Annotated in this window: 52 protein-coding genes and 1 pseudogene (1 of these 53 running past the window's edge); 21 read left to right on the top strand and 32 right to left on the bottom strand. The window is 64.2% G+C overall.

What is annotated here, in order from left to right:
* The 3 genes from CK220_RS04190 to CK220_RS31780 form a co-directional block, all read right to left on the bottom strand.
* Nucleotides 1-1,755, bottom strand: partial view of a glycosyltransferase gene (locus CK220_RS04190; protein ID WP_095810346.1) — the 5' portion only. The gene continues 402 nt to the left of window position 1, outside the view; only the first 1,755 of its 2,157 coding nucleotides appear in the window; its start codon is at nt 1,753-1,755; the stop codon falls past the left edge of the window.
* Nucleotides 1,756-1,766: 11 nt separating this feature from the next.
* Complete coding sequence (locus tag CK220_RS04185; protein ID WP_245428968.1) at nt 1,767-2,387, bottom strand: bifunctional DNA primase/polymerase; 621 nt, start codon at nt 2,385-2,387, stop codon at nt 1,767-1,769.
* Nucleotides 2,388-2,655: 268 nt separating this feature from the next.
* Complete coding sequence (locus CK220_RS31780; protein WP_176478983.1) at nt 2,656-2,823, bottom strand: hypothetical protein; 168 nt, start codon at nt 2,821-2,823, stop codon at nt 2,656-2,658.
* Between the two features lie 281 nt (nt 2,824-3,104).
* Between CK220_RS31780 and CK220_RS04180 the strand changes: the two genes are divergently transcribed.
* Entirely contained in the window at nt 3,105-4,388 is a 1,284-nt protein-coding gene (locus CK220_RS04180) for an O-antigen ligase (RefSeq protein ID WP_095810344.1), read from the top strand.
* Between the two features lie 134 nt (nt 4,389-4,522).
* Here the strand turns inward: CK220_RS04180 and CK220_RS04175 are convergent, their stop codons facing one another.
* From CK220_RS04175 to CK220_RS04165, 3 genes are all read right to left on the bottom strand, one after another.
* Complete coding sequence (locus CK220_RS04175; RefSeq protein WP_095810343.1) at nt 4,523-5,617, bottom strand: acyltransferase; 1,095 nt, start codon at nt 5,615-5,617, stop codon at nt 4,523-4,525.
* A 106-nt stretch (nt 5,618-5,723) separates the two neighbouring features.
* Nucleotides 5,724-6,911 (bottom strand): polysaccharide biosynthesis/export family protein, encoded by a 1,188-nt coding sequence (locus tag CK220_RS04170; RefSeq protein WP_095810342.1) that lies wholly within the window; start codon nt 6,909-6,911, stop codon nt 5,724-5,726.
* A gap of 175 nt (nt 6,912-7,086) precedes the next feature.
* Nucleotides 7,087-7,764 carry a sugar transferase gene (locus CK220_RS04165; RefSeq protein WP_067003431.1) on the bottom strand — a complete coding sequence of 226 codons (678 nt, stop codon included), beginning with the start codon at nt 7,762-7,764 and terminating at the stop codon, nt 7,087-7,089.
* A 607-nt stretch (nt 7,765-8,371) separates the two neighbouring features.
* Here CK220_RS04165 and CK220_RS04160 point away from each other — a divergent pair.
* The gene (locus tag CK220_RS04160) at nt 8,372-8,638 is read left to right on the top strand and encodes an exopolysaccharide production repressor exox (protein WP_095810710.1); all 267 of its coding nucleotides are present in this window, start codon (nt 8,372-8,374) and stop codon (nt 8,636-8,638) included.
* Here CK220_RS04160 and CK220_RS04155 read toward each other — a convergent pair.
* From CK220_RS04155 to CK220_RS04130, 6 genes are all read right to left on the bottom strand, one after another.
* A complete protein-coding gene (locus CK220_RS04155) occupies nt 8,609-10,507 on the bottom strand; it encodes an ABC transporter ATP-binding protein (protein ID WP_095810341.1) in 1,899 nt (632 codons plus the stop codon). The genes CK220_RS04160 and CK220_RS04155 overlap by 30 nt on opposite strands.
* An 8-nt stretch (nt 10,508-10,515) precedes the next feature.
* Complete coding sequence (locus tag CK220_RS04150; RefSeq protein WP_245428995.1) at nt 10,516-11,388, bottom strand: serine kinase; 873 nt, start codon at nt 11,386-11,388, stop codon at nt 10,516-10,518.
* A gap of 113 nt (nt 11,389-11,501) precedes the next feature.
* Nucleotides 11,502-13,421: a lasso peptide isopeptide bond-forming cyclase gene (locus CK220_RS04145; RefSeq protein ID WP_095810339.1), complete on the bottom strand. Its 1,920-nt coding sequence runs from the start codon at nt 13,419-13,421 to the stop codon at nt 11,502-11,504.
* Nucleotides 13,422-13,424: 3 nt separating this feature from the next.
* Complete coding sequence (locus tag CK220_RS04140; RefSeq protein WP_095810338.1) at nt 13,425-13,841, bottom strand: lasso peptide biosynthesis B2 protein; 417 nt, start codon at nt 13,839-13,841, stop codon at nt 13,425-13,427.
* Nucleotides 13,825-14,124, bottom strand: a complete 300-nt coding sequence (locus CK220_RS04135) for a PqqD family protein (protein ID WP_095810337.1) — start codon at nt 14,122-14,124, stop codon at nt 13,825-13,827. The genes CK220_RS04140 and CK220_RS04135 overlap by 17 nt, the downstream gene beginning before the upstream one ends.
* Nucleotides 14,125-14,281: 157 nt before the next feature.
* The gene (locus CK220_RS04130) at nt 14,282-14,434 is read right to left on the bottom strand and encodes a lasso peptide (RefSeq protein WP_095810336.1); all 153 of its coding nucleotides are present in this window, start codon (nt 14,432-14,434) and stop codon (nt 14,282-14,284) included.
* 501 nt (nt 14,435-14,935) lie between these two features.
* On the opposite strand from CK220_RS04130, the gene CK220_RS04125 reads away from it, so the two are divergent.
* The 8 genes from CK220_RS04125 to CK220_RS04090 all read left to right on the top strand — a co-directional run bounded on the left by CK220_RS04125 (nt 14,936) and on the right by CK220_RS04090 (nt 23,316).
* Nucleotides 14,936-16,093, top strand: coding sequence for a nucleotidyltransferase family protein (locus CK220_RS04125; protein WP_095810335.1), 1,158 nt, complete (start codon nt 14,936-14,938; stop codon nt 16,091-16,093).
* A 61-nt stretch (nt 16,094-16,154) separates the two neighbouring features.
* Nucleotides 16,155-17,171: a glycosyltransferase gene (locus CK220_RS04120; protein ID WP_095810334.1), complete on the top strand. Its 1,017-nt coding sequence runs from the start codon at nt 16,155-16,157 to the stop codon at nt 17,169-17,171.
* Nucleotides 17,172-17,297: 126 nt separating this feature from the next.
* Nucleotides 17,298-17,690 carry a hypothetical protein gene (locus CK220_RS04115; RefSeq protein ID WP_095810709.1) on the top strand — a complete coding sequence of 131 codons (393 nt, stop codon included), beginning with the start codon at nt 17,298-17,300 and terminating at the stop codon, nt 17,688-17,690.
* Nucleotides 17,691-17,821: 131 nt separating this feature from the next.
* Nucleotides 17,822-18,694 (top strand): family 16 glycosylhydrolase, encoded by an 873-nt coding sequence (locus tag CK220_RS04110; protein WP_095810333.1) that lies wholly within the window; start codon nt 17,822-17,824, stop codon nt 18,692-18,694.
* A gap of 133 nt (nt 18,695-18,827) precedes the next feature.
* Nucleotides 18,828-20,159: a UDP-glucose/GDP-mannose dehydrogenase family protein gene (locus tag CK220_RS04105; RefSeq protein WP_095810332.1), complete on the top strand. Its 1,332-nt coding sequence runs from the start codon at nt 18,828-18,830 to the stop codon at nt 20,157-20,159.
* 104 nt (nt 20,160-20,263) lie between these two features.
* Nucleotides 20,264-21,709 carry a GMC family oxidoreductase gene (locus tag CK220_RS04100; RefSeq protein WP_095810331.1) on the top strand — a complete coding sequence of 482 codons (1,446 nt, stop codon included), beginning with the start codon at nt 20,264-20,266 and terminating at the stop codon, nt 21,707-21,709.
* 11 nt (nt 21,710-21,720) lie between these two features.
* A complete protein-coding gene (locus CK220_RS04095; protein WP_095810708.1) occupies nt 21,721-22,164 on the top strand; it encodes a hypothetical protein in 444 nt (147 codons plus the stop codon).
* A 72-nt stretch (nt 22,165-22,236) separates the two neighbouring features.
* On the top strand, nt 22,237-23,316 hold the full coding sequence (locus CK220_RS04090) for a glycosyltransferase (RefSeq protein WP_095810330.1): 1,080 nt from the start codon (nt 22,237-22,239) through the stop codon (nt 23,314-23,316).
* Nucleotides 23,317-23,409: 93 nt separating this feature from the next.
* On the opposite strand, the gene CK220_RS04085 is transcribed toward CK220_RS04090, so the two are convergent.
* Nucleotides 23,410-24,432: a phosphoribosyltransferase gene (locus CK220_RS04085; protein ID WP_095810329.1), complete on the bottom strand. Its 1,023-nt coding sequence runs from the start codon at nt 24,430-24,432 to the stop codon at nt 23,410-23,412.
* A 75-nt stretch (nt 24,433-24,507) separates the two neighbouring features.
* On the bottom strand, nt 24,508-26,004 hold the full coding sequence (locus CK220_RS04080) for a lipopolysaccharide biosynthesis protein (RefSeq protein WP_095810707.1): 1,497 nt from the start codon (nt 26,002-26,004) through the stop codon (nt 24,508-24,510).
* A 195-nt stretch (nt 26,005-26,199) separates the two neighbouring features.
* Here CK220_RS04080 and CK220_RS04075 point away from each other — a divergent pair, with 195 nt between their 5' ends.
* From CK220_RS04075 to CK220_RS04050, 6 genes are all read left to right on the top strand, one after another.
* A complete protein-coding gene (locus tag CK220_RS04075; RefSeq protein ID WP_095810328.1) occupies nt 26,200-27,372 on the top strand; it encodes a glycosyl transferase family 1 in 1,173 nt (390 codons plus the stop codon).
* Nucleotides 27,373-27,397: 25 nt separating this feature from the next.
* A complete protein-coding gene (locus CK220_RS04070; protein WP_095810706.1) occupies nt 27,398-28,387 on the top strand; it encodes a glycosyltransferase family 2 protein in 990 nt (329 codons plus the stop codon).
* A complete protein-coding gene (locus tag CK220_RS04065; protein ID WP_095810327.1) occupies nt 28,387-29,331 on the top strand; it encodes a glycosyltransferase in 945 nt (314 codons plus the stop codon). Before CK220_RS04070 ends, CK220_RS04065 begins: the two co-directional genes overlap by 1 nt.
* On the top strand, nt 29,321-30,271 hold the full coding sequence (locus CK220_RS04060; RefSeq protein ID WP_095810326.1) for a glycosyltransferase family 2 protein: 951 nt from the start codon (nt 29,321-29,323) through the stop codon (nt 30,269-30,271). Before CK220_RS04065 ends, CK220_RS04060 begins: the two co-directional genes overlap by 11 nt.
* A 76-nt stretch (nt 30,272-30,347) precedes the next feature.
* Entirely contained in the window at nt 30,348-31,244 is an 897-nt protein-coding gene (gene galU / locus CK220_RS04055; protein ID WP_095810325.1) for a UTP--glucose-1-phosphate uridylyltransferase GalU, read from the top strand.
* 167 nt (nt 31,245-31,411) lie between these two features.
* Entirely contained in the window at nt 31,412-33,793 is a 2,382-nt protein-coding gene (locus CK220_RS04050; protein WP_095810324.1) for a polysaccharide biosynthesis tyrosine autokinase, read from the top strand.
* Nucleotides 33,794-33,823: 30 nt separating this feature from the next.
* On the opposite strand, the gene CK220_RS04045 is transcribed toward CK220_RS04050, so the two are convergent.
* The 3 genes from CK220_RS04045 to CK220_RS04035 form a co-directional block, all read right to left on the bottom strand.
* Nucleotides 33,824-34,540, bottom strand: a complete 717-nt coding sequence (locus CK220_RS04045; protein ID WP_176478982.1) for a metallophosphoesterase family protein — start codon at nt 34,538-34,540, stop codon at nt 33,824-33,826.
* 314 nt (nt 34,541-34,854) lie between these two features.
* Nucleotides 34,855-35,934 carry an acyltransferase gene (locus tag CK220_RS04040; protein WP_095810322.1) on the bottom strand — a complete coding sequence of 360 codons (1,080 nt, stop codon included), beginning with the start codon at nt 35,932-35,934 and terminating at the stop codon, nt 34,855-34,857.
* Nucleotides 35,935-36,052: 118 nt separating this feature from the next.
* A complete protein-coding gene (locus CK220_RS04035; RefSeq protein ID WP_095810321.1) occupies nt 36,053-37,960 on the bottom strand; it encodes a propionyl-CoA synthetase in 1,908 nt (635 codons plus the stop codon).
* A 577-nt stretch (nt 37,961-38,537) separates the two neighbouring features.
* Between CK220_RS04035 and CK220_RS04030 the strand changes: the two genes are divergently transcribed.
* From CK220_RS04030 to CK220_RS04020, 3 genes are read left to right on the top strand one after another with little or no spacing between them, the layout of a single operon-like run.
* Nucleotides 38,538-38,825 carry a PqqD family protein gene (locus tag CK220_RS04030; RefSeq protein ID WP_095810320.1) on the top strand — a complete coding sequence of 96 codons (288 nt, stop codon included), beginning with the start codon at nt 38,538-38,540 and terminating at the stop codon, nt 38,823-38,825.
* Nucleotides 38,825-39,259: a lasso peptide biosynthesis B2 protein gene (locus tag CK220_RS04025; RefSeq protein ID WP_095810319.1), complete on the top strand. Its 435-nt coding sequence runs from the start codon at nt 38,825-38,827 to the stop codon at nt 39,257-39,259. Before CK220_RS04030 ends, CK220_RS04025 begins: the two co-directional genes overlap by 1 nt.
* The gene (locus CK220_RS04020; protein ID WP_095810318.1) at nt 39,256-40,269 is read left to right on the top strand and encodes a serine kinase; all 1,014 of its coding nucleotides are present in this window, start codon (nt 39,256-39,258) and stop codon (nt 40,267-40,269) included. The genes CK220_RS04025 and CK220_RS04020 overlap by 4 nt, the downstream gene beginning before the upstream one ends.
* On the opposite strand, the gene CK220_RS04015 is transcribed toward CK220_RS04020, so the two are convergent.
* The 15 genes from CK220_RS04015 to CK220_RS03945 all read right to left on the bottom strand — a co-directional run bounded on the left by CK220_RS04015 (nt 40,257) and on the right by CK220_RS03945 (nt 54,218).
* Entirely contained in the window at nt 40,257-41,282 is a 1,026-nt protein-coding gene (locus CK220_RS04015) for a nucleotidyltransferase family protein (RefSeq protein WP_095810317.1), read from the bottom strand. The genes CK220_RS04020 and CK220_RS04015 overlap by 13 nt on opposite strands.
* A 58-nt stretch (nt 41,283-41,340) precedes the next feature.
* Nucleotides 41,341-42,327 (bottom strand): dihydroxyacetone kinase subunit DhaK, encoded by a 987-nt coding sequence (gene dhaK / locus CK220_RS04010; protein WP_095810316.1) that lies wholly within the window; start codon nt 42,325-42,327, stop codon nt 41,341-41,343.
* 25 nt (nt 42,328-42,352) lie between these two features.
* Entirely contained in the window at nt 42,353-42,784 is a 432-nt protein-coding gene (locus tag CK220_RS04005; RefSeq protein WP_095810315.1) for a hypothetical protein, read from the bottom strand.
* Nucleotides 42,785-42,791: 7 nt separating this feature from the next.
* Nucleotides 42,792-44,366 carry a phosphoenolpyruvate--protein phosphotransferase gene (gene ptsP, locus CK220_RS04000; RefSeq protein WP_176478981.1) on the bottom strand — a complete coding sequence of 525 codons (1,575 nt, stop codon included), beginning with the start codon at nt 44,364-44,366 and terminating at the stop codon, nt 42,792-42,794.
* Between the two features lie 41 nt (nt 44,367-44,407).
* Nucleotides 44,408-44,710, bottom strand: a complete 303-nt coding sequence (locus CK220_RS03995; RefSeq protein ID WP_095810313.1) for an HPr family phosphocarrier protein — start codon at nt 44,708-44,710, stop codon at nt 44,408-44,410.
* A gap of 19 nt (nt 44,711-44,729) precedes the next feature.
* Entirely contained in the window at nt 44,730-45,119 is a 390-nt protein-coding gene (gene dhaM, locus CK220_RS03990) for a dihydroxyacetone kinase phosphoryl donor subunit DhaM (RefSeq protein ID WP_095810312.1), read from the bottom strand.
* Complete coding sequence (dhaL, locus tag CK220_RS03985; RefSeq protein WP_095810311.1) at nt 45,119-45,718, bottom strand: dihydroxyacetone kinase subunit DhaL; 600 nt, start codon at nt 45,716-45,718, stop codon at nt 45,119-45,121. The genes dhaM and dhaL overlap by 1 nt, the downstream gene beginning before the upstream one ends.
* 10 nt (nt 45,719-45,728) lie before the next feature.
* Entirely contained in the window at nt 45,729-47,369 is a 1,641-nt protein-coding gene (locus CK220_RS03980) for a dihydroxyacetone kinase subunit DhaK (protein ID WP_095810310.1), read from the bottom strand.
* A 52-nt stretch (nt 47,370-47,421) separates the two neighbouring features.
* Nucleotides 47,422-48,435, bottom strand: coding sequence for an ABC transporter ATP-binding protein (locus CK220_RS03975; protein WP_095810309.1), 1,014 nt, complete (start codon nt 48,433-48,435; stop codon nt 47,422-47,424).
* Complete coding sequence (locus CK220_RS03970; RefSeq protein ID WP_095810308.1) at nt 48,428-49,534, bottom strand: ABC transporter ATP-binding protein; 1,107 nt, start codon at nt 49,532-49,534, stop codon at nt 48,428-48,430. Before CK220_RS03970 ends, CK220_RS03975 begins: the two co-directional genes overlap by 8 nt.
* Before the next feature lie 2 nt (nt 49,535-49,536).
* On the bottom strand, nt 49,537-49,740 hold the full coding sequence (locus CK220_RS03965; RefSeq protein WP_095810307.1) for a hypothetical protein: 204 nt from the start codon (nt 49,738-49,740) through the stop codon (nt 49,537-49,539).
* Nucleotides 49,741-49,957: 217 nt separating this feature from the next.
* Nucleotides 49,958-50,908 (bottom strand): carbohydrate ABC transporter permease, encoded by a 951-nt coding sequence (locus tag CK220_RS03960; RefSeq protein ID WP_095810306.1) that lies wholly within the window; start codon nt 50,906-50,908, stop codon nt 49,958-49,960.
* Entirely contained in the window at nt 50,905-51,852 is a 948-nt protein-coding gene (locus CK220_RS03955; RefSeq protein WP_095810705.1) for a sugar ABC transporter permease, read from the bottom strand. The genes CK220_RS03960 and CK220_RS03955 overlap by 4 nt, the downstream gene beginning before the upstream one ends.
* 102 nt (nt 51,853-51,954) lie before the next feature.
* A complete protein-coding gene (locus CK220_RS03950) occupies nt 51,955-53,286 on the bottom strand; it encodes an extracellular solute-binding protein (protein ID WP_095810305.1) in 1,332 nt (443 codons plus the stop codon).
* Between the two features lie 242 nt (nt 53,287-53,528).
* The gene (locus CK220_RS03945) at nt 53,529-54,218 is read right to left on the bottom strand and encodes a PIG-L deacetylase family protein (RefSeq protein ID WP_095810304.1); all 690 of its coding nucleotides are present in this window, start codon (nt 54,216-54,218) and stop codon (nt 53,529-53,531) included.
* Nucleotides 54,219-54,241: 23 nt separating this feature from the next.
* Here CK220_RS03945 and CK220_RS03940 point away from each other — a divergent pair, with 23 nt between their 5' ends.
* Both CK220_RS03940 and hrpB read left to right on the top strand, forming a co-directional pair.
* Entirely contained in the window at nt 54,242-55,132 is an 891-nt protein-coding gene (locus CK220_RS03940) for a DMT family transporter (RefSeq protein WP_095810303.1), read from the top strand.
* A gap of 52 nt (nt 55,133-55,184) precedes the next feature.
* A pseudogene (hrpB, locus tag CK220_RS03935) lies at nt 55,185-56,672 on the top strand (ATP-dependent helicase HrpB); the annotation flags it as partial.
* Nucleotides 56,673-56,834: the final 162 nt, after the last annotated feature.

Raw genomic sequence — 56,834 nt, 5'->3', positions numbered from 1 at the left:
CCCATCCAGTCCTGCCAGGGCGCGAACGCGCGGCTCTGGCGAACGGCCAGCAAGAACGAGCTTCGCGGTCGGCAGCGCCTGGCGAATGCGGGGCAAGATGGTGCGGCACAGCCGCCCGGCGGCGTCGATGTTCGGCTGATAGCCCAGATGGCCAACGTAGAGGATGAGCGGGAACGCATCCGAGACGGCTCGCCGCGGCGGCAGTAGCCGCGGCAGCTCGTCCGCTCGCGGGATGCCGTTGGGCACGATGTGGACGGGGACTTGAGGCCGGACAAACGCCCCCAGCCTATGGCCGTCCCGCTGCGAGCACACCCAGATCCGGTCGACGATGGCTGCCGCCTTTCTCTCGAGCGCCCTGAGGTCTGAGGAAAACGGCCGCCAACGCTTCTTGCGCGGCAACTGCCCGGCGAGGTCCGATTCGACATTGTGCATGTCCAGAATGAGTTGCCGGACCATCGGCCGCAAAGGAGCGAGAAATCTGAACAGCGCAACGCCTTCGACGACAATAATATCCGGGCGAAAATCCTTTACGAGCGCCTTGAGCCGCGCCAGCGCCGGGAGCGGTATACGGCTCTCGCCCTTGGCCCTCCAGCGGGCGAGCGACGGCGCTCGCGGCTCGGACTTGTTGATGAGCTCAGTCACGCGAATGTCCGGCCCGGCAGGTTGGACATCGCTGCTTCGCGGCAGGAGCGAAGCCAGGTAGACCGGGCCGAACGCGGCTGCTGCCATGGCGTTGCCGAAATTCCTGAGATCGGCGCCGGACGTCGGCGGGAAGGGCGGATCGTGGCATATGATCAGCGTGCGGCGCGACGTCGCTGAATTGGGCATTGGCGACGTCCCAGCCTCGGTCGTGGTCAGCTGCCCGATTCGGATCGTGGCCAGATATCGCAGCGCCTTCCAGTTGCGCCCCAGCTCCTTATGCGCTCGGACCGCGCGCATCATGCCGCCAGCATCGGCGAACTTGCGGTGCCTGATCAACTGTCGGGCAATCCGCTGAGCTATCCAGGCCTTTCGCCACCGCAACGCTTCCCGTTCGACGCCGGCGGCAGCCAGCCTGTTCAGTTCCAGCGCTATGGCAAGGAAAGTCCTGCGCGGTGCCGTGATGAAGCGCCGCGCCATACGTTCTTCGTCATGGTGGTAGAGCAGCACCGGGGTCTCCACGATAACCGCGTCGGCACGCGCCAGCACGGCGGTCCAGTAGCAGGTGTCCTCGTCGAGACCGATCGTTTCCGGAAAGCGGAGGTTTGCGGTCGCCCAGTCGGCGACCAGCGCGCTTCCCATCGCGATTGGCCACATTTCGTTGCGAAGGTAGCGCCGCACATTCTCTCGCCGGTCCGGGCCGTAGCCTTGCGGCGTCTTGAGCTTGTCCGGCCGGCCCGTCGTGCGCCGTATGCTGGCGCCGATGGCAAGGCCGGCGCGAGGCCGGCCTGCCAGCGCGGCGCTCAGCCGCGACAGGCTGCCGGGCATCACCTCGTCGTCGGCATCGAGAAAGAATATGGATGCGCCGCTTGCCCGCTCGAGTCCGACATTGCGCGCGGCCCCCGCTCTGCCCAGTCGAACGCTCACCACGTCCAGAGGCAAGCCATGACGTTGCGCGCTTTGCCTCGCAACGGCAGCCGTCTGGTCGTCCGACCCGTCGTCGATCACGAGAATCTCGCGGATAACCGCTCTGTCGGAAGCCAGATTCCCAAGCGCCGCTTCGATCGTTGTAGCGGCGTTTCTTGCCGGGATAACCACGGTGATGTCAGCCGCCATAGCTGAGCCGCTCATTGCTGTTCGAAGAAGCCACGCTTGAGCAGGCGGTCATAACAATGCTTGAGCATCGACACCGGGCGCAGCGAAAGACTGTCAAGATTGCCCACCACTTGAGGTTCGATGTCGAATGGCGACTGGCCTTCGACCCAGCTGTAGGAAGAGCCGTCCTTCAGCACCGACGGGCAGCCCACGACATAACCGCCCAGCGCCTTCGCGTGACCCACCCGGCGCAAGCCGAAATGAAGGCTGGAAGAGATCACCGGTTCCTGCGTTCTTAGATAGACATGAAATCCGCTCGGCGATTTTGCTATTGGCGTGTCGTTCGCAATCGCCTTGTGACCGGCCCGCCAGGCACGGTAGCCGGCGTCGTCATCGAAATCGAGGATCATCAGGTTCGCAAATCCGCCCAATATGCCGACATTGCCGGCAAAGTCGCCAAACCAGCGCGCGACGTCGCTGCGGCCCGGGGGCTTCTGCGCCAGTTGGAAGGTGATGGAGGTGAACGCCAGTTCCTTCAGGTCCTTGCGCAACGTCCGCAGATGCAACGGATCATACTCCATGGCCGCGAGGTCGAGATGCTTGCCGCCGGCACGAAGCGGCAGACAGATATAGCCCCGCTCGAACAGCTTCACGACGTAGTCGGTCAGTGCCCCTACATGCATGCCAAAGCTGTCCGCGATCCCCCTAAATCCGTCTATCTACCTTAGCCAACGGCATTGCCGTCAAGCCAAGGTTCAAGCGGCAAACCGCATCTTAGTCGCACTCCCGACATAAAGCACCGAGCGACCAGCGGATGTGGCACAAATGCGCTCGAATGTTAAACCTCCATCCGGTGCTGGAAGAACTGCAGGAACAATTTGGCGCTCGGTGGTGATGTCGAGATCGCCTCCAATCCAATCGTCATCGACGGCGCCATGACAACACTTCAAGCTTGGCAAGTCGGCGACGACGCCGAAGAATAAAGGCCAACGCTTCCTCCGCTCGGAAGAACGCGGCGGACGCCTGGGCATCTTGCTCGGGGCGTTCTTGCTTGAGCCGATAATCGAAATCGATTTCGGAGAGGATCATCCGTCAACGAGCAACAGCCCGCCCCATTCCGGCCTTTTCGCCGTGCAATATGCATGTGATGACGCCTCTTAGCCCGGGACAACATTTCCGGTTGAGCCACCGGCGATGGGGGGATAGACTATGCTGCAGTGCACAATGAGCCGGTCGGGCCGAACATCGGCTTGTGCCGGGTAGCAGACGCTGAACCGCTCTAACTGTTTTGTTTTACGCAATTCCGGACGGGAACCCGCCACACACTTTTCCTGGAATTGCTCCAAGGCTGAACGGACGAAAAATCCGGCATGAAAATTCCGAAATCCATTCTGCTCGATCCGGAGGCAAACAAGGCCTATGGAGCCTTCGCCGTCGCGGTTTCCGTTCTTGCCTTTGCCTATTCCAGCAATTTCGGTCAGGTCCTGATCCTCGCCTATTACGCGGTCTGGCTGCCGCTGTTCTTCGTCGACTACCGGCGTTTCACCTGGAAGCTCTCGAACGCCTGGCTGCCGATACTCTTCGCGGCCTATGTCTGCCTGTCGGTGTTCTGGTCGCAGGCCGCCGGCATCAGCGCGCGTGCGGCGGTGCAGTATTCCTCGCACATCGTCTGTGCCTACATCGCCGCCCGCACCATCAGCGTGCGGACGCTGGTGCTGGGCTCGCTGATCGGGATATTCTTCGTCCTGCTCTACTCACTGAAAGTCAACGCTTACGCACTCGACATAATGGACGGCACCTTCAATTTCGTCGGTGCCTTCGCCTCCAAGAACCAGGTCGGCTTCTTCTCGTCGTTCGGCATCTTTTTGTCCTTCGTCTTCCTGATGTTTTACCGGCGCAACTGGCTGAGCTTCTTCTGGACCGCGCCGATCATCCTGATGTCGGCCTACATGCTGGCGATCTCCCACTCGGCGACATCCGTCGCCTCGCTGCCGGCGGTGCTCGGCATCGTCGTCTTGCTCACCATGAGCAGGGTCCTGTCGCGGCGCTACCGCCGCGTGCTCTTCGTCGTCGGCGGCGGTGCGTTGGTGGCCGGCGTGGTGGCCGCGCTGAACCTCGGCCTGCTGGACGTCGTGCTCGGCATCTTCGGCAAGGATTCGACGCTGACCGGCCGCACCTATCTTTGGCAGCAGGGCTGGGAGGCGGCGCAGCTGCACCCGCTGCTCGGGTACGGCTATGCTGCCTACTGGGTGCAAGGGTTCGCCGATCCGGAACGGTTGTGGGCGGAGTTCTACATCACGACCCGCACCGGCTTCCACTTCCACAACACCTATATCGAGACCCTGGTCGAGATCGGCTTCGTCGGCGTCACCCTGCTGGCGCTGATCATCCTGCGCGCCTTCTACGGCCATATCTCGAAGGTGGTGTTCGGCGCCTGGAGCGCCGATTCGGTGGTGCTCGCCGGCGCCGTCGGGCTGATGCTGATCCGCTCCTTCTTCGAGGTCGAAATCCTCGGCCCTTATTTCATGGCCTCCTTCATCGTCTATTACGGCCTGTTCAAGCTGAACCCGCTGCCCGTTGCCCGGCGACGGCGGGTTGCCATTCCTGTCCGGGATGAAAAACCGGCCAGCGGCCACATGCCGGCCCCGGTCTGATCCCGGTTTTCGCCTCGGTCGCGTCGAGGCGTTAAAGCATGTCCCCGAAAGCGAGAACCGGTTTCCGGGTCAAGACATGCGTAAATCAAAAACCTAAAAGAGCACCGAGCGAATCTGAAAGATCGCGACGCAGTTTAGGCCACGGCCCGCGAGCGCTGCATTTGCCGCTGCAGGAAACGGCGCACCGGCTCGTCATAGATGCGGGTGGCGATGTCGGCGATGACGATGACCGAAGCGGCCATCACGATGCCGAACCAGGGATGATGCGCGAACGGGTCGACCGACGCCGCCTTGCCGGCTCCGGCGATGATCATCAGCATCGGCGTGTGGATGATGTAGATCGGATAGGAAATCCGCCCCAGCCAGCCATAAAACCTTGCCAGTCGCGGCGCGGTCGGTGCCACCGCGCCGGTCACCACCATGAGCGGGAAGACGACGGCGATAGACGCGAGGTCGTAGGCGACGCGCCCGGCAGCACCCGTAGGCGCGATGGCGAAGACGATCAGCGTCAGCAGGATTGCGGCCTCGACCCACCAGCCGCGCCGCAGAAAGCCGAGGCCATCCTGGTAGCGCACCATCGACCGGCAGAGCAGCACGCCGAGGAAGAAGGAGAACGACACGCGCGGCAGCCCGCTGATGATGGTCTTGCCGGTCATGCCGAAATCGAGGGTGCCGGCAAGCGCCGAGGCGACGATCAGCAGCACCAGGCTGACAACGACCAGCGTCGTCAGCACACGTCTCGACAGCAGGAAGAAGACGGCGGCATAGGCGATGTTGATGATCAGCTCGAAGAACAGCGACCACGAAGCCGGATTGAGCGGAAAGATCGTGTGGTAGACATCGCCGACCAGCGGAATGAAGAGCATGCCTGTCGTGAGCTGCGTGCCGATCTCGGACAAGGCCATGTATTCCGTCGGAATCAGCCTGTTCTTGATCAGCAGATAGAAGCAGCCGAGCAACGTGCCGGCGAGGTAGAGCGGATAGAGGCGTATCAGGCGGATGGCCAGGAAGGTGCCGAAGCCCATGCCGTTCTCGATCTTGCGGTCGTAAGCGTGGGCGATGACAAAGCCGCTGAGCAGGAAGAACAGGTCGACCGCGAGATAGCTCGACGGCAGCACCTTGCCGTCGGCCAGGAACGGCGAGAAGTGATAGAGCATCACGCTGATTGCCGCCACGCCGCGGATGGCGTCGAGGTTGAGGTAGACGTGACGCGGAGCGACAGGCTGCATTCTATGCCTTCAAGCGGTCCAAACAGATTGCTCGCCCGCACCTTGGCGCGAACGAGCCTGACTTGTTCCTCCCGCGGACCGCGCTGAGCGCGGCCCGGGCGCGTGGCTACTGGCTGGCCATGGGTGGGCCGCCGGCGGTCGGCGCCAGCTTCACCTTGATGACGTCGCCCGGCAGCACCGGCGTGTCTTCCTTGGCGTCGATCTCGCCGGTCTTGCCGTCGGCGACACGCACCAGCGAATACAGCAGGGCCGGCTCCTGGCCGCCAGTTATGGCAGCCGCCATTGTGGGATCCGAGGCCGCGGCGATCAGGCCCTTCTGCATGGCAGTCCTCAGCGTCGCTTCGTTCAGGTCGGCCTCGGCCTGCTGCCGGCTCGCGGCCAGGTTGGAGTTGAGCGTGTTGCGGGCATCGATGGCGTCCTGATCAGCCTTGCTGATCGACTGCTTGGCGGTGAGGATGGCCGTCTCATAATCCAGGATCTTGCCCTGCAGGTCCGCCACCGACTGTTTTGAATCGAGCAGTCGCGCATTGGCGACAAGGCCCTTCTGCGCCAGCGGACCGATGCTGGTGAGCTGCTGCTGCGCCAGATCCACTTGCTGCTGCTGGTTGGCGATCTTCTTCTGCAGCGATTCGATCTCGCCCTCGAGCACGCCTTTCAGGTCATCGAGCGCGTCGAGCTTCAGCTTCAGCGCCTTCTGGTCGGCCGTGAGAATCTGCATTTCGTCGGCAACGATGGCCTGCGTTCTCGGGTCGTCCGCGGCCTCCTTCGGAACCTCGAAGCTCGTCTTGCCGGCAAGGTCTGCGTCGATGCGGGCACGCTTTATGATCAGCCGCAGCCGCTGGTCGTCATAGATATCGAAACTGCCCTTGGCGGTGACCAGGTCCTTGCCGAGCTGAGGGCCGTAATCGGCGTTGCGCCGGATGCCGCCAGCGATGCTCACCGCCTTCAGGACCGTAAGGTCCGGCACGTAGGGAAACTGGCCAGGGTTCTGCACTTCGCCCGAAATGTAGAATGGTCGGAACTGCGCCATTTCGACCGAAGCTTCAGGCTTGTCGGGCAGTGCCAGCTTGCGCTGCAGCGCGAGCCCTATCGCCGCCGCGATCTCCGAGGTCGTCTTGCCGACCGCCTGCATCTCGCCGACGAACGGCACCGAGAGCGTGCCGGCGGGGCCGACCGAATAGTCGCCGTTGATGGAGGACCAGTCGCGGAACGTGCCGTCGACCGTCTGCCACTCGGCGATGCGGATGTTGAGCTTGTCCTGCGGTCCGAGACGATAGTCTCCGGCCGCCGCCATGGTGGGAACCGCTAGAGACAGGGCAAGCGCCACGGCCGCAAACCGGCTGGGCGCCTTGGAAAGGAGTCCGAGGGGGTGGTTTTTCAATGAACGTTTCCGATCCGCGTTAGCCCCATCCGCCCGATGAGATTACTGCCGGACGCCTGCCCCGGGGTTGGCGGGACAGGCCTGGCGGTCAATAGCTGCCGCGCGCCATCCACACGGCGGGCACGGTTTTGACGATGATGCGAATGTCCTCGACCATCGACCAGTTCTCGACATAGTGACGATCGAAGGCGACGCGCGTGTCGTAGGACACGTCGTTGCGCCCGCTCACCTGCCACAGCCCGGTGAGGCCCGGGCGCGACTTCAGATAATAGACTGCGGCGCTGCCGTAGATCTCGAGCTCGTCGCGTACGACCGGGCGCGGCCCGACCAGGCTCATGTCGCCCTGCAGGATGTTGATGATCTGCGGCAGCTCGTCAAGGCTGAGCTTCCGCAGCACCGCGCCGACACGCGTCACGCGCGGATCGTCCTTCAGCTTGCGGGTCGCGGCCCATTCGGCGGCAGCATCCGGATTGGCGGCCAGATGCGCGGCGAGCACCTTCTCGCCATCCTGCACCATGGTGCGGAATTTGAGGCAGGCGAAAATCCTTCCGCCGCGACCGATCCGCTTGTGGCCGTAGAAGATCGGGCCGCGGTCGGAAAGCTTGACCAGCAGGGCGACCATCAGGAAGAGCGGGCTGAGCAGGACCAGACCCGCCAGGGAACCGACGATATCGAAACTGCGTTTGAGCAGACCGCCGATGGGAGGTGGAAAATCAATGCCGGCCTGCGAAAAACCCGCATTAGCCGGCTTGGCGACGTCCCTCATGCAAAAGCTCCATACGTTGAACGGATGGTTTACGGCACGATATCAAAAAAATGCTGCAGCGCAACACACAATTTCCCATTCGCGTGAAATGTTCGCGTCATGAATTGACCAAATAATAAACCTGCCCTGCCCAAATTTTCGCCTTTGTGGCATGTTTATGACAAGGTGAGAGAATTTTCGGGAAATGTAGTACCGCTTTTGGGCTGATTTTGGGCAGTGCATTCTTTGCTGCAGACGAACGGCGGTTGCAGGGCGCCAGAATCACTCGCTCAGGTAAGTTCTTCGGATAAAATACTGGTTAACGTGTTCGGTTCTACTATCGACGATTTCGTTATGGTGAATAGGTGACAATGCAGGGGTGTGCGCCGCAGCATGGCAGAGTCGATGCCGCAAAACCGTTGGAAATCACCTGCGCTTGGCCTTGCTGCAAAGGTCTCGCCTTAATAGAGTGGCAAACTGTTTCTGTCATAGTCTGGATGGGTCGGAAAGGCCGGAAGCAACCGGTCGGATTGGGCAGCCAGAAATAGCTCTCTGGCGAAACGGGGAGTTACGCGGGTGGGTAAGCCACAGCTTTTGCATGCTCGTGCCGGTTGAAGGACCGACGAGCATGTCTTTGCCAAAGTTCATCGTCGGGATGATATTCGCGCTCGCCATTGTAGTCGGCTGGTCCTGGCTCGACGGCGAATCGCTTGGCACCATCCTCATGCGTGCCCTCATTTGCGCTGTGGTCATTCAGGTGGGTTACTTCGTTCTGGTGTTCGCCATGGCCGTCAGGAGCGGGCCGATACCCGCCGACAAGGCGCGGGAGGCCGACCGCGGCATCAAGGTGACCGAGGGCGAAAAGCTAACCGCCAGGCGCGGCAGCCTCCGCTGATCGTTCAGCCGGCGCCGGGAGCGGCGCATTGTCGGCCAATGGTGCGGTTTCGCGTTCGGCCCGTTCGCCGGAGAGCATCTTGGCCAACCGGCTGCCCGACTTTGCTTTCAGCCGCTGATATTGCCCGACCTCGACGATGCGGCCGCCCTCGATGGCCACGACCCAGTCCGCGAAGGCGATCATCGATGGGCGATGCGCGATCGTGAGAATGGTCATCTTGCCGCGCAGTTCCTCGATCGATTGAGCGATCAGCGACTGATTCTGCCAGTCGAGCGCGCTCGTCGCCTCGTCGAGGATGAGCAGCGAGGGTTCGCGCAGCAGCGCCCGTGCCAGCGCGATGCGCTGGCGTTCGCCGCCGGAAAGCCTGACGCCGCGGTCGCCCACCACTGTTTCGAGCCTCCGGTCGAACCGCTCGACGAAGTCGGCCGCATGAGCCTTGCGCAGCGCCACCCACAGCTCCTCGTCGCTGGCCTGCGGCGCCGCCAGGCGCAGATTGGCGGCGACCGTGTCGTGCAGCAGAAACACCTCCTGCGGCACATAGGCCACCTGGCCGCGCCAGGCCCTGCGGTTTTGCCCGGTGATCTCGACACCGTCCGCCAGGATCCTGCCCTCGGTCGGCTCGAGCAGCCCAAGCAGCAGGTCGGCGATCGTGCTCTTGCCCGAACCAGACGGGCCGATCAGCGCCGTCACCTCGCCGGCGGGAAGGCCGAAGGTGATGCCGCTCACCACCGGCCTGCCATCGCCGTCGCCATAGGCGAACGAGACGTCGCGGATGTCGAGGCCCGTGTCGAGCGACAGCCTTGCGTTCTGCGCGGCATCGCCGGGCTCCATCTCGCGCTCGGCATCGAAGCGCGCTTGCAGGGCCTGCATGGCGGTGTAGGCCGGCAGGTTGATCAGCATCTGCTGCGCCTGCACCTGCACCTCCATGAAGCGGGGCGCGACCCGCATGAAGACCAGGAGCAACACGACAATTTCCGCAAGGGAGAGATGGAAGCGGACCAGCGCGATGTAGATGAACAGGCTGAGCCCGATCACGCTCGCGACCTGGAACAACGCGGTGCCGATGGTGCTGTTGCGGACATAGGCGACATTGTCCGACTTCATTTTATCCAGCGTCGCGCGGAGCTGCGCGAAATAGCTCGCCTCGACATTCAGGCTCTTGGCCACCTTGATGCCGCCGAGGAACTCCGAGACCGTGCGGTATTGGTCCTGGCGGCTGCCGGTCAGCACGCGGCCGTAGGCGGTGGCGCGCGCCCGGAAGGGCTGCAGCGCGATGAACAAGAGCACGCCGATCAGGATGGCGAAGGACGTCATCACCGGCGAAATGAACACCGACACCACGAGATAGCCGGCAAGCAGCAGCGCCGTCTGGGCGAGCATCAGCAGCGAGAAGGCTGCCGCCTGAACGCGGTCGATGTCGCCGGTCAGGGCGTGGTCGAGATCGGAGCTGCGCATGCGGGTGAAGACGCCCCAGCGCGCCTTGCCGATGCTCTCGAACAGGTTCATGCGCACGCGGTTGACGAAGTCGTAGAGCAGCCGCGCCATGTAGAGCGACTTGAAGCGGTTGAACATCGCCTGCAGCGCCACCAGCGCGACGAGCAGGCACAGCACCGTCGCCAGCGAGATCGAGCCGCCCGGCACCAGCCAGCGCAAGGCGCCCGGTGCGCGCACGGCGAAATCCTGGTCGGCACTGCCGATCAGATGCAAGAGCGGGATCAAAAGCAGGATCGAGAGGCCCTCGGTCAGACTCCCGAGGATCAGGAAGGCAAGCGCCGTCAGCGTGCGCTGCCCGCCGATATGCGCCATGACGCCGCCGAAACCGGCCACCTCCCGCAAAAGTGTCAGGCGAAGTTTCGAGGACCAGACCATGCCGCTGCTCACCTTGCCCAGGCGCCGGCGGCCAGATCGCGCTCGATCAGGGCGACGGCCTCATCGATCCGCTCCAGGCCTGCCGGCACTTCCAGCCGGCTGACGCCGATCCGGCCGGCAAGCTGCGCGCATTGACCGAGATGCGTGGACGCGGAACCGCCGACCAGGGCCTGCCGGCCGAACCGCGTGATGTAGGAGAATTTGATGATCGCCGGCAGGGCGGCGGCGCCCTTTAGCGGCGTGATCGCCGCCTGCCCGCCGCGCTCCAGCATATAGATCCGGGCCGCCGGCACGGCTTCGCCGCAGAATCCGTCCTGCAGGCGATGCTGCGCCTTCTCGATCTGCGGATGCACCTGCGGCCGCACCTCCGCTCGTCCGATTCTGATGGCGTTCGCGGCATCCGCGGCAAGCTTGAGCTGCGGAAAGCCGGGCAGGATCATCGGTCGTGAAGGATCGGACAGGTCCAGCGCCACGACATCGTCGGTAAGCAGAAGGTGACCGGCGCGGACCATAGCGCCCGCCGTGGTCGACTTGCCGGCACCCTTGTCGCCCATGAAGATCACGCTTTGCCCGCCAACGGCGATGGCGCTGGCGTGCAGGACAAGCAGGCCGCGCTGATGCAGCGTGAGCGCCAGCACCGGACCCAGAAGTGGGAAGGCAAGCAGCGGATCATCGATGCCCGGCGCCGGATCGACATCGATCCTGGAGGCATCGTTGATCAGGAAGGTGCCGACGGCTTGCCAGGACAGGTACTGGCGCGTCGGCTCGAAGCGAAAGGCCGCAGCGTTCGCCAGTGCAGCCTCCGGAAAATCGATCGGCCCAACAGCGATCTCGATGTCCGGTGTTGCCGGCGCGGTCGGTTCCAGTTCCGGCAAAACCACCTCGGACCCGATCGTCAGGCCGTACGCCTTGTAGAACCGACGGGCACGCCCGTTTCGAGGGGTCGCTTCGATCGCGGAACCTGGCCTCGCGGCAAGGGAAGGGGCCGGAGAGTTCATGCAGGGTTTCCATGCTGTTGGACCTGCCGCAGCCATAGCGACAGTGAGGCCGAACGCCAGATATGCTGGACGTCGGGCAGCGTCGCTTGCTCTGGCCGCTGCAGCATGCGCGCATAGACCGCGTTCACCTCGGGCAGATTGACATAGGGGGCGATCAAGTCGTTGTCCGACACCAGCAGCCTGTCCAGGAGATCGCGATGGTTGAGGATCATGCCTTTGACCAGGTTGGCAGTGAAATCGATCTTGTCGCGCCGCCACTGCACCGCCGGCGGCAGCACGCCTTCCATCGCCCGGCGCAGCACATGGCGGCCGAAGCCGTTGCGCAGCTTTTCCTCGCCCGGCAGCGCCAGGCAGAATTCGACCAGCGGCTTGTCCCAGAACGGATAGCGCGGTTCGATGCCGAAATTGGCGGCGGCCTTGTCGAGAACCTCGAAGGCATGGGGCACCAGCCCGGTGGACAGAAGCCAGCGATGCGTGAGCGCTTCGCTCGTGCTGACATTGGCGGGCATATAGGCCGCGCGATCGAAACGTTCGGCGAGATCGGTGCGCTTGGCAAGCTCCGGGTTGACCAGTCCTGCCCAGGCCGCGCGCGGTGCATGGGAGGGTCGGCGCCGCAGTTTTCCGAGCAAGCGCTTGGCCTTCGCCGTCATCCTGGCAAGCCGCCAAGCCGGCCCGTAGGCGGCGAGGAACTTGAAGTACAGAGGTAGCATCCGGTCGCCATAGGTGTTGGCGGCACTGTGCAGCTCGCGCCACAGCTCTAGCCACCTGCCGCCATGGGCGAGTTCATGCAGATGCCCATGTCCTTGCGATACGACCTCGTCGCCGCCATGGCCGTCGAGAAGCACTTTGACGTCCTTAGCGCTGGCGGTGCGATAGATGCTGCGGGTCAGGGACAGGCCGGGCGCCAGGAAGGTTCCTTCCTGTTCCTCCAGAATTCGGTCAAACTCGGCGAAGGGCGCATAGTCGCCGACCGCAATCAGTGTGCCGTCGAGCGCATATTGCTCCAGCACCGCGTCGATGAAGGGCCGCTCGTCCATTGACGAGCCTCTGTCGAAGACCAGCGAAAAGGTTTTGAGCTTCGGCTTCTGCGCCGCCGCCGCTTGAAGTCCGGCCACGCAGGCGATCGAGGACGAATCGAGCCCACCGCTCAGCATGGCACCGACGGACGGCGTGCCCCGCATCCGGTTTTCAACCGACCGCGCGAAAAGATGCAGGAACTCGTCCGCTGCATCCGAACGCAGCTGCCTTTGCGACGGCTCAATCTCCCAGTAGCGGCTCAGAACGACCTGATTATTGGTCACCGTCATGCTGTGCCGAGCGGGCAGGCGAAAGATCTCCGCATAGAGCGTTGATTGCGGATCGTCCGGCAGGCCGGCCAGGAAGCCGGAAATCTGATGCTCGCTGAGACTCCTGCCGATACCTTCCAGCGCCAGGAGAGGGCCGATCTCAGAGGCGAAGGCAAAGCGCCTGTCGGCGCAATGGTAGTAGAAAGGTTTGACGCCGAAATGGTCGCGCGCGCAAAACAGCGCCCGGCGCTCGGCGTCCCAGATCGCGAAGGCGAAATCGCCTTGCAGGTAGGTCGGACAGGCCTCGCCCCATTTGAGATAGGCGCACATCAGCAGCATGGCGTCGGCGGCCGACCGGTCGCGGACGCCGAGCCGCGCCAGAAGCTCCTCGCGGTTGTCCAGCCGGCAATCGGCCGTAATGGCGAGCTTGCCGCCGGCCATTGTCAGCGGGCCTGGGCCCTGCTCGCCCGTCGTGTTGAGCCAGGCATGGCCTAGTGCTGCGTGTTTGTCCGTCCACCATGAGCTGCCGTCGCGCGCCCGGTGGCGCATGCGCGCCAGCATCTGCTGGATGTCGGCCGCTGCCGCTGGGCTGCCATCCCGTCTCAGCAGAATTCCGGCGACGCCGCTCATCGCCTATTGCCCGTGATCGACGAGATGGGCAAAGCCGTTGATCGAGCCGCCAAGCACGATGTGCTCGCCGCTGATCAGCCAGGCATGTGCCTTGAGATCGGCGCCGGGGTCGCGCGCGATGCCGATGCTGATCTTGGCGGCATTGCCCTGGCGGGCAAGCAGATACTGCCCGGCAAGCGCCTGGGTAAGGCAGCTGGCGCCGGGCACGTATCGTGCAGCAGCGGCAACGCCCCATGCGACGCGCCGCAGATCGGCGAGACCAGCGTCATTCCTCGCTTCCAGTCGAGTCACCAGCGCGCGCATGCGATTATAGGACGAAAGTGTCAGCCCCAGCCGCACGAGGCTGACCACTGCCAGGCAGCGCGCCAGAAACAGCACCTCCGGGCCGCTAAGCGAGAGGACCCTAGGCCAGTTCCTCATGGTGGAACCTCGCAAGCCCGGCTTCGATCAGTCCCTTGAGCAGGCCCTCGACATCGGCCTTGCAGCGTTCGGTATCGACATCATAGCGGGCGAGCACCGCGCCTCTTATGTCGAGGATCGGGAGTGGCTCCTGGATCAGCTCCCAAATGTAGGCGCCGACCCCGTTCAGGCTGTAGTAAATGTTGGATTTGAGATGGAGCAGCGCCAGTCCGTTGCCGAATTCGCAAGCCACGGCATCGCCGCTCGCGACCACGCGGTCATGGTCCGATGGGTTCCAGTGCATCCTAAAACCTCATTGTTGAACGCTATGCGTGACCTCGACCGGGATCGGTTGCCTGCGATTCTCGGCCAGGGAGCCCAAGGACACGAGTCCCCGGTTCACTGTTTGAAGAAAGAGAACGCCCGGAGCCCCAACTGCGACAACTCCGGGCGCTGCAAGCTCAGGAGAAGGTGAGCTCACCGACCGGCGTGTGCGCGGGAAATGCCGCGTCAAGCGCCGTGGTCCCGGAGGCACCCTGCGTGATCGTTTCGATCGAACCGTGAACCGTCAGGCTTGGGGTCTCGTACTCTTGCTTTTCAACATGCTGTTCCATTCTATTCTCCAATTAAGACTGGAAGCGGCGTCGGAATGCCGCCAGCATATTGCTATGCTGCGTTGCAATTGCTGCACGGCAACATTTATGAGTCAAGCCTGATTTACCAGGCAGTAATCAATTCTTGGTTGCAGATGCCGGCGTCAGTGATGGCGTCGCCGGCCTTTGCATCTCGGGCGAACTTCACTCGAACGTTCAGCATCGCCTTTTTGCCGCCTAAGTAAGCATATGATTTGATTGAGGTAAGTTCGTGAGCCTGGAGTGACTATGCGGGAATCGCGAAGAAAATACTGCAGAAGATAACGATTGCCGGCTCACCTGGCCGCCACCGGATCTGTCTTCAAAAGTGATCGGCGATTAGCGAATATGAACGCGCAGGTTGCAGACACGAGGCCGCTTGGGAAGGGGCTCGATGGCGTTCCTGATTTTTGGCGATGCTTTTCTTCGCAGGTGCGGTATAAACGCCGCCGCGGGCGGTTTTGCGGAGAAACGACAACGGGCATGGCCGTGCAGGACGCTTCTTACGACAGGCTGCGCGCGGCCGGCAGCGCCGACGAAGTCGCCTATGTGCAGGCCTGTCTGCGGCTGTTCTTCAATCCGACGGCGCGAGTAGCCGACCATGGCGGTATGCCGGCTCCGGCAATCTCCGTGGTCGACGTTACCGACATTGCGAGGTTGAACAAGGTCGCGGTCTTTTTGCTCAAGGCTCTCTCGCATGGAGCGACCGGCGCCACGCGCCCCGAATTGCTCGCATGGCTCGATTGTTATCGCCGGCGCACCATGTCGATGAACGCCGCCTGCATCGGGGACTCGATCGCCATCCATCGGGTGTTGCAGGGCAGGCAGATCGACTTCGTCTTCCTGAAGGGCCCCTTCCAGCAGCAATTGCTCTACGGCGATCATTTCATGAAGCCATCCGGCGACGTCGACATCCTGGTTTCGCCGTCCGGCTTCTCTGCCGCCCGCGAAGCCCTCCGCTCGGCCGGCTACGAGGTCGCGGGCAAGTCCCGTTCGGTCTGGTGGGTGCGTTTCCTCGGCGAGCAGCACATGGTCCGCGACAATGGCGTGCGGGCCGCCACGGTCGATCTTCACCATCGGCTGCAGCAGCCGGGCTCGCCGAGCCCGCGCGACATCGACGGCTTCCTGCGCCGCAAGCGCGAGGTCAAGGTTGCGGGCGCCACCATGCCCTTCATTTCGGCGTCCGACACGTTGCTCTTGTCCTGCATCAGCGTCGCCAAAGCCTTCTTCAACCGCGAGCCCTGCGCCGGCTATGTCTGCGACGTTAGAGCCGCGGCCGGCCGGCTGGACGAAGCCGAGCAGCAGCAACTGCTCGACCATGCTGAGGAGCAGGGCCTCGCCGACACGCTGCTGCTTGGTTTGCGCGCGGCCGACGTTCTGCTTGGCGGTACCGCTACCCTCCTTTCGGACCGTGCCACCCGGATCCTGGCGCGCATCGACAATGCCGACCTCTTCCACATGGTGATCGCGCCCTGGCTGTCCTCGTTGCGCTGGCCGCAGCGGCGGACGGTGCTGTGGGAACTCTGCGGGCGCGAGCCCGTGCGCTATCTGGCGGAGGCCGGCTGGGCGGCCTCCGCCGATCTCAGCCGGCGGATCTTCGAGCGGCCGGCCGCGTCCGCGCCGGTGCGGGGCAACGGATGAAGACCGGTTTTGCATCTAAGGCCAGGGGCGGGCTGTCAGCCATGCAATCGAAAGGTGAATCATGCCCGTGACGACCCCAAGGGTCTGCGTCATCATCGCCGCCCGCAACGCGGCGCGGACCATACCGGTCGCCATCGCTTCCGCTCTGCGCGAGGCGGAGGTGGCGGAAGTCGTCGTGGTCGACGACGCCTCCACCGACGACACACAGAATGTGGCGCTGGCCGCCGATGACGGCAGCGGCCGGCTCAACGTGATGCGTCTCGACGCCAACCATGGTCCGTCCTTTGCGCGCAACGCCGCGATAAAAGCTTCCGTTTCGCCTTTCATCAGCATCCTTGACGCTGACGATTTCTTCCTCGAAGGCCGTTTCCGCCGGCTGTTTGCCAGCGCCGACTGGGATTTCGCGGCGGACAACATCATGCTGATCAGGGACGACGCCGCGACCGACCCCACCAAGGTCGCGGCTCCCTCCTTCGCGCCAGAACCGCAGTTCCTCGACTTCGAGCGTTTCATCGAAGGCAACATTTCTCGCCGCCGGGTGCTGCGCGGCGAATTGGGCTTCCTCAAGCCGGTGATCAGCCGGGCGTTCCTCGATCGTTATGGGCTGAGCTACGACGAAAACCTGCGGCTCGGCGAGGACTACGAGCTCTATGCGCGCGCGGTCGCCTGCGGGGCGCGTTTCAAAATCATCAAGTCCTGCGGCTATGGCGCGATCGTTCGCGCCGATTCGCTGAGCGGCCGCCACAGGACCCAGGATCTGAAGCGGCTTGCCGATGCCGACTTGGCGCTGCTGGCGCTGGGCAACCTGCCGGAGGGCTCGAAGGCCGCATTGCGGCGCCACGAGCGCCATGTGCGTGACAAGTACCGGCTGCGCAATTTCCTCGACGTGAAGGCGGAGCGCGGCCTAGCGTCGGCCGCCGCCTATGCCTTCGCCAGCCAGTCCAATCTGGTCCCGATCGTTCGCGGCGTGGCGGCCGACAAGCTGGACGCGTTGCTCCGCCGCGCCGGCATTGCTGCAAAGCAGCAGGTGCCCCCGATGCGCTTCCTGATGCCGGCAACAAGTGCCGCAACAGAATGATCCGACAAAAGCGTCAGCGCTGGCGCCGTTCCCTAAAAAATCCGCTTTCCGAAACTACGAGGTTGCCTACTTGCCCCGAGAATGGCAAGCTATGTTGCGGTGCAGCAATTTCGAAAGGCCGATCGAATGGCTTCGATTTTTGGCTTCAGATCCAGGGATCCGGCTCGTGACCGGCAGACCGATCTCCAGCGGCTCGACCGTCTGGCGAAGCTGTTCGACCAGATCTCCGCTGAGATCGAAGCGGAAAAGACCGGGCTGGAGAACCGCTATCGCTCGACGGCGACCAACGCCGCTTTCCTGGTCGAGGCAATGGAGAACGGCTCCGCGTCGACAGACAAGTCGTCGGATGTCAGCGCGATGACCGGCGCGATCCTGAATTACGAGCGGCGCATCGCCGAGCTCACGCGCCAGAAAGGTCTGATGAAGGAACTGCGTCATTCGCTCGACGCGATTGTCGACCACGGTGTCGGGCAACCCGGTTCGCAGGCCGCACAGGCAAGGTCTGCGGGCAGAGGCTGACAGCGCGTCCATGCGCGGTCATCGCTGCAAGACATTAGAGGAGTAAGAGGCGGAGGATCAGAAGTGGCTCTCTGGAGGCGGGCCAGGAATGACTTTGGGTTGGGGCGGACAGCACAAAGGTACAGTTTGTCATGAACGCATATCCGAACGACACCTCCACCGCGGCTGCTTGCGGCATGCCGCGCGCGCATTCGAATAGGTCAACGAAGCTTAAGGCCTGGCTCGCCGGGGCGTTGCTTGCGGCCGCGGCCGCTATTGTGGCTCCGCCCCATACGGTGCATGCCGAGGAGATGCAGAGCGCGCCGTCCTTCGTTGACAATTTTTCGAATTTCGACCGCTCGCGCTGGTTCGTCTCCGACGGCTGGAGCAACGGCAATCATCAGAACTGCACATGGTCGAAGGACCTTGTCCGGCTTTCCGACGGCGTGCTGTCGCTGAGCTTCGAAAAGCGCAAGCTGAAGGATCGCGAGTTCGCTTGCGCCGAGGTCCAGACCAAGCAGCGCTATGGCTACGGCGTCTATGAGGCGCGGATGAAGACGGATACCGGATCCGGCCTCAATGCCGCCTTTTTCACCTATATCGGGCCGCAGCACAAAAAGCCCTGGGACGAGATCGACTTCGAGGTCCTCACCAAGGACCCGAGCAAAGTCCAGGTGAACAGCTACATCCAAGGCAAGCCGAAGAATGGCAAGCTGGTCGACGTCGAAGGCGGCGCCGACAAGGGGTTCAACGACTATGGCTTCGTTTGGGAGAAGGACCGGCTGCGCTGGTATGTCAACGGCAAGCTGGTCAACGAGGTGACCAACCCGGACGAATTGCCGACCAATCCGCAGAAAATATTCTTCAGCCTGTGGGGCAGCGACAAGCTGACCAACTGGATGGGCGCTTTCGCCGATCCCGGCCGCAAGGTGACCATGCAGGTCAAGCGCATCGCTTTTACAGCGCTCGGCCAGCCGTGCCAGTTCCCGGAGTCGCTGGCATGCACCATAACTAACAGCAACTAGGCATGTCCCCCAAAAGTAGGAACTGGTTTTGGGATAGGATCATGCCGAATATCTAGGCCTCATGCAGGGCCTGGGGGACATCTTAACTGGCCGGGCCGTTTTGCGGCCCGGCCTTAAACAGGAATAGAACCAAATGAATTTGACGGTGTTTGGAATTGGCTATGTCGGTCTCGTCCAGGCCGCGGTGCTTGCGGAGGTTGGGCACGAGGTGGTGTGTGTCGACATCGACGAAGCGAAGGTGCAACGGCTCAACCAGGGTTTCATCCCGATTTTCGAGCCCGGGCTGGAAGCTCTTGTCAAGGAGAACCACGCCGCCGGCCGCATCCGCTTCACCACCGACGCGGCCGCGGCGGTCAAGCATGGCCAGATCCAGATGATCGCGGTCGGCACGCCCCCTGGCGAGGATGGCTCGGCCGACCTGAAATACGTGCTTGCCGTCGCCGAGGCCATCGGCCGCGAGATGGACGCGCCCAAGATTGTCGTCGGCAAGTCCACTGTGCCGGTCGGCACCTGCGAGAAGATCAAAGAAAGGGTCGCCCAGACGCTGAAGGCGCGCGGCCGCGAGGACCTGACCTTCGACGTCGCGTCGAATCCGGAATTCCTCAAGGAAGGCTCGGCAGTCGCCGACTGCATGAAGCCGGACCGCATCATCGTCGGCACGTCGAGCGAGGACACCGAGGCGGTGATGCGCGAGCTTTACGCGCCGTTCAACCGCAACCACGAGAAGATGATCGTGATGGATGTCCGCAGCGCCGAGTTCACAAAGTATGCGGCCAACTGCATGCTGGCGACCAAGATCAGCTTCATGAACGAGATGGCGAACCTCGCCGAACAATTGGGCGCCGACATAGAAGAGGTGCGCAAGGGCATCGGCAGCGATCCGCGCATCGGCTACCACTTCATCTATCCCGGCCTCGGCTATGGCGGCTCCTGCTTTCCCAAGGATGTGCGCGCGCTGATCAAGACCGCCGAGGGCGTCAAGTTCGACGCCAAGCTGCTGCGCGCCGTCGAAGAGCGCAACAACGCACAGAAATCGGTGCTGTTCGACAAGGTCGACCGATATTTCCAGAGCGCCCTCAAGGGCAAGACGTTTGCGCTGTGGGGCCTGGCCTTCAAGCCGAACACCGACGACATGCGCGAGGCTCCGTCGCGCACACTGATGGAGGCGCTGTGGGCCGCCGGCGCCAAGGTGCAGGCTTACGATCCGGAGGCCATGCAGGAGTGCCAGGCCATCTATGGCCAGCGCGAGGACCTTCTCTTGTGCGGCACCAAGGAAGCGGCCCTGCGCGGCGCCGACGCGCTTCTCATCTGCACCGAATGGAAGAGCTTCAGGGCTCCCTCCTTCGACGCGCTCAAGGACGCGCTGACGACACCGGTCATCTTCGACGGCCGCAACCTCTACGACCCGAAGGTCATCGCCCGCTACGGCATCGAATACCACTCGATCGGCAGGATGGCGGCATGACGGTGTTCGCCAGTTTCCCGCCGGATGGCTCCGGCGAACGACAGTGGGGCCGACAATGATGGAGGGCCGACAATGATCGTGCGCGTTTCGGGAGATTCGATCTGATGGTGATGGACGTTCAGCCCGAACAAATCGCCAACGAGCATTTCGACCTCGTCGTCATCGGTTCCGGTTTCGGTTCAGCCTTTTTCCTGCATGAGTTCCTGAAGCGGCGCAAAGCCCGGGTCCTTGTGCTGGAATGGGGCCGCCACAACACGCATGAATGGCAGCTTGACCAGAACGCCAACACCGACATAGACGACGAGAGCACCTACAAGACCGACAATGCCGACAAGCCGTGGAACTACACGATCGGCCTCGGCGGCGGCACCAACTGCTGGTTCGCGCAGACGCCGCGCTTCCATCCCAACGACTTCAGGCTGAAGAGCACCTACGGCGTCGGCAACGACTGGCCGATCAGCTATGACGAGCTGGAGCCGTTCTATTGCGACGCCGAAGAGGTCATGTCGATCTCCGGCGACCCAGACATGGCCCGGATGCTGCCGCGTTCGCGGCCGTTCCCGCAGCCGCCGCACCGCATGTCGACACCGGACCGGATGATGAAGGCGGCGCAGCCGGAGCAGCATTTCGTCATGCCGACCGCCCGCGCCCGCGTCGCGACGGCGCAGCGCAACTCATGCTGTGCCAACCTCAGATGCTGGCTCTGCCCGGCCGACGCCAAGTTCACCGCCAACAATGGTTTGATGCACGTCTTCCAGCACGCGGATGTGTCGGTATGCCTGGGCGCCGAAGTGCGCCGGCTCGACCATTCAGCCGGCTCGGTGCGTTCAGTTGCCTTCCTGCGCGACGGCAAGGAGTATTCGGTCAGCGGCGATCTCGTCATCCTCGGCGCCAACGCCATCCAGAGCCCTGCGATCATGTTGCGCTCGGGACTCGGCGGCGAATTCGTCGGGCTCGGCCTGCACGAATCCTATGGCTGGAACTACGAGGTCTATCTCGACGGCGTCGACAATTTCGACGGCAGCACCATCACCACCGGCTTGAATTTCGGCCTCTATGACGGCCCGCATCGCGCCGAGCACGCGGCCGCGCTGGTCTATTTCGAGAACCGCTGGCAGCACGGCATGCGAGCCGAAAAAGGGCGGCTGCGGCAGGCGCTGCCGCTGGTCATCGTCACCGAAAACCTGCTCGACCCGGAAAACCGGGTGATCCTCGACAAGAACGAGAACGCGTTCGTCAGCTTCAAGGGTGCCTCCGACTATGCAACCAAAGGCATGGCCAAGGCGCTCGAGAGACTGCCGGCGCTGCTCAAGCCTCTTCCGGTCGAGCAGATTTTCGATCGCGGCATAAGGCCGACCGAATCGCATGTGCAGGGCACCTTGCGGATGGGCACCGGCCCGGCCGACTCGGTGGTCGACCGCGACATGATCCACCACCAGCTCCGGAACCTCGTCGTCGTCGGCACCAGCACCTATCCGAGCTGTTCCTGCGCCAACCCAAGCCTTACCGCCGCGGCGCTTTCGCTGCGGGCGGCGAGCCGGCTGGCATGAAGGAGGGGTCGATGAAGATCACGCGACGCACCGCATTGGCCGTTGTTGCCGGCGGCATTGCTTCGACCGGCATCGCCGCCGCGGCCGTATCGTCCTTCTCGGATGAGGATCTGGTCCGCATCACGCTGGAGAAATATTTCGGCCCGCTCAACATGCGCATCGAGCACCTGCAGCAATTCGTGCTCGAATTCCGCAACCGTAACCCATGGATATTCCCGAGCGAAAAGCTGGCGGATGCAGTGACGCTTTTGGAGACTGTGAGGCTTGACAGGGCGCGCGAATTGCTGCCCAGGCGCAAACAGCAGGATGTCGGCAATTTCGAGCGCTGGGTGATCGCCGAATTCCACATGCTGACCGACTATGCCTGGCGCAGCTCGCCCAACGATCCGATCCGCTTCACCGGCTGGCATCCATGCACCAATCCATTCGCCAATCTCGAGCAGCAGAATGCCTGACACTGCCCGCCGGTACACTTGCCGGCAAGCCAGGAAAACTGGCCAAGAAAAATGTGACAAGGAGCCGAACCTATGAAAGTTCTCTTCGCAGGCGGCAACGGCTATCCGCCGCAATTCAGCGGCGGCGTCCAGTCGAGCACCCATCATCTGGCGGAACAACTGATCGAACACGGTCACGAGGCATCGGTGCTTGCGGCGTTGTTCGGCCAGGGCATGTTCGGATACAAGGCGCGCGCCAAGATGAAGCTGCTCGGCCAGCGCGCCGTCATCGACAATTTTCCCGGCTATCCGGTGGTGCGTGCCTGGTTTCCCTGGGAAGCGGCCGCCTTTGCCGTCAAGAAGCTGCAGCCGGACGTAGCAGTGGTGCAGTGTCACAAGTCGGTTCCGCTCGGCAAGGCGCTGGAGGCAGAAGGCGTGCCGCTGGTGGTCTATCTCAGGAACGTGGAATTCCATGAACTGGGCGGCGATCTGCGCGAGCTGAACTCGGCGTCTTACATCGCCAATTCCGAGTTCACGGCGCGCACTTACAAGCGCGAGTTCGGCATCGATTCCACGGTGATCCCGCCGACCATCAATCCGGCTTCCTACAGCACGCCGACGACGGGCGAGTACGTCACCTTTATCAATCCCTACGAGGAAAAAGGTTTCGAGCTCGCTGTGCGGATCGCGGCCGCCTGCCCGGAGATCCCTTTCCTGTTCGTCGAGAGCTGGAAGCTGGATGACGATCACCGCGCCCGCATCGCGGAGACGATCGCGCCGTTCTCCAATATCAAGCTCGAGAACCGCACCGACGACATGAAGACTCTCTACGGTCGCACCAGAATCCTGCTGGCGCCGAGCAAATGGGAAGAGGCCTGGGGTCGCGTTGCCTCCGAGGCCCATTGCAGCGGCATTCCCGTCCTCGGCTCGCGGCGCGGCGGCCTGCCCGAAGCGATCGGCTCCGGCGGTGTCGTGCTGGACTATGACGCGCCGCTCGAGGACTGGGTCACGGCGCTCAGGCGGCTGTGGAACGATCGCGAGGAGTATGAGCGGGTCTCGGAAGCCGCGCTCACGTTCTCGCAGCGCCCGGAACTCGATCCCGAGCGCCAGTTCGCCACCTTCTTCGCCTTGCTGGACAGGGCTGCCCGGCAGCGCGCCCGGCGCGCTGCTTGATGCATTTCGCCCAGAAGGGTGCGGCGGTTCTGGGCAACGCGTCGATTGAATCCGGTTCAGAACGACGCGCTTTCAGTTCGCGTAAGATTTTACTTACGCCGGTCTTTTGACCCGGCTCTTCAGCATTTCATAGGCGCGTTCGCCAAGCAGGGCGCGCGCGGCGGTCTTGATGACCTTCTTGCGCCCTTCGGGCGAATTGATCTGTCTGAGCCGTGTCGGCAGGTTGCGGGCCGCCTGCTCCAGCGCCGGCAGGGAAAGCGCGTCGGGAAAGCTCACGATGTTGGTTTCGACGCACAGCACCGGCTTGCCCGATAGCTTGGCGATCTTGAGCGCCTGCTCGTGCTCGCTCTCGATGAACAGTATGGCATCCGACTTGCGATAGAACTCGGCCTTGAAGCTGCCATGCGCGCCAAGCCGCTGCCGCTCGGCCTTGCTCGGCAAGTCGAGCATGACGAGATGGTCGTATTTGATCTCATGCCTGGCGAGCCAGGCTTCAGTCAGCTTGCGGTACTTTTCCAGCCGGCTGGTAACCAGCCAGCCGATCTTGCGCGTCGGCCCGAGCAGCGGCCGCGCCTCGGTGAGGAATTTCTCGTAGGCAGGGCCGTCGTCATTCTCGTCCGCGGTCGGATCGAGGCAAAGCACGCCGTCTATGTCGACGCAACATTGCTCGAGGAACACGTGGTGCATGAAGTTCCACTGGAACATCCTGGGGTGCGGCACGACCTCGAAAACGATGTCGGTTTCCTTGTGCTGCGAAAGCAGGCCGAACACGGCCGCGTACACGAAATCGCCCGGGATGCCGGCAGCGGCGATTTTGCTGCGCGCGTCGCGCATGGCGTTGCCGCCGCTGACGCTGTCGTCGATCACCAGGATCTTGCGCATTTCGGAATGCTGCCGATCGAGCGCTGCGCGCCGCTTGGTGATCCCCGAGGTGTAGATCTTGCCGGCGAGAAAGCTGTCGAGATCGGTCATCGGGATATTCGCCGTGAGGCTGACCAGCGTCGCGGCGAGGATGCCGCTTCGCGGCACGCCGACCACCAGGTCGATGTCGCGCGGCAGCCGGTGCAGGTTCCGCGCGATCGCGTCGTTCATGTCTGAGATCGATCGGTAATTCATGCTGTTGCCTAACCCTCAAAAATCAGCAGTTTTGGGCATTCCGGCCGCGGCCGGAATGCCTGGCAGTTGCGCCGGTCATTTCGCCTCGCTGGGCGCGGGGGAAAACCCGCGCGCCGGGATCAGCCGCAGGGCCTCCCGAAGCGCCTCGCGGCCGGCGCTGAAGGCGAGCGCGACGATGATGGTGACGACATAGGACAGCACCGCGCCGCCTGCGAGAGCGATGATGGGCTGCGCCGGCAGCATCGGCTTGGCGACCCAGACCAGGCCCAGCGCCAGATGCGCGCCGAGCACGAAGGGGGCGGCCGCGTGCAGCACATGGCGCGCCCGCAGCGGCCCGGCCTTGCCGACATAGAGCCAGAGGAAGGGCGTCCGCAAATATTCGCTGACCGCATAGGCGATGGCGACGCCGAGCGCGCCATAGGGCAGGCCGATGGCGAAGGCCAGCACCGAGGTGACGGCGGTGATGATGCCCCAGCGCATGAAATCGCCCGAACGGCCCTGGCTGACGAACAGCCATCCGGCCGGATTGTTGAGCGGCTGCAGCAGGCCGGCGAAGCCCAGCGCGAGGAAAATGCTGGCGCTCTCGCGCCATTGCGGGCCGAGCACGAAGGGAATGAGCGTATCCGACATGGCGGTGGCGAAGGCCACGCCCGGCAACGCCAGCAGAAGGATCAGCGGCATGACGCGCAGATAGGCGCTGCGATAGCGGTCCGGCTCGTCCTTCAGCCGCGAAAGTGCCGGCACCATCACCTTCGACAGCGGGTTGGTGATCTGGCTGAGCGGGAAGAGCAGCAGCTTGTAGGCGCGGTCGTAAAGGCCGAGTTGCGCCTCGCCCCAATATTTGCCGATCAGCACATTGTCGAGGTTGCGGGCGAAGAAATTGGCGAAGTTGAAGCCGGTGATACCCGCGCCGAAATTGATCAGCTGGCCGATGCCCTCGACCCTGCGCGGCAGGCCCGGACGCCAGCGCGATGAGGCCCAGTAGCAAAGCGTCGGCAACACCGCGCCGGTCAGCGTGCCGGCAAAAAGCGCCCAATAGGAGCGGTCGATGAAGGTCCAGGCGATCGAGACCACAAGGCCCGAAACGGCGCTGGCGACGTCGATGATGGCGAGTCGGCTGAATTCCATGCGGCGCGTCAGCAGCGCCAGATGCTGGGCGCCGAGACCATAGGCCATGATTTGCAGGCCGAAGGCGGCAACCAGTCCCGTGACGCGCGGCTCGCCGTAGAAGGCGGCGACCAGGGGAGCCGCCGCGGCAAGCACGCAGGCCAGGATCGCGCTCACCGCCGTGTTGATCCAGAAGAGGTAGTTTACCTCCTCGTGTCGGATGCCGGTTTTCTGGATCGTCGCCTGGGTCAGGCCGAAGTCCTGGAACAGCGCGATGAAGGCGAGCACCGGCGCGCACATCGCAACGACGCCGAAATCCTGCGGCGACAAAAGCCGCGACAGCACGATGACCGATACGATTTGGGTGGCGACCCGCACGCCCTGCGCCATCGCGGTGACGACGGCGCCGCGCCCGACCGATCTGCGCAGTGAGCCCTCGGGCGGATCGAATGCACTGGTTTCCAAATTCTGGATTCCTGATTTTGCGCCAGTCATCTTCGCGACCGGCGCCCGCCGCCATTCGCAAACTACCGCAAGAGGTTTTTGCAGCGCAACAAAAAATGTGCGGCGATTGCTACGCTGCACCAAAAATGTTGCGATGCAGCAAAAGCTGTACTAGCATTCCCTCTTGGGTGGCGGGCCCAAAAGCGGTCGAGTTTCATGCTCCATGTCTTGTACCTTGTGCATGACATATCCGACCCGGCAGTGCGCCGGAGGGTAAAAATGCTCAGGGCAGGCGGCGCCGGGATAACCCTGGCGGGCTTCCGCCGCACCTCCAGTCCGATCGCCGAGATCGAGGGCCTCGAGCCGGTCGACCTCGGGCCGACGCGCGATGGCCGATTCGCGCAGCGCATCGGCGCAGTGGCCAAGGCCGGCATGTCGATCGGCGCCAAATTCGCTGGCGTGGCACGGCCCGACCTGATCATCGCGCGCAACCTCGAGATGCTGGCGCTGGCCAGCCGCGCCAGGCGCGCTTTCGGCGCCAGCGTGCCGATCGTCTATGAGTGCCTGGACATCCATCGGCTGGTGTTGCGCAACGACCTGATCGGCAAGACGCTGCGCGGCGCCGAACGCCGTCTGGCCCGCGACGTGAAGCTTCTGGTGACCAGCTCTCCCGCTTTCGTCGCCAATTATTTCGAGCCGTTCGGGCAAATCGCCGCACCGGTCGAGCTGATCGAGAACAAATATTTCGACACTATGCCGGTGCCGGCGGATCATCGCCGCGAGGACGACAGCCCGGCGGCGCCACCTTGGCGCATCGGCTGGTTCGGCGCGCTGCGCTGCCGGCGCTCGCTGGAGCTTCTGGCCGAGTTCACCCGCCGGCAAGATGGACGCTTCGAAGTGGTGCTCAGGGGCCGTCCCGCGCTGTCCGAATTCCCGGATTTTCATGCCTTTGTCGAAGCCGAGCCCTGGCTTTCCTTCCGCGGTCCCTACCGCAATCCGGAGGACATGGCGGCGATCTACCGCGAGGTGCATTTCTCCTGGGCGATCGATTTCTTCGAGCAGGGCCAGAATTCCGAATGGCTGCTTCCCAACCGCCTCTACGAAGGCTGCCGTTTCGGTGCCGTGCCGATCGCGATGGCGAGCACCGAAACCGGCCGGTTCCTCAAGCAGCAGGACATCGGTGTGCTTCTGTCCGAGGCCACATCCGAAGGGCTCGACATCGCGCTCGGCCGGATGGGTCAGGATCAGCTCGGCAAGCTGAAGTCGCGGGTGCTGGCTCGCAATCCGCGGACCTGGAGCTACGACCGCAGCGATTGCCTGGCTTTCGTTGATAAGCTGCGCGGCCTGACCGCCGGGCGTGGGAGCTTTGCGACCGAGGCGCTGGCATAGGATGGCTAAGAATGGACAAAAGCCGATGACGCGGACCACGGCATCGAGCCTGATCGTCATCCCATGCCTCAACGAGGCCGCTCATATCGGCGGGCTGCTCCAGCGGTTGCGGCCGGCCGCGGCGCGGCTCGGCGCGCGCATCGTAGTGGCCGACGGCGGCAGCACCGATGGCACACAAGGCATTGTCGAAAAACTCGCTGCCGAGGATCCGCGCGTCACCCTGATCGCCAATCCGAAGCGCATCCAGAGTGCGGCCATCAACCTGGCGGTGGCGACCTTCGGCGACGACGCCGACTATCTCATCCGCATCGATGCGCACGGCGGATATCCCGGCGATTATTGCGACAGGCTGGTCGAGGAAGCGCAGGCCACGGGTGCCGATTCGGTTGTCGTCTCGATGCTGACCAGCGGCACGGGCGCGGTGCAGAAGGCCGTGGCGGCGGCGCAGAATTCCAGGCTCGGCACCGGCGGCTCCAAGCATCGCCACATGTCGGCCGGCGAGTGGGTCGATCACGGCCACCATGCGCTGATGCGCATCGCCGCCTTCCGCGCGGTCGGCGGCTATGACGAGAGCTTCAGCCATAACGAGGACGCCGAGCTCGATCATCGCCTCCGTCTGGCCGGCTACCGCATCTGGATGAGCGGCAAGACGCAGATGGTTTATTATCCGCGCTCCACCTTGAAGAGCCTGTTTTTCCAATATCTCGGCTATGGCCGCGGCCGCGCCAGGAACGTGCTCAAGCATCGCATGATGCCGAAGCTGCGGCAGATGATCCCGCTGCTGGTGTTTCCGGTGGTCCTGATGGCGCTCTTGTCGCCGATCTTTGTGCTGGCGGCCGTGCCGTTTCTGGTGTGGGCGGGTGTCTGTCTCGGTTACGGCACCCGGACCGCGATCAGCCAGCGCAACCCCGCCATCGCGTTGGCCGGCGTGTCGGTGATGGTCATGCATCTGGGCTGGTCCATGGGCTTCTGGCTGCAACTTTTCGGCCCGCAGCCGTCGCGCGAGGCCGCGTGATGGCTGCGAAGCAGAACGGCAGCATCGACATCTGCATCTGCACGTTCCGCAGGCCGGAGCTTGCCGACACGCTGCGCTCCATCGCCGGGCTGGAGAACCCCGCCGGTTTCGAGATCGGCATCGTCGTTGCCGACAATGACGACAAGCCGAGCGCGCAGGCGCTGGTGAAGGCGATGGCGCAGGAATTGAAGTTGCCGATCCGCTACCGCCACGCGCCGGCGCGCAACATCTCAATCGCCCGCAACGCCTGCCTCGACGCCAGCGTTTCGGACTTCGTCGCCTTCATCGACGACGACGAGACGGCTTCGCCGCGCTGGCTCGTCGAACTCGTGGCGACCGCGGAGGCGACCGGCGCGACGGCCGTGCTCGGGCCGGTCCGCGCGACATACCGCCAGGACGCGCCGGACTGGATGCGCAAGGGCGATTTCCACTCGACCTTGCCTGTCTGGGTGCGCGGCGAGATCCGCACCGGCTACACCTGCAACGTCCTGCTCAGGATGACCGAGGAGAGTCTGCGCAACCGGCGCTTCAGCCTGGCGCGTGGCCAGACCGGCGGCGAGGACACCGAATTCTTCGATTCGGTGGTCAAGTCCGGCGGGCGCATCGCCTTTGCCCCGCAGGCCTTTGTCGACGAGGTGGTGCCGAGCTCGAGGGCCGCTTTCGACTGGCTGCGCCGCCGCCGCTTCCGCTTCGGGCAGACGCATGGCCATCTCATCGGGCGCAACACCGGCGGCCTGCGCCGCGTCTGCCAGATCGGTCTTGCCTCGGCGAAGGCGGGCTACTGCTTCGGTATGGCGCTTTTGGCCGCAGTCAGCCCGGTGCGACGGAACCGCAGCATGCTGCGCGGCATTATGCATCTCGGCGTCGTCAGCGGTTTGGTCGGAGTCCGCGAAATCCGCCAGTACGGCATCACTCCGCAGGAAGGGGACAAGCGTGCAGCCTGACGTCAGCTTCGTCATCGCCGCTTACAACGCCGAGGCAACTCTCGACCGGGCGATCGCCGGCGCGATGGCGCAGCGCGATGTCACGATCGAAGTCATCGTCGTCGACGACCGCTCGAGCGACCGCACGCTCGATGTCGCACGTGCCTATCCCGAGTACATCGTCAGGGTGGTCGCGCTTCCCGCCAACCGCGGCCCCGGCGGCGCCAGGAATGCCGGGCTCGATCTGGCCCGCGGCCGCTGGGTCGCCGTGCTCGATTCCGACGATGCCGTCCTGCCCGGCAGGCTGGCGGCCATGATCGCGCGGGCGGAGACGGCGGGTGCCGAGATCGCGGTCGACAATGTCCAGGTCGTGCGCGAGGACGGCACGCCCGAAGACATCATGTTCCCGACCAGCTATCTCGAAGAGCTCGGCGAAATCTCGCTGACCGACTATATCGCCGGCAACATCGTCTTCGAGTCGCGCTTCAACCTCGGCTATCTGAAGCCGATCTTCCAGCGCCGTTTCCTGGACGAAAATCAGCTCCGCTACGACGAGAAGCTGCGCATCGGCGAAGACTACATTCTTCTGGCGAGCGCGCTGGCCAAAGGCGGGCGCTGCGTGGTCGAGCCGACCGTCGGCTATGTCTACCATATCCGCACCGGCTCGATCTCGCGCGTGCTCGAATTGCATCATGTCGAGGCGATGGCCGAAGCCGATGCCGCTTTCGCGGCCGAGCATTTCATGGACGACGGCGCCAGGGCGGCCTTCGCCAGACGCGGCCGCAGCCTGCGCAAGGCGGCGTCGTTCCTGTCATTGGTACAGCACATCAAGGCGCGTGCGCCGCTCAAGGCAATACGCACGGCGCTCAGCGATCCGGCCGCGGTCCGGCATATGTCGATGCCGATCGCGGTTCGGCTGAAAAGGGTTGCGGCACAGCTTGCCGTGGGCACGGGGAGGTAAAGCATGCAGGCGCATGGAATGCGGTTTCATAGCCAGCGATAGGTAAAAAAAGCGATATCCTCAGAAGGAATAAGCGATGCAGAAAGTCAGGAAGGCAGTCATACCGGTGGCGGGGCTCGGAACGCGGTTCCTGCCGGCGACCAAGTCGATGCCGAAGGAAATGCTGCCCGTCGTCGACAAGCCTGTCGTGCAGTATGCCGTAGACGAGGCGTTCGAGGCCGGCATCGAGCACATCGTCTTCGTCACCGGCCGCAACAAGGCGGTCATCGAAGACTATTTCGACTTGCACCCTGAACTGATCGGGACACTCGAGCAGACCGGCAAGCAGGCGCAGCTCCAGTCGCTGGAAAGCCTGCTGCCCGTGGCCGGCGCCACCTCCTTCATTCGCCAGCAGTCGCCGCACGGTCTCGGCCATGCCGTGTGGTGCGCACGGGACGTGATCGGTAACGAGCCCTTCGCGCTGCTGCTCCCCGACATGGTGTCCTTCGGCGCGCCGGGCTGCCTGGCGGAAACTGTCGACCTCTATCAGCGGACTGGCGGCAACGTCATCGCCGTCGAGCGCTGCGATCCTTCGGAAACCAGCAAATACGGCATCGTCGGCCGCGGCGCCGAGGTGGCGTCGGGCTTCGAAGTGACCGCCATGGTCGAGAAGCCGGCCCCCGCCAACGCGCCGTCGAACTTCTACATCAACGGCCGCTATATCCTGCAGCCGGAGATCTTCGCCCTGCTCGGCACCCAGCAGCGCGGCGCCGGCAACGAGATCCAACTCACCGACGCCATGGTTCGCCTGGCCGAGAGCCAGCCTTTCTACGCCCAGCCCTTCAACGGCCGCATGTTCGACTGCGGCTCCAAGGAGGGCTTCATTGAGGCCACCATCGCCTTTGCTCTGGCGCGCGACGACATGAAAGGACCTGTCTTCGAAATGCTGCAGCAATTCGTCCGGTCGCACGAGCGCCGGGAAGTAGCCGCATAATGCCCAAATTTTGGGTGCATATGCGAAAGCGCGATGGCGCGACAGCCGCGCAAGCGCTTGGCCCTCTTGGCCAGGCGCTCCGCGGCACGAATGTTGCGTGGCCTTTTCTGGTAACGACGCCACTCCTCGAAGGCCGGTAGCGCCTGCAACCTGGAATTGGACCGAAGATGAATTATGCCAACTTTCCTCTCGACAAGAGGATGCCATTGCCCAGCACCGAACCGGAAAAGGGTGAAGACTTCATCGACATCGAGCGTCTGCTTGGCATGGCCGCCCGGCAGGCCAAGGTGGTGGCGGTCTGCGCCGTCATCGGCCTCTTCCTGGGCGTGATTTATCTCCAGACGACGCCCAAGCAATACACATCCCTTGCGAGCGTGCTGATCGACGACGGCCTGAACAAGGTCGTGGACGACATTTCGGCTGTCAGTGCCACGCAGCAGACGGACGCGACGATCCTCAGCCAGATCGAGATACTCAACTCGGCGCGGCTGGCATCGGAGGTGGTCGACAAGCTGAAGCTGGACCAGAACCAGGAGTTCATGAACCCGCCGCAATCGGCTTTGGCCCAGGGAATCGGATTCTTGCGCGGCATCGTCGGCTATTTCCGCAGCGGCGGGGGCAGCCAAATCCCCGGGATCGAGAATGTCGATGCCGCAACGCGCGAAGCCATGATGAAGGCGGCGACCCATGACTACGCGGTTCTCGTGCTGCAAACTGGATTGATGGCGGATCGCAACGGCCGCAGCAATGTCATCAGCATCGGTTATCAGTCGACCAATCCGGCTTTGGCCACGGCCATCACCAAAGCGTATGCGGACGCCTACCTTGCCGACCAGCTCAACGCCAGCTTCGACGCCACCGAGCGCGCGGCCGTTTGGCTGCAGGGCCGGCTCACCGAACTGCGCGAAAGCTCACAGGCAGCTGCGCTGGCGGTCGAGAAGTTCAGGGCCGAGCACGGGCTTTCCGCAAACAGCGACGGCCAGTTGCTCAGCGACAAGCAACTCGCCGATCTGAACGCCCAGCTTATCGTCGCGCAGGCCGATACAGCCCGCGCCAGCGCCCGCTACCAGCAGTACAAAGCGATTGTCGACAGCGGCTCCGAAAGCGCCTTCAACGATTCCGCGATAGCGGCCGATCAGCCGAGCAGCTCGGTCATCATCGCGCTGAAAACCCGCTATCTCGCGATCGCCAAGCGGTTGCAGGACGTCGAGAACAACTTCGGCAAGGATCACCCGCAGGCGGTTGCGCTGGCCAAGGAGAAGGCCGACGTGTCGGCGCAGATCTTCGGACAGTTGAAACAGATCACCGAAAGCTATCGAAACGACTATCAGGTGGCGCAGGCGCGCGAGACCGCGCTCAGGGAGAAAATCGCCACCCAGGCAGGCAAGAGCTCGATCGACAACCAGTCGCAGGTCAGGCTGAAGGAGCTCGATCAGCAGGCGCAGGCGCTGACCACGCTCTATCAGACCTTCCTTAGCCGCTACGAGGAAGCGTCGCAGCAGCAGTCATTCCCGGTCGGCAAGGTCCGCATCATCTCCGACGCGTCGATGCCTCTCACCGCCTCGGCTCCGCGCACCTTGCGCGTGCTGGCGCTCTCGCTGGTGCTTGGCCTCATGCTCGGCGCCGGCTGCGGAGGCCTGAACGAATTCAACGAGCGCTTCTTCCGGACAGGCGAGGACATTCGCGACCGTGTCGGCCTGAAGTTCCTCGGCTATCTGCCGACGATCGGCGGCGGCAAGGCCAAGGAGTCGAAGCCGGACGACTTGCCGGCCGACGGCAAGGTCACCAGCCTGTCGGCCGCCGAGAAACGGGCGCGCATGCGGGTGAGCCTCGATGCGCCGGCCTCGATGTTCGCCGAGACGCTCCGCAATGCCAAGATTGCTTTCGACGTGGTGATGGAAGACAAGGGCAGTCGGGTGATCGGCGTCATCTCCGTCCTGCCTGGCGAAGGCAAGTCGACGGTTGCGGCGAACCTTGCCGGTCTGCTCGCCGCCAACGGCGCCAAGACTTTGCTGATCGATGGCGACCTGCGCAATCCGGGCCTCAGCCGCAGCCTCGGCATGGAGTCGGAGCACGGGCTGATGGAAGCGGTGGTCAACGGACAGACCTGGCAGTCGGTCGGCAAGGTCGACCGCCAGACCAAGCTGGCGATCATCCCGGCCGTGGTGCGCGGCCAGTTCTCGCACACCAGCGAGCTTCTCGGCTCCGCCGGCATGCGGCGCTTCATCGAGAACGCCAAGGAGACGTTCGAATATATCATCGTCGACCTGCCGCCGCTCGGCCCGGTGGTCGACGCCAAGGCCTTCGCGCCGTTGGTCGACGGCTTCGTGCTCGTTACCGAGTGGGGACGCACGCCACGCGCCATGGTGCGCTCGATGCTGGAGTCGGAACCCTACATCGCCGAAAAGATTACCGGCGCGGTGCTCAACAAGGTCGAGCTGAAGAAGCTGGCGAAATACGGCTCTCTTGGCGGTTCGGAAAAGTTCTTCGATCGCTATTCGAGTTACTACCTGGAGAAGTCGGAATCGCGCTCCAAGCAGGCCGCCTAAAGCGGTTCATTCCAGGAAAAGCCGCGGCGGTTATTCTGCGGTCGACAGCAGCCGCCCATATTTGCCGACGATCCTGAGGGCGGTCAGCCGGCCGCTCTGAAAGGCGCCCGTGTCGATGCCGAGCCGCCGCCCGTCGAGCGTCGGAACGTCCACGATCGTATGTCCGTGGACGACCCAGCGGTCGAGGCGGTGCGCCGCAGCCAGGAACTCGGATCGTATGTTGAGCAGGTCGGCCTCGTCCTGCGCTTCGAGCGCGATGCCGGGCCGGATGCCGGCATGCACGAAGACGAATCTTTCCGAGCAGACCATCACCGGCAGCGTGCGCATGAACGCGACGTGGGTGGCCGGAATGGCCTCACGGATACGCTCGTCTACCTCTTCGTTCGATCCGTACAGATCGGCTAGCCGGTCGGGATCGATACCGTAGGAGAACAGCGTTTCCTGTCCGCCCACGCGGAGCCACGGCTCCCGCGACAGATGGCCGTCGAGATAGGCGAGCATCGCCACTTCGTGATTCCCGGCAAGGCACACGCGCATGAAACCTTCTGGCGGCGGCGCCATCAGATGCTCGACGACGCGCCGCGAATTAGGCCCGCGGTCGACATAGTCGCCGAGCATGATGATGATCTTGCGGCCGCGGAACTGCAGGGCGTCGAGCTCGATCTTCTGCTCCAGCGTGCGCAACTCGTCGTAGCAGCCATGCACGTCGCCGATCGCGTAGACCACCGTGTCGCGCATATCCATCATCAGCCGTTCGCGCGGCAAGGGCCGGGGTCGTCTCGATCGTTGGAACAGGCTCACGGATTGAGGCTCGGTACTCGCACTGGGATCATGCCACGGAGCGTGGACCAAGCCTCGATATCATGCCGAATGCAAACAATTCCACACCGGCGTGCTGCTCGACGCATGTCGCCCCAAAGTTCGCTGCGGTTTTGGGAAGACGGCATGCATCCAAAACAAGACCTAAAGATGCATGTCGCCCAAAAGTGCGCTGCGGTTTTGGGCGACAGGCATCAATACCCGAAAACGCGTCGCCTGAATCCGTTTCAGCGCCGCGCGCTTTAGGCCGCTTTGAGCCGGTAGCGGAAAAGCGTGCGGTCGAGCAGCAGGCGGACGCGCGGCTCGGCCTCGGCCGCCACCACCCAGCTTGCCGCGATCATGGCTGTGCCGACGATCGGGATCGAAACGAGGTATGGCACGCCGGCGCGGATCAGGACGCCGAGCAACGCCGCCCCGACGACATCGTGGATGAGGTAGAGCGGATAGGTCATCAGCCCGATCCGGCGCCAGCCGCGCCAGGAAAGGTTGAGACGCAGCGACCAAGCCATCAGCACCACCGTGGCCAGGAAGATGATGATCGGCGGCGCATAGGGCATCGCGGCTTCCACCTTGATGCTGTGCACGTCGACCGAGCTTACGATCTGCAGCGCCCCGCCGGCGAGAAACAGCGCCGAGAAGCAGAGCCGTGCCACTGTCACCGCCTTGAAGCGCATCAGCCAGATGAGCACGCCGACGGCGAAGAACGCGCCGTGATGCACCAGGGTGAGCTGCAGCCAGCGCGCCTCCGCGAAATCGGTCCAGCCGAAAGCGAAATAGAGGCACCAGAACAGCGTGCTGACCAGGCCGATGACGACGGCGACAGCTTCCATCAGGTCGAATCGGCCGAACCGCAGCAGGGTCCAGACGACAGCGTAGAAGGCGATCTCGATGCCGAGCGTCCAGTAGACACTGTCGACCCATGGCTCGAACGGCACGAACAGCGCCGTGCGGGCAAGCCTCACCACGGCATCTGTTGGCCAGGAAAGACCGACCATCAGCAGCACGATCGCCGAGATGGGCGCGCAGACCCAGACCGCCGGCGCCAGCCGTCTGACACGGGCCTCGAAGAACTTGAGCGGCGTCGAATTCTCGGCGCTGAATGCGATGACGAAGCCGCTGATGACGAAGAACACCTGAACGCCGACCCAGCCGGAGCCGACAAACGCCATTTCGGGATGGGCAGGGATGCCGCCGGTCGAGCGCGCCGACACGCCGTCGGGAAACGCCCATACCCAGAAGCCATAGTGATAGAACATCACCATGACGGCGGCGAGGAAACGCAATATGTCGACGCCGCCGAATGTGGTCTTGTGCTGAGCCATGCCGTGCCTTGGGAATGGCCCCCCGCGCAGACTTTTAGGGGGTGTTGCTGCAATGCACAACAGTCGATTGCAGGGCAGGTCGGATTCGAGCGGCCTCGCGTGCGATCCCGCGAGGCGGCTAGAACCCGATGCCGCGTCCCTTGAGCGCCGCCGTGATCTCATCGAGGATCGCGGGATCGTCGATGGTCGCCGGCATCGTCCATTCCTCCTTGTCGGCGATCTTCTGCATCGTGCCGCGCAGGATCTTGCCGGAGCGCGTCTTCGGCAGCCGCTTGATCGTCACCACCGTCTTGAAAGCGGCGACCGGTCCGATCCGCTCGCGCACCAGGCCCACCACCTCGCTTTCGATGGCGCCGGTGTCGCGCGACACGCCGGCGTTGAGCACGACGAAGCCGAGCGGCACCTGGCCCTTCATCGCGTCGGCGATGCCGATGACGGCGCATTCGGCGACGTCCGGATGCGCGGCCAGCACCTCCTCCATCGCGCCGGTCGAGAGGCGGTGCCCCGCCACGTTGATGATGTCGTCGGTGCGGGCCATGACGTAAAGATAGCCGTCCTCGTCCATCATGCCGGCATCGGCCGTCTTGTAGAAACCGGGGAACTCCTCGAGATAGGCTTGGCGGAAGCGGGTGTCGGCATTCCACAGCGTCGGCAGGCAGCCCGCCGGCAGCGGCAGCTTAACCACGACATTGCCAAGCGTGCCGCGCGGCACCTCGTGGGCGGCATCGTCGAGAATGCGAATATCGTAGCCCGGCATCGGCACGCCCGGCGAGCCGTACTTCACCGGCAAAAGCCCGAGCCCGGCCGGGTTGATGGTCATTGGCGAGCCGGTCTCGGTCTGCCACCAATGGTCGATCACCGGACGGTTGAGCTTCTGCTCCGCCCATTTGACGGTCTCGGGGTCGGCGCGCTCGCCGGCGAGGAACAGCGTGCGGAATTTCGACAAATCGTATTTTGGCACGAACTCCCCGCGCGGATCCTGCCCCTTGATGGCGCGAAAGGCGGTCGGCGCCGTGAACAGCGCCACCACGCCGTGCTCAGAGATCACCCGCCAGTAGGTGCCGGCATCCGGCGTGCCGATTGGCTTGCCTTCGAAGAGCACGCTGGTGCAGCCATGCAAAAGCGGCCCATAGACGATGTAGGAATGGCCGACCACCCAGCCGACATCGGAAGCCGCCCAGAACACTTCGCCGGGGTTGACGCCGAACTCGTTGCCCATAGTCCATTTCAGCGCGACCATGTGACCGCCATTGTCGCGCACGATGCCCTTCGGCTGCCCGGTCGTGCCGGAAGTGTAGATGATGTAGAGCGGGTCGGTGGCCAAGACCGGCACGCAGTCGACATTGGCGCCGGCGGCGCGCTCGCGGGCGACCGCATCGGCATAGTCGATGTCGTAATTGTCCTTCATCTCGCATCGCAATTGCTCGCGCTGCAGGATCAGGCACGCGTCGGGCTTGTGCTTCGACATCTCGATCGCCTTGTCGAGCAGCGGCTTGTAGGCGACGACGCGTCCCGGCTCCAGGCCGCAGGAGGCGGTGATGATCAGCTTCGGCCTGGCGTCGTCGATGCGGGTCGCGAGCTCATGCGAGGCGAAGCCGCCGAACACCACCGAATGCACGGCGCCGATGCGGGCCGAGGCGAGCATGGCGATCGCCGCTTCCGCCACCATCGGCATGTAGATGATCACGCGATCGCCCTTGCCGATGCCACGGTTCTTGAGGACGGAGGCGAGCGCGACCACCTCGCGCTTCAGTTCGGCATAAGTGAATTTCCGGATCGTGCCTGTGATCGCGCTATCATGGATCAGCGCCAGCTGATCGGCGCGGCCCCCCGCCACGTGGCGGTCGATGGCATTGAAACAGGTGTTGCAGGTGGCGCCGCTGAACCAGCGGCCATAGACGCCCGCCGCCGGATCGAAGACTTTTTCGGCTGGCGAATACCAGTCGATTGCTTTGGCCGCTTCGGCCCAGAACGCTATGGGGTCGCGTTTCCAGCCCTCATAGACTTCGTGGTAGCGTGAGGCCATCGACTTTTCCTCCCCAGGAACATTCCGTCGTACGGCAATAGCCTAAGCCGCTTTGGCCGGCCATGTCTCCCCGCATTTTGGTCGACGTTGCCGGCAAACGGATCCAGCCGCGCCCGGATCGGAGCGCGTTGTGATGTCAGCAAGTGAATTCGGCTTAGAGCGGCAGTGCTGCCAGCATCAGCCCGACACCGCCGGCTATTAGAATGGCGGCCGCCAATGCCTTCCGATGGCGTTCGAATGCCGTCGGAGCGCGATCCCAGTTGTAACGCATACTGTCCACTCCCCAAAAAGCCGGAGACTCTTAGCTTACTTATGGGAAAGATGGCAACCCTGGCGCGAACGGCGGCTTGATAGTGGTTACAGCCCACCATCATTCTCGCGCGAGTTCGATAGTCTTTGCGGGGGAGAGTTTGATCAAAGGAACTTACGAAAAACCGGTTCTGGTCAAGCGCGGAGAGCTCGCGAGCATCGTTGCCGGCCCGAGCGGCCCGACCGGCTGACACGAAGCGTTGCCCGCTTGGCAATGGACAGCGGCGGCATGCCGCGCTAATTGCAGTTCGGCATAGGGAGCGGGCGTATGGCTGAAATCGCCTTTGAAACGGTTCTGCGGATGGTGGACGATGCCTCCGTGCAGCATGTCGGCGACGGCGCCGTGGTGCTTCTGGCGCGCAGCGGCCAGCTTTACACCTGCAACGGCACCACCGAAGCGTTCCTCGACAAGGTCGACGGCGCCCGCAGCCTCGACCAGATCGTCGATCTGCTGTCGGAAGAATTCGAAGTCGACAAGGCGACGCTCGGCGACGACATGACGGCGCTCGCCGCCGAGCTGGTGGCCGAAGGCATCCTTGCCGACCCGGGCGCGTGATGGCCGGCGGACCGTTCCTGCGCGCCCTGTTCCGCACCCATCTGTGGCTCAGCGCCCGGCTGATACCGGTACTGGTCGCCCGGCGCGATTTCGAAAGCGTGCTGAAATTGGCGCCACTGCAATTGCCCACACCCTATCGCGGCCTGCCATGGAGCTACGTCGTCACCCGCGTCAACCGCACCGTTCGGCACCCCTGGGTGATGCGTGATCGCAGGTGCCTGAGGGAAGGCCTGCTCGGTTTCCGCTTCCTGCGGATGGCGGGTTTCGACCCCGACCTCCATTTCGGTGTCGACGCCAAATCGATGCATGAGCCCCGCCTGTCGGCTCATTGCTGGGTTTGCCTCGACGGCAAGCCGGTGGTCAGCGACAGCCTTCCCGACATGGTTGAAATCTATCGCCACCCCGGCGGCAGCGTGAAGGCGCGCGCCGCTTGACCGGCGCCGCAGCCACCGCTTGCTATGACCTCAACGGCCAGGTCATCGGCATATCGGCGGAGCGCGCCGAGCTTTGGCCGAGCTTCGATCTGATGCTCGGCACATTGCGCGTCAATGAGGCGGTCGAACCCGGCTTTCGCATCGATATCTTCGAAACGTCGGCGCTGCCCGAAAACCCGGAGGGGAAGCTCGCCTTCGACGGCGAAGTGCCGCTGGACGGCCATTGCCGCATCATCGACGCCGGCGACGTCGTCCATCTGGTCTTTCCCGGCCACCAGACGGCCTCGATCCGTGCCGACGAGGGCTCGGCCGAAATCCGCGTTCATCCCGACAGCAACGTCAAATGGACGCTGCTGATGATGGTGCTGGATGCCGCGCTCGAGTCCGGCGGGCAGCACATGCTCCATACCGCCGGTCTGACGCTCCCCGATAGCGGGGCGCTCGTGCTGATCCATGCGCCGAGCGGCACCGGCAAGTCGACGACTTCAATGGCGCTGGCATCGCAGGGCTTCGGCCTTTGCTCGGATGATGTGATGATCCTCGGTCCAACATCTGATGGCACCCTGGCCTGGGGCATGCCGCGTAAGGTGAAGATCCATCGCAAGACCGCGGCGATGCTGCCATTTCTCTCTCCCTGCCTTGGCGACAGATGGGACGCCGAGGGCGAGCAGGCCGTCTCGCTGGACCGTCTCGCCGAGATCATTCGCATCGAGGACGTCCGTCCCAGGCCGGTCACGGCGCTGCTGCATCTGGCGCGCTCGACCGACGGCTTGACCCGGCTCACGCCCTTGGCCAGGACCGATGCGATGGTCGCGCTTGCCACCGACAATGTCAGGACCGGCCTGACCGGCCTGCTGCCGATGCAGAAACGGCGGATGGCGTCGATCGCGGCACTGGTCAGGGCAGTCCCCACCTTCACCCTGGAAGTCGGCTCAAGCCCGGCCGATGCAGCGGGGTTGATCCGCGCCGCGGTAGGAGTAGGTCTCCAAACGGGCTTTCAGGCTGGATAGGGCCTTGGCCGGGCAAGCCGCTGGACCCAGCGGAAGGCGTCGCGGCTAAGGCGCGAGCGCAGCTTGTCCCGCGAATTGACCCTGAGCAGCATGTTGCCGGTGATCAGCCATTTGGCGAGCCGTATCGACAGATCGGGCTTGATGCGGTTGGCAAGGGCGATCGCGCGCGGCTCGTCGAACAGCCGCCCGGTCACATTGAGCACGGTCGCCAGCTCGAGCTCGATGCCGGTCATACGCGCGGCTTCGAGAAGGCGCGCTTCCGCTTCCGGCGATGGCAGAGCGCGCACACCTTGCAGCACGTCGATACAGAGCTGCAGCCGGTGGAATTTGTGGCCTCCGGCGGCGTGAACGATGGCGATGGTGAGCAGCGACGCCGGCGTGTCGGCCTCGCCGCCGTCGATCACCTGCAACTCGCGGAAGCCAAGCGACAGGCGCCGCCGCATGCCGGTGTCATGCACCAGATTGCCATGCAGCTCGATCAGCAGGCTGGAGTTCTCCTTCTCCAGCCACTTGAACTCCTGCAACTCATGGGATTCGGCCTCGCCGCTGGCAAGCTTGAAGCCGCATTCGGCGATCACGTTGTTGGCCTCGCCGATGCTGGCGGGATCGACAAGTATGTCGATGTCGGTGAACGGCCGGTCGGTGGCATGGCGATAGAGCTTGCGCGCGAACACCGGGCCCTTGACGATGCGAGCCGCAACGCCTTTCGCCGCCAAGCCCTTCATGATCCGGTCGCCGTGATATTGCAGCAGCATCGACTGCCCCGTCGCCAGTGTCGCCTGATCGCGAAGCCCGGAGAGTTTTTGCTGCAGGGCGGCATCGTTCGGCAGATTGGCGTCGCCGATTTCCCGAAGCTTGCGCAGCATGATCGGCAGCACGCCGTGGAACTCGGCATTTGCGAGCAGCGCCATGAGGCTGCGTGCCGAGAGGGCCGCGCCCCGCTCGGGCGGCGCCTCGGGATCGGCAAATTCGAGCAGCAGTTTCTCTTCGGCAGGCGAAAGCGGGGACAGCATCAACCGGGCAATATCGCGAACAACAGGCGACCATGGTTGCAGAAAAGCCCGCGCGACGCTACATCCCCCAGCGCAGCGCCGCCGTATGCACAGGGGCGTCCCAAAGCGCTGTCGTCTCATCTTCGAGCATCGTCAGCGTGATCGAGCAGCCTGCCATGTCGAGCGAGGTGACATAGGAGCCGACCAGCGAGCGGGTCACCGTCACGCCTCTCTTCTCGAAGATTTTTCGCGCGCTGTTGTACATCAGGTAAAGCTCCATGGACGGCGTGCCGCCGAAGCCGTTGACGAAAAGCAGCGCCGGTCCCCTGGCGCGGTTACCAAGATCGCCGAGGATTGCCGCGCAGATCTCTTCGGCTATGGCGTCGGCGCTCTTCAGCACATCGCGCCGCCGGCCGGGCTCGCCATGGATGCCGACGCCGAATTCCATCTCGTTGTCGCCGATGTCGAAGGTCGGCCTGCCCGCTGCCGGCACCGTGCAACTGGTCAGCGCCACGCCCATCGAGCGCGTCGCGGCGTTGACGCGGTCGCCCAAGGCCTTGAGCTCGGGCAGTGCCATGCCTTGCTCGGCCGCGGCGCCGACGATCTTTTCCACCACCAGCGTGCCGGCAACACCGCGCCGACCGGTGGTGTAGGACGAATTCTCGACCGCAACGTCGTCATTGGTCACCACCTGCAGAACGCCGTCCGACATTTCGGCGGCCATGTCGAAATTCATCACGTCGCCTTCGTAGTTTTTGACGATGAACAGGCAGCCGGCGCCGGTGTCGACGGCTTGCGCGGCCGCGAGCATCTGGTCGGGCGTCGGCGAGGTGAAGACCTGGCCGGGGCAGGCGGCATCCAGCATGCCGTGGCCAACCAGCCCGCCATGCAGCGGCTCGTGGCCGGAGCCGCCCCCCGAGATCAGCGCCACCTTGCCCGGTTTCAGCGTCTTGCGGCGAACGAATTTGTGCTCGTCGCCGAGCGCGAGGATGTCGGAATGCGCGGCGCCGAAGCCATCGAGACTTTCGGTGAGGATCGTGTCCACCGAATTCAGAAATTTTTTCATGGCAGTCCTCCCGAATAAATCTCGCTCAGCCGCTGCCCTTGCCGGCGATGCTGGTGATCTTTTGGATGAATTCGTTGACCGCCCGGTCAAGCGCTGCGTTCTGCTTGTCGTCGCCGAAATCCGGCACGATGAGCGAGACGTGGCGCGTCTTGCGTGGACCCGAAGCCGCCGGCAGCTTGCCCGGATGCGCCTGGTGATAGGCAGCCAGGAACTGGTCGCGCTCGGCCGGGCTGAAATGGCAGACGGAAAAGATAGCCGGCAAATGCTTCGACGGGATGGGGATCGAATAGGCCGGGCTGGAGATTTGCGTGACGAAACTGCGATGCTTGCCGAGCGCATCGGCAAGCCGCTGGCGCATGCCGGAAGGCCGCTGGTCGATGACTTGCGACAGGATGGTCTTATAGGTGCGGATCGCGTCTTCCACGCCGGTTTCTTGTGTCTTGGCTGCCTTGGCCATGACGCGCTTACACCGGGACGTCCGCTATGGCCGCCTTGGCCATGGCGAGTTGCGCCGGAGCCACCGACAGGTCGCGCAGGCCCGCCTCAATCAGCGCCGGAATGGCGGCCGGATCGCCGCCGGCGTCGCCGCAGAGGCTGACCGGAATTCCTTTCTCGCGCCCGAAGGCCGCGACCGAAGCGATCAGCCGCAGCACCGCCGGGTGGCGGGCGGAATTCAGATGTGCAACGGCGGCGTTGTCACGCGCGGCTGCCATCACATATTGCGTCAGGTCGTTGGAGCCGATCGAGAAGAAGGCAACGTCGGCAAACGCCTCGGGCGCGACGGCCACCGAAGGCACCTCGACCATGATGCCCAGCGGTGGCAGCTTGTGCGCAACACCGCGCGACGCGAGCGCGGCCTGCTCCTCCGCGAACAGCGCGGCGGCTTGGGCGTACTCTTCGGCTATGGCGATCATCGGAAACATCACCTTCAGATTGCCGTGGACAGCGGCGCGCAGCAATGCCCGGATTTGCACCCGGAAGATGTCGCTCCGCGCCAGCGACAGCCTGATGCCGCGCAGGCCGAGAAACGGGTTGGTCTCCTCGACGGTGAAGCCCGGGATCGGCTTGTCGCCGCCGGCGTCGACGGTGCGGATGGTCACCGGTTTTTCGCCGGCCCATTCCAGCACCTTGCGATAGGCTTGGTACTGTGTCTGCTCGTCCGGCAGCGCCTTGCCGAACAGGAATTCCGTCCGCATCAGCCCGACGCCGTCACAGGTTGCAATGTCGATGCCGTCGACATCGGAAGGGTAGGCAATGTTCACCTGCACCCGCACGAAAGTGCCGGCCTTGGTCGCCGCCGGCTGGGTAAGAAAGGTCTGCGCCTGGCCTTGGCGCGCCGCGAAGGAGGAGGATGATTGCCGGAAGTCTTCAAGCTCCGCCGGCGAGGGCGAGAAAACGATGCCGCCATGCTCGGCGTCGAGCAGCGCGTTCCCTGCCCGTCTATCCGCCAAGGCGCCAAGCCCCACCACCATGGGCACGCCGCGCGAGCGCGCCAGCATGGCGACATGGCTGGCCGTACTGCCGGCCTCGAGCGCGATGCCGCCGCCGCGGCTCCAATCCGTTTCGAGAAAGCGCGTCGGCGCGATATCGCTGCCATAGAAGATGGCCCCTGGAGGTGGTGCGGTCTCGCTATTCTCGCTCAGCGCTCGCAGCACCTGGTCGCGAATGTCGCGCAGGTCGGCCGCGCGCGCTCGGAAATAGTCCTGGTCGGACGCCTCATAGCCGGCGATCTCGGCATCCAGCGCCTGCCGCCAGGCAGCGTCGGCCGGCTCTCCGGAGCCGATCGCCGCGAAGGCGGGCGCGCTCAGCGCGTCGTCCTCCAGCATGGCGATGTGGAATTCGAGGATTCCTGCGGCATCGCCATCGGCGGTTTCGATCATCGCGGCAAGCCGGCTCACCGCCTTGCCGGTGGCCGCCTTCAGCGCTTCTTTCTCCTCCGCCGCGCTCGCCTTGACATCATAGGCAGCCGGTGGACGGTCTAGGTCGAACAGCGGCCCTTCGGCATAGCCGGGAGAGGCAGGGATGCCCTCAATCCGCATGGCCCGCATTCCTTGCGAATAGAGAGACCGGCAGACCCGTCTCAAGCGGACCGAGCATGGTCCGTGTCCTCGTCGAAGTCGCGCTGCACCAGATCGACCAGCGCGCCGACCGCCTGCTCAGCGCCGTCGCCTCGCGCCCTTATATGCAGCACGGTTCCTTTCGGCGCCTTGGCCGCCATGACCTTGACGATGCTCTTGGCATCGAACCAGGGGCCGTTCGCGGCGACTGCCACCTCCACCTCGGCCGCGAACGACTTGGCGAGCTTGGTGAACTTCACCGAAGGGCGCGCGTGCAGGCCCACCTCGTGGGTGATCAGAACCGTGGCTTCGGCAGATGCGGACATTCAGTCGATTCCCGTTCACTCACGACGGCGACAATTCATGCGCCGTCGCGACCACTTCCTTGAGCGAGGCACCGCCCGAAGATTCCGTCGCCGCCATCACCGCGCCCTCGACGATCGGCGCGTTACAGACGACGATCTTTTGAGAGCGCGGCTCGCCGATCATCTCGACCGCCATCTCGCTGTTGGTCTCGGCGCCACCGAGATCGACCAGGATGGCGACGCCCGCTTCCGACCAGGCCTTCTCGATCGCGCCCATGATCGCCTCGACGCTGGTGCCGAGCCCGCCATGGCCGTTTCCGCCGCACCATGCAAGCGGCACTTCGTCGCCCACCATCTGGCGCACCATGTCGGCCGTGCCTTCGGCGACCAGCGGCGAATGCGAGACGATGACGATACCGACATTGCTCATCAAGAATCCTCGATCGCTTCAGCGATTGCGCGCACCAAGAGCGCGGTCGAGCGCGCCCCGGCATCCATATGCCCGATCGAGCGCTCCCCCAGGAAAGAGGCGCGCCCGCGGAGGGCCTTCATCGGCACGGTGGCCTCGGCCGCCTTGTCGGCGGCGTCTGCGATTGCGCCAGCCGTCTTGCCCTGCGCCAGTGCCTCATACACCGGCTGCAGCACGTCGAGCATCGTTTTTTGCCCCGGCTGCGATTTGCCGCGCGCCGAAACCGCCTCGATCGCCTTGCCCAGCGCCGCTGTCAGCGCGGCGCGGTCGGGCGTGGCGGACAGTTCCTTGCCGAGCGCCATGAACAGCGTGCCGAACAAGGGGCCGGAGGCGCCGCCGACGGTCATCACCAGCTTGGTGCCGACCGCCTTCAGCGCGTCCGGCAGCGGCTTTGCCGCGATTGCGTCCTTTTCGGTGCGCACCGCCTCGAAGCCGCGCTTCATGTTGAGCCCATGGTCGCCGTCGCCGATCGCCTGGTCGAGCGCGGTCAGCTCGTCGGCATGCGACGAGATCGTATCCGCAGTCGCCGCGATCAATTGTGAGAAATCGGATGCGGCCATCGCCTGTCCTTCACGCCGGGGCGAACATGGCCACCATGGCCGCGAACGCCTCGGCGACTGCAAACGCGCCCGGATCCGCTATGTCAAGCCGGCGGCCGATATAGGCCGAGCGCCCGGCCTTCGCCTTCTGCATCGCGGCAGTCGCCTCCGCGCCCCGCCGCGCGGCCGAAGCAGCCGCCTCCAGCCCGTTCGCGTCGAGCGCCTTGAGCGCCGGCTCCAGCGCGTCGACCATCGTGCGGTCACCGACCTTCGCGCCGCCGTAGAAGGTCATCCGGTCAAGGCCGGAGAGCAGCGCCTTGCTGAGCGGCGCGCCGCCGTTGAGCGACTGCGCCGCAGCCGTGAAGAAGATCGACAAAAGCACGCCGCTGGAACCGCCCATGGAAGTTCCCAATGTATCGCCGATTGTGGCGAGAGTTGCGGCCTTGTCCGCAAGCGGCAGCGTGTCGATCCGGTCGAGCACGCTGCGTGCGCCGGTCGCCACGGTCGAACCGGTGTCGCCGTCGCCGGCTTTGGCGTCGAGGTCATTCAAGGCCTCCTCGAGGGAGATCAGCTTCAAGCAGATCGCAGTGATCAGACGCTCGGCGCCGGCGTCGCGGCTAGCCGCTTTGGCGGTGTCGCGACCTGCCGGTTTGGCCGCGGTCACCACGACCGACTGGCGAACCGGCCGGGCCGGTAGCCAGGCATGCGGGCCGACCGGCGCCAGCAGCGCCGCCTCGCGCTCGGCCTCCAGTCTGATCAGCGACAGCGAGAACCCGTTCATGTTGAGCGCGGTCATCAGATGCCCGGGACCGATCGTCAGCGTCACCGCCTTTGCCAGCGGCGAGGCAAGCACCGCATTGGCGATCAGCGACATTTCGAGCGGCGGAACGGATCCGAGATTGTTGATCAGGAGCGCATAGCGGCTGCCGGCATCCAGCCGCGCCGCGAGGCGGTCGGCCATGATGGCGACAAGTGCGCCGGCGCTCTGCAAGGTTATGCGCTCCACGCCCGGCTCGCCGTGAATGCCGAGGCCGAGCTCGCCATCGTCGGCGCCGAAGCGGTCCTCGTGGGTCTGGCCCGGGATTGAGCAGGAGGAGAGCGAGATGCCGAGCGAAACGATGTCCTTTGCCGCTCCGCGTGCCGAGGCGGCGACCGATGCCAGATCATGGCCGGTCTCGGCGAGGTGCCCGGCGATCTTGTGCACGAACAGCGTGCCCGCGACGCCGCGCGGCTGTGCAATGTCGGGCAGCGCGATGTCGTCGCCGACGATCACCATCTCGACCGCAAAACCTTCGGCGCGCGCTTTTTCCGCGGCGAGGCCGAAATTGAGCCGGTCGCCGGTATAGTTCTTGACGATCAGCAGGCAGCCGGCCGGTCCGGTTGTTGCGCGGATTGCCGCCAGCACCGCCTCGACACTCGGCGAAGCAAAGATCTCGCCGGAGACTGCCGCCGTCAGCATACCGGCGCCGACGAAGCCGGCATGCGACGGCTCATGCCCCGCGCCGCCGCCGGAAACGACGCTCACCTTCGCCTTGTCCCAGTCGGCGCGCAGCACGACCTTGATCTCCGGATAGCCGTCGAGGCGCGCCAGAGTGCCGGAACCCGCGGTCGCTAGAAAGCCATCCAGCGCTTCGGTAACGATCGAGTCTTTGCGGTTGAAAAAGTGCTTCATGGATTTCGTCCAGTCCGTATCTGCGGGTCGTCAAAAAGTGCGGGTGCGCCGGCTACATCAATCTTTGCCCGTCCGAACCAAAATAAAGCGGCGAGCGATAGCGGATCGTCACTCTGTCCCCCTTTGCGAGCGGCGTGTCGGGATCGGTCAGCGTCACCAGCTTCTTCGCGCCAACCGTGACATGCAGATGGTTCTGGTCGCCGAGATGCTCGACCCAGTCGACGACGCCGTCGGCATGTCCGTTCGCCGCCTTCTCGATCGCGAGATGTTCGGTGCGCGCGCCGATCGTCGTCGTGCCGGTCGGCGCGCCGCCGTCGGGCAGCAGCCCTGCCGGCAAAAGGTTGATCGCCGGCTGGCCGAGGCGGGCGGCGACATGCAGGTTTGCCGGCTCGGAATAGATCGCGCGCGGCGTGCCGATCTGCACGAGCACGCCCTCGGAGAGGATGCCGATGCGGTCGGCCATGGTCATCGCCTCGATCTGGTCATGCGTGACATAGAGCATGGTGGCGCCGAGCTCGGACTGGATGCGCTTCAGCTCCAGCCTGAGATCGGCGCGCAGCTTGGCGTCGAGCGAGGACAGCGGCTCGTCCATCAGGTAGATCGACGGCTTGCGCACCAAGGCGCGGCCGATGGCGACGCGCTGCATCTCGCCGCCCGACAGCCTGGTCGAGCGGTTGTTGAGCTTGTGGTCGATGCGCACCATCCGCGCCACTTCTTCGACGCGGCGGCGGATGGCTTCCTCCGGAAAACGCCGCGCCGGCGAGCGCAGCGGGAAGGCGAGGTTGTCGAAGACCGAAAGATGCGGGTAGAGCGAATATTGTTGGAACACAAAGGCCGTGTCGCGCTCGGCCGGCGACAGCCCCGTCGCGTCGTGGCCGCCGATATGGATCGTGCCGCTGTCCGGCCGCTCAAGCCCTGCGATCAGCCTGAGCGTCGTTGTCTTGCCGGCGCCGGTCGGGCCGAGCAGCACGACGAACTCGCCATCCTTGATCTGCAGGTCGAGATCGCTGACCGCGGCGGTGTCGCCGAAGCTTTTGGTCACACCCTGAATCTGCACGTCAGCCATGGCGCGCCTCCGCTGTCTGCTCGTACATGGCGGTTTTCACCGCGCGTCCAGTGCCTTTCTCGAACAGCGACAGCCGCGCGCTGCTCAGCGCCAGCCCCACCTGCTCACCGGGGCTCAGATGGATGCCGGCGGCCACACGGGCCTTGATGATGCCGTCGGCGGTCTCGACGGCGACGATCTGCGTGGTGCCGAGATATTCGGTGCCGTAGATCGCGCCGCGCAGCTTCGAGGCGTCGTCGAAGCGGATGTGCTCTGGCCGGATGCCGAGCGCCATGTCGGCCGGCGCCACATCCTCGCGCACTTCCGGCACCGTCACCCTGGCACCCTGCACGACGATCTCTTTCGCACCCTTCGCGAGGCCGCCGCCGAACTTGAGGAAGTTCATCGGCGGCGAGCCGATGAACTCGGCGACGAACATCGTCGCCGGGCGGTCGTAGATTTCGCGCGGGCTGCCGAACTGCTCGATGACGCCATGGTTCATCACCGCGATCTTGTCGGCCATCGACATCGCTTCCATCTGGTCGTGCGTGACATAGACGGTGGTGGCGTGGATGCGGTTGTGCAGCTCGCGCAGCTCGTGGACCATCAGATCGCGGAATTCCGTATCAAGCGTGCCGAGCGGCTCGTCCATGAGGAAACACTTTGGACGCCGCACGATGGCGCGGCCGAGTGCGACACGCTGGCGGTCGCCGCCGGCAAGCCCGGAGACCGACTTGTCGAGCAGATGGTCGATGCGCAGGAGTTTCGCGGTTTCGTCAACGCGGGCGCGGATCTCGGCCGACGCCATGCCTTGCGCCAAGAGCGGGAAGCCGATGTTCTTGCGCACATTCATATGCGGATAGAGCGCGAAGAGCTGGAAGACGAAGGCGATGTCGCGCTCGCGCGCCCGGCGCATGGTGACGTCCTCGCCGCCGAGCAAGATCTTGCCGCCGGTCGGCAGTTCCAGGCCGGCGATCATGCGGAGCGTCGTCGTCTTGCCGCAGCCGGAAGGCCCGAGCATGACGAAGAACTCGCCGTCCTCGACGACGAAGTTGGAATCCTGCACGGCGACGAACTCGCCGAAGGCTTTCCTCAGGTTCTGAACGCGGATCTCGGCCATTTCTATTCCGGGAATTTCGAGACGACGATGAACATGGCGGTGCCGGCGAGCATGGTGACGAAGGAATAGCTGTAGAGCGACAGCGCGAAGGGCTGGAACAGCATCAGGAAGCCGATGGCGATGATCGCCGTGGCGATGTTTTCCATCAGGCGGCGTCTTGCCCAGCGTGGCCAAGAGGAGCGCTTGGAGACAACCGTGCGGCTCATGCGTTCCTCCCTTCCTTCTCCTCGTTTACGGGGAGAGATGGTTGCCAGGTGGTTCCCCCACTCCGTCGCTGCTTCGCAGCGCCACCTCTCCCCCCTCCGGAGGGAGAGGAAGGGAGCCTGGCTGAATGAAGTTCGCGCCCTTCCTCTACCCCGTCGATCGGGGGAGAGGTGTCGAGCGAAGCTCGACGGAGTGGGGGTCGACTTGTTCCCACATCAATCATTTGCGCACCGCGCCGAAGGTGATGCCGCGCAGCAATTGCTTGCGGAGCAGGATGGTGAAGACCAGGATCGGCACCAGGAAGATCGTCGTGCCGGCGGCCACGGCCGGCCAGTCCTGGCCGCCCTCGCCGATGATGGTCGGGATGAAGGGCGGCGCCGTCTGCGCCGTGCCGGAGGTCAGAAGTGCTGCGAAGGCATATTCGTTCCAGGCGAAGATCAGGCAGAAGATGGCGGTCGCGGCAATGCCGGTGGTGGCCTGCGGCAGCACGGTGCGCCAGAAGGCCTGCAGCCGCGTATAGCCGTCGATCATCGCCGCTTCCTCGTATTCGCGCGGGATCTCGTCGATGAAGCCCTTGAGCAGCCAGACCGCCAGCGAGACGTTCACCGCGGTGTAGAGCAGGATCATGCCGAGTGCGGTGTCGGAAAGGCCGAGCTCGCGGTACATCAGGTAGATCGGGATCGCGACGGCGATCGGCGGCATCATGCGCGTCGACAGGATGAAGAACAGGAGGTCGTCTGCCAAAGGCACCTTGAAGCGCGAGAAGCCATAGGCCGACAGCGTGCCGAGGAACACCGCGCAGAAGGTCGAGCCGAAGGCGATGATCAGCGAGTTGACGAAGCGCGGCAGGAAGTTCGAAGGCCCGGCGATCACCATGTTGCGCTTGCGCACCGTCTCGTCGCAGAAGCCGGTCGCCGGTCCGAGCGAGTTGATGTATTCCGGCGTCTGCCTGGTGCGGGTTGTGAACAGGTTGCAGTAGCCCTCGATGCTCGGCTGGAAGACGATCTTCGGCGGATAGGCGATCGAATCCGGCGGCGTCTTGAAGCTGGTGGCGAAGATCCAGAGCAGCGGCACGATCGAAATCAGCGCGTAGCCGACGACGAGCACGCCGGCGATCCGCTTCGAGTTGGTCGACGGTGCGACGACCGAATGGGCGGTGGTCAGGCTCATCTCTGCTTCACCTTGTTGAGCGCCTTGACGTAGATGTTGGCAAGGCCAAACACCGCGACGAACAGGATGATGGCGAAGGCCGAGGAATAGCCGGTGCGCCAACTTTCGAAGGCCTGCCGCTTCAGCGTGATCGAGGCGACCTCGGTGGTCGAGCCCGGTCCGCCGCCGGTGAGCAGGTTGACCATGTCGAACATCTTGAAGTTCTCGATGCCGCGGAACAGCACCGCCAGCATGATGAAGGGCAGCGCCATCGGCAGCGTGATCGACCAGAACTGCCGCCAGTTGGAGGCGCGGTCGACTTCCGCCGCTTCATAGATGTATTCGGGGATGGAGCGCAGGCCCGCGAGGCAGATCAGCATCACGTAAGGCGTCCACATCCAGGTGTCGACGATGATGATCGCCCATGGCGCCAGTTCGACATTGGACAGCATCTGGACATTCGTCGGCGGGATGCCGCTGAGGAACGAGACCGCATAGGCGAACAGCCCGATCTGCGGCTCGTAGAGGAAGCGCCAGAAATTGCCGACCACCGCCGGCGACAGCATCATCGGCACCAGGATGATGGTGGTCCAGAAGGCGTGGCCGCGGAATTTCCGGTCGATTAGCCAGGCGAGCGTAAAGCCGATCACCGTCTGCAGCAGGATCGTCCAGAAGACGAAATGCGCCGTCGTCTGCATGGCGATCCAGATGTCCTGGTCGCCTAGGATGCGCCGGTAGTTGGAAAGCCCGAGATTCTTCACCACTTCGTTCGGGCGGTTGGCGCGGTAATTGGTGAAGGAGAGGTAGATCGCCCAGAACAGCGGGAAGATGTTGATGGCCAAAAGCAGAAGGATCGTCGGCGAAATGAACAGCCAGGCGAGGCCCTTGTCGCTGATGCCTCGGATCCTCTTGGCCAACGGCTCCGGTGTGGCCCGGGCGACGTTGTCCGCGGTCCGATTGAGCATGGTTAGTCCTGCATCGGTCACTGGTCAGTCTCGGCGCTGGAATTTATCTGAACTGCGTCCCGTGCCAAGGGCGGCACGGGACGCACCTGCTCGGGAGGAGCCTTACATCTTGCCGTCGTCCTGGAAGATCTGCGTCCAGTCCTTGACGAGGCCGTCCAGTGCATCCTTGGGCGAGCCCTGGCCGGCGACGACATAATCGTGGAAGCGTTTTTGCGAGGCCTGCAGCAGCGGTGCGTAGCTCGGCTCTGCCCAGAAGTCCTTTACGATCGCCATGGAGTCGAGGAAGGCCTGCGCATAGGGCTGGCTGGACGGGAACTTCGGATCCTTGACGACGGAGTTCAGGCAGGAATAGCCGCCGAGCGTCCACCACTTGGCCTGCACGTCCTTGTTGGCGAACCACTTGATGTATTTCAGCGCCGATTCCTGCTTGTCGGAATAGGACACCACCGAGATGCCCTGGCCGCCGAGCTGTGCGAACTGGTTGCCGTCGGGACCTTTCGGATTGACGAAGTAACCGATCTTGTCGCCACCGACATTCTCGTCCTTCTGCAGACCGGGCCAGGTGAAGGCGAAGTTCATGTGCATTGCCACCTGGCCGGATTTGAAGGCGTCGACGCCTTCGCCCATGTAGCTGTTGGAGGCGCCGGGCGGCGTGCAGCAATCATAGAGCGCCTTGTAGAATTCCAGCCCCTTCACCGACTTCTCGGAATTGACGAAGCCGTCCATCTCATAGGGCTTCTTCGGGTTCTCGTACTGGAACCCGTAGCTGTAGAGCACGTCCATGGCGCCCATGGTGATGCCTTCCGAGCCGCGCTCGGTGTAGATCGAGGCGCCGTAGACGGTCTTGCCGTCGATCTGCCGCTTCTGGAAGAACTCGGCGATCTGCTTCAGCTGGTCGAAGGTCGTCGGCGGGGCGAGGTCCCAGCCATACTTCTCCTTGAACTCTTTCTGCAGCTCCGGCCGCGAGAACCAGTCCTTGCGATACGTCCAGCCGACCACGTCGCCCATGGCCGGCAGCGCCCAGTAGTTCGGCGTGTTCTTCGGCCATTCGGAATAGCCGACCACGGTCGCCGGCACGAAGTCGTCCATGCTGATCTTCTCCTTGTCGAAGAAGTCGTTCAGCTTGACGTAATGACCGTTCTCGGCCGCGCCGCCGATCCACTGGCTGTCGCCGATGATCAGGTCGCAGAGCTTGCCGTGTGAGTTCAGCTCGTTGAGGAAACGGTCGGCATAGTTGGTCCACGGCACGAATTCGAACTTCATGCCGATGCCGGTTTCCTTGGTGAAGTCCTTGGACAGTTCCACGAGCGCGTTGGCCGGATCCCAGGCCGCCCAGCAAAGCGTCAGGTCTTCCGCATGCGCGGCGTTCGAGACGGCGGTCGACGCGAGTGCCGCCGAGGCCAGTCCCAACGCCAGTTTCAAGGTCGATTTCATGCCTTACCTCCCATTTGCGAAACGCGTCCGGATGACGGTTTCAAAAGCCCTCACCCCTCGCTCCTCCGAGGGTCTGAACATGGCGCGCGCTGCGCCGCCGGTGTTTAGTAATTTGTTTAGTGATGCTCTTTTTACTAAACAACGCAAGCGAAATCGTTGCTGCGCCGCAACATGACGAAAGCGGTGCTTGAAATCGTTGGGAAATAGTTGTCGGCCGCCTCGGCGGCTCGTGCTTCAGCCGGCTACTTGACGATCTTCGGGCTCACCGTGACCGGCCGGATCGGCGGCGCCGGAGGCAGCAGCTCGCGAATGTCGGCAAAGGGGAAGATGGGCTCGAACCGGAACGCCTCGGCCAGCGCGCCGGGCGCGCCGTTGCATTGGCCGGCGCGGAATTCGTTCTGCGTGCGCGCACCGTTGAGATAATGCTCGGGCGCCTGTGAGCGATGCGCGAGAATCGCCTGCGCCTTGAGGTCCCAGTGGCTGGAAATGTCGACGTAATGCGTCGGCGAAAAACCGGTGCCGCCGAGCGTGTCGGCCTGCAGCACCGGCACCGCGAAGGACGCCGCGATGCGCACGCCATCCGACAGCGCGCGGTGGTCGCCGTGATAGTCGTTCGGCGCATGCGTGATCGCCAGATCGGGTTGCACCTCGCCGATCAGCGCCTTGAGTGCGCCGATCAATGCGGCATCCGCAACCAGCGCGCCGTCGAGGAAATCGAGGAAACGCGGCGTGACGCCGAGCAGGCCGGCCGCTTCGGCGGCTTCCTCGCGCCGGATTTTGACAAGCGCCTCCGGATCGCCCTTGCCGCCCTTGGCGCCGTCGGTGGCTATCGCAAAAGTCAGCTCTGCGCCTAGCGCCGCATAGGCGGCCATCGTACCGAACATGAATATCTCGATATCGTCGGGATGAGCCCCCAGCGCCAGTATCTTCACTTCTACTCTCCCGGAAACGGAACGTGCCGAACGGAATCCTGCTCGCCCTGATCGCCTATGCAAGCTACTCATGCAGCGACGCCGTCATCAAGAGCCTGGGCGGGCAGTTCACCGTCTTCGAGATCGGCTTCTTCGTAACCTTGTTTGCCGGCTGTTTCCTGTTCTTCACAAGGCCTGCCGATGAGCGCTGGCGCGACTTCTGGCGCACCAGCCGGCCCTGGGCCGTGCAGGCCCGCGCCTGGGCAGGCATCGCATCGGGCGTGCTCAGCGTCTATGCCTTCACCACCATCCCGCTGGCGGAAGTCTACGCCTTGATTTTCCTGGCGCCGTTGTTCGTCACCATCCTCTCCACTCTCATCCTGAAGGAGAAGGTTGGGCCGTGGCGATGGCTTGCCGTGGTCGCCGGCTTTGCCGGCGTCATGCTGGTCGTCAGGCCGGGTTTTCGCGAACTTCATCTCGGCCACCTCGCGGCCTTTGCCATCGCCTTTCTTGCCGCCGCCAGCGTCATCCTGATGCGGTCGCTGGCGCAGCAGGAGAAGCGCACGACGATGCTCGGCGTGCTCGTCGGCTATGGCCTGCTCTTCAATGGCCTCGGTGCCGCGGCAACGTCGTTCGCCTTGCCGGATGGCAAGCAGTTGATCTGGCTGGTCATGGCCGGCGCCTTCACCGCCTGCGGTCAGCTGTTGCAGCTTGTCGCGGCCAAATACGCGCCTGCCAACCGTATCGCGCCGACGCATTATTCGCAGATCGTCTGGGCGGTGGTGCTGGGCTCGTTGTTCTTCCGGGAAGATCCCGACCTGCTGACGCTGGCGGGCCTTGCAGTGCTCGGCGCCTCGGGTCTGCTGACCATGGTTCGCGAGGAGGTACGGCTGGGCACCGTGCGCTGGAACCCGTTCACGCGCACCAGGCTTTAGGCAATTGGCGGACAGGTTGCGCGCTCACCTTGGCCGCTGATATGCGGGCGCCATGAACAGAGGAATTTTGCCGGAACTTCCGGTATCCGCCGTGCTGCCGGCGCTCGGCGAGGCGCTCGCCGGGCGCAACAGCGCCGTGCTAGTGGCGCCTCCCGGCGCCGGCAAGACGACGCTGGTGCCGCTGGCGCTGCTCGACGCGCCCTGGCTCGGCGAAGGCAGGATCGTGCTGCTGGAGCCGCGCCGGCTCGCGGCCCGCGCCGCGGCGCGCCGCATGGCCGAGCTTCTCGGTGAGGAGCCTGGCGGTACAGTCGGCTTTGCGATGCGCATGGAAAACCGCACCTCGGCGCGGACAAAGATCCTCGTCGTCACCGAAGGTGTTCTGTCGCGCATGATCCTCGACGATCCGGAACTGCCCGGCGTTTCCGCGGTGATCTTCGACGAGTTCCACGAGCGCTCGCTCGACGGCGATTTCGGCCTCGCGCTGGCGCTCGACGTTCAGGGCGCATTGCGGCCGGATCTGCGCCTGCTGGTGATGTCGGCGACGCTCGACGGCGCGCGCGTCGCAAAACTCCTGGCCGGGGCGCCGGTGATCGAAAGCGCGGGCCGCGCCTATCCGGTGGACATCCGCTATGACGAGCGGCCGGCCGGCGTGGCCATCGAGGATGCTATGGCCAAGGCGGTTCGCTCGGCTTTAGCCATCGAGCAGGGCAGCGTGCTCGCTTTCCTGCCCGGACAGCGCGAGATCGAGCGCACGGCGGAGCGGCTCGAGGGCAATGTCGCGGCCGACACCGATATCGTCCCGCTCTACGGCCAGCTCGACACCAGGGCGCAGGACGCGGCGATCAAGCCGGCGCCGCCCGGCCGGCGTAAGATCGTGCTGGCGACCTCGATCGCCGAGACCTCGATCACCATCGACGGCGTGCGCGTCGTCATCGATTCCGGTCTGTCGCGGCTGCCGCGCTATGAGCCGGCGAGCGGCCTGACCCGGCTGGAAACGGTGCGCGTCAGCAAGGCTTCCGCCGACCAGCGGGCCGGCCGCGCCGGACGAACGCAGCCGGGCGTCGCCATCCGCCTGTGGCGTGCCGAGCAGACGGCGGCGCTGCCCGCCTTTACACCGCCGGAAATGCTCGAGGCTGACCTTTCCGGCATGTTGCTCGACTGCGCCGCTTTCGGCGTCGCCGATCCGTCGAGCCTGTCCTTCCTCGATTCGCCGCCGGTGCCGGCGCTCAACGAAGCGAGGGTGTTGCTCAAAGCGCTGCATGCTATCGACGACGCCGGCCGGCTGACGGAAGTGGGCGCTGAGATGCGCAAGCTCGCTCTGCCGGTGCGGCTCGCGCATATGGTGGCAGAAGCGGCTCGGATCGGGCAGGCGCAGGAAGCCGCGACGCTTGCCGTGCTTTTGACAGAGCGCGGCCTTGGCGGCGACAGCGCAGATTTGGAACGGCGGCTGATCCGCTTTCGCACGGAAAAATCGCCCCGCGCCAGTGCCGCCCGGCAACTCGCCGCACGCCTGGCCAAACCCTCCCCCTCGCGGGGAGGGTCGGCTCGCACGCTGAGCGGCGCTCAGCGCGCGAGACGGGGAGGGGTCGCCGATGGCATGCCCGAACCGCCCCCCCCCCCCAACCCCGCGGCGGGAGCCCCACCCCCCCAAGGGGGGGGGTAAAACGCCCGCGCCGGGCCCCAAAAAACCAAGCCCGCAGCG

This window comes from Mesorhizobium sp. WSM3860, assembly GCF_002294995.1.
In the GTDB taxonomy this organism is placed as follows: Bacteria; Pseudomonadota; Alphaproteobacteria; order Rhizobiales; family Rhizobiaceae; genus Mesorhizobium.
Note: the sequence above shows the minus strand (reverse complement) of the source record. Positions and strands in the feature narration are given on the sequence as shown.

Excerpts from the sequence above, each read along its gene's own strand:
- CK220_RS04100 (WP_095810331.1), top strand. The coding sequence starts at position 20,264 with ATGGTGATGGACGTTCAGCCCGAACAAATCGCCAACGAGCATTTCGAC.
- CK220_RS04065 (WP_095810327.1), top strand. The coding sequence starts at position 28,387 with ATGGCTGCGAAGCAGAACGGCAGCATCGACATCTGCATCTGCACGTTC.
- CK220_RS04175 (WP_095810343.1), bottom strand. The coding sequence starts at position 5,617 with ATGCAGCCTGTCGCTCCGCGTCACGTCTACCTCAACCTCGACGCCATC.
- CK220_RS03970 (WP_095810308.1), bottom strand. The coding sequence starts at position 49,534 with ATGGCCGAGATCCGCGTTCAGAACCTGAGGAAAGCCTTCGGCGAGTTC.
- CK220_RS03980 (WP_095810310.1), bottom strand. The coding sequence starts at position 47,369 with ATGAAGCACTTTTTCAACCGCAAAGACTCGATCGTTACCGAAGCGCTG.
- CK220_RS31780 (WP_176478983.1), bottom strand. The coding sequence starts at position 2,823 with ATGATCCTCTCCGAAATCGATTTCGATTATCGGCTCAAGCAAGAACGC.
- CK220_RS04165 (WP_067003431.1), bottom strand. The coding sequence starts at position 7,764 with ATGAGGGACGTCGCCAAGCCGGCTAATGCGGGTTTTTCGCAGGCCGGC.
- CK220_RS04015 (WP_095810317.1), bottom strand. The coding sequence starts at position 41,282 with ATGCTGTCCCCGCTTTCGCCTGCCGAAGAGAAACTGCTGCTCGAATTT.
- CK220_RS04050 (WP_095810324.1), top strand. The coding sequence starts at position 31,412 with ATGAATTATGCCAACTTTCCTCTCGACAAGAGGATGCCATTGCCCAGC.
- CK220_RS04170 (WP_095810342.1), bottom strand. The coding sequence starts at position 6,911 with ATGGCGGCGGCCGGAGACTATCGTCTCGGACCGCAGGACAAGCTCAAC.
- CK220_RS04125 (WP_095810335.1), top strand. The coding sequence starts at position 14,936 with ATGGCCGTGCAGGACGCTTCTTACGACAGGCTGCGCGCGGCCGGCAGC.
- CK220_RS03955 (WP_095810705.1), bottom strand. The coding sequence starts at position 51,852 with ATGCTCAATCGGACCGCGGACAACGTCGCCCGGGCCACACCGGAGCCG.
- CK220_RS04105 (WP_095810332.1), top strand. The coding sequence starts at position 18,828 with ATGAATTTGACGGTGTTTGGAATTGGCTATGTCGGTCTCGTCCAGGCC.
- CK220_RS04040 (WP_095810322.1), bottom strand. The coding sequence starts at position 35,934 with ATGGCTCAGCACAAGACCACATTCGGCGGCGTCGACATATTGCGTTTC.
- CK220_RS04160 (WP_095810710.1), top strand. The coding sequence starts at position 8,372 with ATGTCTTTGCCAAAGTTCATCGTCGGGATGATATTCGCGCTCGCCATT.
- CK220_RS04155 (WP_095810341.1), bottom strand. The coding sequence starts at position 10,507 with ATGGTCTGGTCCTCGAAACTTCGCCTGACACTTTTGCGGGAGGTGGCC.
- CK220_RS03965 (WP_095810307.1), bottom strand. The coding sequence starts at position 49,740 with ATGAGCCGCACGGTTGTCTCCAAGCGCTCCTCTTGGCCACGCTGGGCA.
- CK220_RS04110 (WP_095810333.1), top strand. The coding sequence starts at position 17,822 with ATGAACGCATATCCGAACGACACCTCCACCGCGGCTGCTTGCGGCATG.
- ptsP (WP_176478981.1), bottom strand. The coding sequence starts at position 44,366 with ATGCGGATTGAGGGCATCCCTGCCTCTCCCGGCTATGCCGAAGGGCCG.
- CK220_RS03960 (WP_095810306.1), bottom strand. The coding sequence starts at position 50,908 with ATGAGCCTGACCACCGCCCATTCGGTCGTCGCACCGTCGACCAACTCG.
- CK220_RS04045 (WP_176478982.1), bottom strand. The coding sequence starts at position 34,540 with ATGATGGATATGCGCGACACGGTGGTCTACGCGATCGGCGACGTGCAT.
- CK220_RS04030 (WP_095810320.1), top strand. The coding sequence starts at position 38,538 with ATGGCTGAAATCGCCTTTGAAACGGTTCTGCGGATGGTGGACGATGCC.
- CK220_RS03995 (WP_095810313.1), bottom strand. The coding sequence starts at position 44,710 with ATGTCCGCATCTGCCGAAGCCACGGTTCTGATCACCCACGAGGTGGGC.
- CK220_RS04035 (WP_095810321.1), bottom strand. The coding sequence starts at position 37,960 with ATGGCCTCACGCTACCACGAAGTCTATGAGGGCTGGAAACGCGACCCC.
- dhaL (WP_095810311.1), bottom strand. The coding sequence starts at position 45,718 with ATGGCCGCATCCGATTTCTCACAATTGATCGCGGCGACTGCGGATACG.
- CK220_RS04070 (WP_095810706.1), top strand. The coding sequence starts at position 27,398 with ATGACGCGGACCACGGCATCGAGCCTGATCGTCATCCCATGCCTCAAC.
- CK220_RS04025 (WP_095810319.1), top strand. The coding sequence starts at position 38,825 with ATGGCCGGCGGACCGTTCCTGCGCGCCCTGTTCCGCACCCATCTGTGG.
- CK220_RS04115 (WP_095810709.1), top strand. The coding sequence starts at position 17,298 with ATGGCTTCGATTTTTGGCTTCAGATCCAGGGATCCGGCTCGTGACCGG.
- CK220_RS03975 (WP_095810309.1), bottom strand. The coding sequence starts at position 48,435 with ATGGCTGACGTGCAGATTCAGGGTGTGACCAAAAGCTTCGGCGACACC.
- CK220_RS04085 (WP_095810329.1), bottom strand. The coding sequence starts at position 24,432 with ATGAATTACCGATCGATCTCAGACATGAACGACGCGATCGCGCGGAAC.
- CK220_RS04180 (WP_095810344.1), top strand. The coding sequence starts at position 3,105 with ATGAAAATTCCGAAATCCATTCTGCTCGATCCGGAGGCAAACAAGGCC.
- CK220_RS04120 (WP_095810334.1), top strand. The coding sequence starts at position 16,155 with ATGCCCGTGACGACCCCAAGGGTCTGCGTCATCATCGCCGCCCGCAAC.
- galU (WP_095810325.1), top strand. The coding sequence starts at position 30,348 with ATGCAGAAAGTCAGGAAGGCAGTCATACCGGTGGCGGGGCTCGGAACG.
- dhaK (WP_095810316.1), bottom strand. The coding sequence starts at position 42,327 with ATGAAAAAATTTCTGAATTCGGTGGACACGATCCTCACCGAAAGTCTC.
- CK220_RS04095 (WP_095810708.1), top strand. The coding sequence starts at position 21,721 with ATGAAGATCACGCGACGCACCGCATTGGCCGTTGTTGCCGGCGGCATT.
- CK220_RS03950 (WP_095810305.1), bottom strand. The coding sequence starts at position 53,286 with ATGAAATCGACCTTGAAACTGGCGTTGGGACTGGCCTCGGCGGCACTC.
- CK220_RS04130 (WP_095810336.1), bottom strand. The coding sequence starts at position 14,434 with ATGGAACAGCATGTTGAAAAGCAAGAGTACGAGACCCCAAGCCTGACG.
- CK220_RS04145 (WP_095810339.1), bottom strand. The coding sequence starts at position 13,421 with ATGAGCGGCGTCGCCGGAATTCTGCTGAGACGGGATGGCAGCCCAGCG.
- CK220_RS04090 (WP_095810330.1), top strand. The coding sequence starts at position 22,237 with ATGAAAGTTCTCTTCGCAGGCGGCAACGGCTATCCGCCGCAATTCAGC.
- CK220_RS04005 (WP_095810315.1), bottom strand. The coding sequence starts at position 42,784 with ATGGCCAAGGCAGCCAAGACACAAGAAACCGGCGTGGAAGACGCGATC.
- CK220_RS04135 (WP_095810337.1), bottom strand. The coding sequence starts at position 14,124 with ATGCACTGGAACCCATCGGACCATGACCGCGTGGTCGCGAGCGGCGAT.
- CK220_RS04140 (WP_095810338.1), bottom strand. The coding sequence starts at position 13,841 with ATGAGGAACTGGCCTAGGGTCCTCTCGCTTAGCGGCCCGGAGGTGCTG.
- CK220_RS04075 (WP_095810328.1), top strand. The coding sequence starts at position 26,200 with ATGCTCCATGTCTTGTACCTTGTGCATGACATATCCGACCCGGCAGTG.
- dhaM (WP_095810312.1), bottom strand. The coding sequence starts at position 45,119 with ATGAGCAATGTCGGTATCGTCATCGTCTCGCATTCGCCGCTGGTCGCC.